Genomic DNA, 56,671 nt, shown 5'->3' with positions numbered 1-56,671 from the left:
TCCTCCAGTACGGTTCCCAGATCGTCGGTGTCACCGGCGCGGAACTGAAATCCAGAAACGCCGGGTTCGATCAGCGATGCCGCGCCGCCGGTATCCGGCACCAGCACGGGAACGCCGGCGGCCATGGCTTCCAGGATGGCGAGGCCGAACGGCTCGCATGGGCACAGGTGCAGCAACAGATCGCTCTCTGCCAGGATTTGCGGAACTCTGTCGCTGAAGCCTTCGAATACCACGTTCGGATGATCCTTTTCCGCACGTGCCCGCAGCACCTCCAGGTCCCAGCCCGTACCGCAGATGCGGAAATCCAAACGCTCGAGTGCCGGGTGCCGGTCCAGGCAGTCGAACAGCAGATCGATCCGCTTGATCGGATCGACGCGCGAAACCACGACGACGTTGCGGACTCCCTCACGGAACGCCGGCCGCCGGGGGGCCGCGGCGATCTGCCGGTCCGGCAGGAAATTCTCGCAGACTTCGATGTCGGCTTCGGTGACGCCATGTGCGAGCAGGCGTTCGCGTACGAATTCGGACACCGCGACGAAGCGTACGCCTGTTCCGTTGAGGAGCCGTTTGCGGCCGTAGCTTTCGCGTTCGTCCGTGCCGCCGTGCACGAGGTGGAGGTGCACGTTGCGGCGCCGATACAGGCGGTTCCAGGCCAGGAATATCAGGGAATGACTCACGCCGGTGGCAGCGAACGCGATCCGGCGGTGGTGGGCGATCCAGGGCCGGACTCTGATGGCCAGGTCAGGCGCGCCGCGGAATGCCACCGCCGGGATGTCCAGCCGCCCGGCCTCCTCCAGGGCCGGTCCGGGCGGGGCGAACAGGACGGGTTCCAAGCGGTCGCGCAAACCATCCAGGGTCGCCAACGCCATGCGTTCGGTACCGTACAGATTGCCGCTGTGCAGCACGTAAAGGAACCCCGGTTTCATCCCTCCAGCCTCCTCGAAGTGTGTTTCTGCCCGTTCTCATGGCTGGCGGCCAGTGCGAACTCCTCGGCCAGTTTGGCGTAATAGCCGCCGCCACGATAGACCTCCAGCCGGGTGACCACGAAGCCCACCGCCTTCGGGTCGATCTTTTCCAGGATGCCGGCCGCCCGCCGCAGTTCCCCCGGTTTGACCTGGCCGGCGCCGACCAGCAGCAGGGTAACGTCCGCGATCTCCACCAGGTATTCGGCATCGGCGGACAAAAGCAGGGGCGGCGCATCGATCAGCACGAGATCGTAGGCCGCCTTCAGCTCGTCGAGGCAGCGGCGCAGGGCGGGATAGGCGAACAACTGGCGGCCCGGAGCGGTTCCCGTTCCCAGCCGGGCCGGCAATCCGCCGGCCGCCGGTACGACCGCCGCCGTGACTTCGCCGGAACCGGCCAACAGATCGGCCAAGCCGGGCTGGGCCGAGCCGCCCCGATAGCGAGGGTCAGGCTTGAGGGGATCGGCCTCCACGACCACGGTAGGCACGCCGAGCACGCCGAGTTCGGCGGCCAGATCCAGAGCGAGGTCGGTCACCCCGGCTTCCGGTTTGACGGAGGTCAACGACACCAACCGGCTGCCGTGCATCTCCCGCTCCCGGTTTACGGCGATGGCCAGCCGGCGTAGCTGGTCTGCGCTCATCCGTTTGAGATCGGGGCTGCCGTGATGTTCGACGAACCAGGCGACTGGTCTGTGACCGATGATCTTGGCGACCTGGCCGGTGGTGCGGATGCGCTGATCCAGCATATCGAGCCCGACCGGAGTGGCGGCGCCCAGCGCCAATGCCAACACCAGGACCACGGCGAACAGCTTCTTCCGACCGCCCTTGACCGGCAGCTCCGGCGGACGGGCATAGGTTTCGACACGAACGAAACCGGGCGCCCGCGACTCCAGCTCGAAGAACTCGATACGCTCGTCGATCATGTCGAGCTGCTTACGGCTGCGTTCGATTTCGTCGCTGAGGCTCAGGGCCTCGTTGTACAGCGCCGCGAACCAGGAAGCCTTCTGACGAAAGGATTCGAGCTGGAGGGAGAGTTCCTGTTCGATCTGACGGTCCCGCTTCACGTCGGCTTTGCGCTGATCGATGAAACTCTTCGCGACCTGCTCGGTGAGCTTGGCGACGGTTCGGTTGAGTTCTTCATCGATCTCCTTGAATTCGCGGTCGATCTGGATTTTCAGAGGGTGCCGGGGATCGAGGCCGCTGGCCTGCTGCAGCAGCTCGCTGCGGCGCTTGTAGAGGCTGCCTTTCAGGCTGATCAGCCCCGGGTCTTTCTGGATGGTGTCGAAGGCCGCCGCGGCGATGGCATCCTGTCCGCTCTTCCGGTCTTCGAACAACGCCAGGGCGGCTTCGCTCGCCAGCCGGTTGCGCTGCGCCATGGCCAGGGCATTCTGGCTTTCGATCAGCAGCTTGTCGTAGGGGCTTGCCAGCTGTTCGCTGAATGTCGTCACGCTCAGTTCCTGAGCGATCTCGGTGCGGCGGGCAAGCTTTGCGTCGATTTCACCCTGGATCTGCCCGCGCCGTTCCCTCAGGCTGGTCAGGCGCACGTTGCGGGCGAAAAAGGAGTCCGATTCCCGGGATTTTTCGAGATAGGTGTCGACGATGGTGTTGACCAGTTCGTCGAGATGGTCCGGCGTGGTCGATTCCAGCGTGACCGTGATGAGGTAGCTGTCCTTGACCGGCTTGACCTCGAGCGCCGCTTGCAGTCGTTCGGCGGCCCGACGGTCCGATTCCTTCTTCTTCTGCCAGACATACCGTCTGTCTCCAAGCTTGGCCAGCGATTCCAGCAGTATGTCGTAACGCGGTACCGTCAGTGCCTGATGTTCGATGAACTGATCATAGGCGGGGATGTCCAGCTCCTTGGATTCCTTGAGGATGTTCACGAAATGCGGCGCCACGTACAGCACCGCGGTGGCCGAATAGACGGCCTTGCCTTTGACCCAGGCGAATCCGGCCCCGAAAACGACGACCACGGCCATGACCATCAGCGCGATCCGGCGGTGCCGCCGGAAACTCACCAGCGGCATCAGTGTGCCGGTGGACTGCGGCGGGTTTGGGGGAGTCCCGGGAGCGGTTGCGTTCATCGTGCCGACGCTACATCGTACCGATCTGGCGCAGCATCCAGGCCTGCATGAAAGGGTTGGCCCGCTGCAGGATGAAGCCGATCTTCGAAGCGGTGTTCATGGGCACGTAGATGATGTCGCCGTGTTCCAGCGCCAGCGACAGGCTGGGATCCGGTCTCATGATGTCGCTCAGGGCGATCTGCAGGTTGACGCCCTTTTGCGGCCGGATCAGGTGAATTTCCCCCTGGTGAGCATCCGGCGTGGGACCGCCGGCCTGGCCGAGCGCATCGACGAAGGACATCCGCGAGGTGAGGCGGATGGCCCCCGGTTTGTTGACGGCGCCGAGCACGAAGACCTGACGATCCGATGCGTCGGGGATGTACACCACGTCGTTCCGGTGCAGTTGCACATTGAGTTGCAGGTCGCCCCCCAGCAGTTTCCCGATGTCCACCCAGAGAATACGGTCGCGTCGGATCACTGCACAGCTCGTGAGCACCTGCTCCGGCCGGATCAGTGGGAAAACTCCGGCTTTCGACAGGATTTCGAGCAGCGTCGGCGGCGTGTCGAAAGGCACCGGACCGGGATGTTCGACACGGCCCAGCACTGTGACACGGTTGGATGCGTATTGCAGCACCCGCACCGTCGTGAAGGGATCGCGATAATACTTGCTCAATGCCCTACTGATGGCATGGGCCGCCTGTTCCCTGGTTAGATTCCGCACGGAGATGTTGCCGACCACGGGTAGGGTGACATAGCCATCCGGTCCGACCACCTGCGGCCCGGAAAGCTCGGCCCGGCCGACCACGTCGATGTGGATCTGATCGCCGTCACCGACCCGGTAGTCGGTCACGGTTTCCTCCTGGAAAGCCCTGATCACCTCGGCCGGCGACATGGTTTCGGCTTTCTGCGGTGCACTGAACGCCTGGCGAGCGCCGGGGGTGGCGTCCGGCACCGACTCCCAGGAACCACAGCCGGCCAGGCCCACGCTCAAGGCGAGGGTCGCACTGCGGGCGACCTCACGGAACGGTTTCATGTCCAGGCGTCCCAGTCCGGCGGTGTGGTCGCTCCGCCGCATCGAATCCCGGAGACCGGAAATCATTCGGCTGAAACGAGATATTCGACGGCCCGTTCGGCGTCGGCGAAAACCAGGAAAATCTCGTTCAGGCGGGTCAGTTCAACCAGCGCCTGGATTTCTGGGGACAATCCCGCCAAGACCATTTTTCCCGACCGTTCCTCGATGGCCTTGAAGGCGGCGATCAGCACCGACAGCCCGCTGGAGTCGACGAAACCGACATCGCTCAAATCCACCACCAGCCGCCCCGTGCCTCGTCTCACGACGGCCAGGAGTTCGCTCCTGGCCTGGGCGGCGTCTGCCATCACCAGGCGTCCGCCGAGTTCGACGATGTCCACATTGTCCTGCGTCCTGTGCTTGAGAAGCATTCCCCTTACTCCCGGCAGTCATCGAGAAATGGCCATGCTCGACTATTGTAGTTAGAACGGTTTCACGAAGTCGATGAGATTGCGTCCGGTACTATCCGCCCACGCGCGGACGAATGCTACAATTCCGGGAGCCCGCCGGGCAGCAGGCATCGGTTCGAGTGCCATCGACTGGGGAAAGCATGGAAAACATCGGCAGATTGCTCCTTTCGGCCTACCAGTGCGCGCCGGCCATGGGCTCGGTCTCGCAGATCGGCTGGGAGTGGTATTCCCGGCTGGCCGGGCGGATCCCGCTCACGCTGCTGACCCATGTCCGCAACCGGGAGGCGTTGGAAAAGGCAGGGGCCCCGCTGCCCGGCACCGAGGTCGTCTACATCGATACCGAGTGGTTCGCCGGTCCGCTCTATCGCCTGGCTTCCCGCCTCTTCCCACGCAGTGAACACCCGGTATTCCTGATTTCGTCCCTGGATTTCTTCGTCTACGACTGGACGGCGCTGCGTACTCTCCGGAAACTGCGCAAGAAAGATCCACACTGGGAACTGGTCCATCAGCCGACTCCGGTTTCCCCCCTCGCTGCGACCGCCTTGCACCGGCTGGGCGTGCCCGTGATCCTGGGCCCTTGGAACGGCGGGTTGAAGTCGCCGGCGAATTTCCCCGAAATCATGGCGGCAGAATCCGGCTGGCTTTATCCGGTGCGGCGGCTGGGCCGGTTGGTGGACGGGCTGGTCGGCTCCAGCCGGAACGCCCGTCTGATTCTGACCGCCACCGCGGCGACCCGCGCCGATGTGCCCGCACGTTACCGGCCGAAGTGCCGGGACATGCTGGAGAACGGCGTAGATCTCGAAGTCTTTCGGGCCGCGCCCTGGCCCGAACCGCCCAGCGAGGGTCGGCCTTTGCGCATCCTTTTCGTCGGCCGTCTGCTCCCCTTCAAAGGCGTGGCCATGCTCCTCGAAGCCGTCGCGAGCATCAGTGCCGGTTTCCCGGTCCATCTCGCCATCGCAGGCGCCGGCCCCGAGGAAAATGCACTGCGGCAAAGAGCCGGTGAGCTCGGGATCTCCGACCGTGTGGCATTTCTGGGTGCCCTCCCCCACAGCGAAGTGGCTCGCCGACTGGCCGAGTCCCATGTGTTTTGCCTGCCTTCCATCCGCGAATCGGGCGGCGCAGTGTTGCTGGAGGCGATGGCAGTGGCGAGGCCGGTCGTCGCCCTCGATTACGGCGGACCTGCTGAAATCGTCGACGGCGAAGTGGGCGCGCTGGTGCCTGCCGGCGGTTGGAAACCCGTCGTGGCGGGGCTAGCCGGCGTCTTCGAAGACATCTTCCGTGATCCGGAAAACTGGCGCCGCCGGGGCCAGGCGGGTCGCCAACGGGTCGAACGGCGGTACTCCTGGCCCGCGAAGATCGATGCGGCCTTGTCCCTCTACCGTGAATGCCTGGAGCGCCGATGAGCCCCCCTTGCAGACTTGCTTATCTGGTCAGTCAATATCCGGCCATTTCCCATACCTTCATCCTGCGGGAGGTGCTCGGCCTCAGAAGGCGCGGTTTTGCGATCGCCGTCGCCTCGGTGAACCCTCCGGATCGTCCGCCCGAAAAGCTGACGGCGGAGGAGCGGCGGGAGGCCGAGGCCACTTGGTATCTCAAACCCCGAGGCGCGGCAGGCGCCCTGAGAGCCCTGGGTCGTACGCTCCTGCGCCGGCCAATGGCCCTGGTCCGGGGGTTGTGGTTCGCCCTGCGCCTCGGCGGCGCCGACGGCAGAAAACTGGGCTATCAGCTCGCCTATTGGGTAGAGGCCGTCATGATCGGCGAATGGATGCACCGTGAAGGACTTTCCCATCTGCACGTCCATTTCGCGACGCCTGCCTCCATGGTCGGCCTGATCGCTGGCAAGGTGTTTCCCATCGGCTTTTCCTTCACGGTGCATGGTCCCGATGAATTCTACGACGTCCCCGGTTACCGCCTGGCTGACAAGATCGCAGGCGCGGACTTCATCGTCTGTATCAGCCATTACGCCCGCAGCCAGCTGATGAAGCTCTCGCCGGTGACGTACTGGAACAAATTCGAGATTTGCCGGCTCGGCGTGGATCCCGCCCGCTTCGCTCCCCGCGAGGCCAAACCCGCCGGCGCCGTGTTCGAGCTGCTGTGCGTGGGACGCCTGGTGCCCGCCAAGGGCCAGCACATCCTGCTCGACGCGCTGGCCCGGCTGCGCGCCCGCGGCCGCCGGGTCCATCTCACCTTGGTCGGCCAGGGGCCGGACCGCCCTTCACTCGAAGCCCAGGCTCGCCGGCTGGAACTGGGAGATGCCGTCGATTTCGCCGGGGCCGTCAATCAGGATGAGATCTCCGGCTATTACGCCGCCGCCGATGCCTTCGTGCTGCCCAGTTTCGCGGAAGGGTTGCCGGTGGTGCTGATGGAGGCCATGGCGCTGGGGGTTCCTTGCATCACCACCCACATCACCGGCGTGCCTGAACTGATCAGGGACGGCGCCGAAGGACTGCTGGTCGCTCCGTCCGACGTCGATGGACTGGTCGCCGCCATCGAGCGGCTGATGGACGACCCGGCGCTCGCCAGGCGGCTGGCCGAAGCCGGGCGGATCAAGGTGCTGGCCGAATACGAGCTGAATGGCAGCATCGCGCGGCTGGCGGATGTCTTCGAACGCCGGCTTTCCTCTTCCTGACCACATCGGGGGTTCGGCATGCCGATCGATACTTTCATCCTGTTACCCGGTGTCGTGCTGAGCGCAGCGGTCCTGCCCGGCACTTTCGAGCTGGCCATGCTGACGCTCGGCGGCGTTTTGCCCCGCCGGAAAACCGCCGCCATCCGGGACGCGGCTCCGCTGCGCTTCTGCATCGTGGTTCCGGCGCACGACGAGGCCGATGGCATCGCGGCCTGCCTGCGTAGCATCCAGGGCGCCGAGACGGGGCATCACAGCGTGACGATCGTAGTCGTCGCCGACAACTGCAGCGACGATACGGCCGCCCGTGCCGAAGCCGCCGGCGCACGGGTGCTGGTCCGTGAAGACCCTGAACGGCGCGGGAAGGGGTATGCGCTGGATCATGCCTTCTCGATCCTGCTGAAGGAGGATCACGACGTGTTCGTGGTCGTCGATGCCGACACCCGGGTGGAGCCGAATTTTCTCGGCGAACTCGCGGCGCTGTTCCAGGCCGGTGCCGACGCGGCGCAGACGCGTTACCGCGTCTCCAACCCGGAACAGTCGGTCCGCGCCCGGTTGATGCACGTCGCCTGGCTGGCATTCAATGTACTGCGTCCGCGCGGGCGGGACTATTGGGGCTGGTCCGCCGGCATACTCGGCAGCGGCTTCGGGCTGCACCGCCGGACGCTGGAGAGCGTTCCCTTTGACGCCGGTTCCATCGCCGAGGACCTGGAGTATCACATCCGTCTGGTGCGGGCGGGCAGGCGCGTGCGCTTCTGCGACGGTGCGACCGTGTGGTCACCCATGCCGGCCACGGCTGCGGCGGCTTCCAGCCAGCGCGCCCGCTGGGAGGGGGGCAGGTTCCGGATGATGCGCGAACAGATCCCCCCGCTCATCCGGCAGGTGGCAGGAGGCCGCTGGCCGCTGCTGGAACCGTTGCTGGACCTGCTGCTGCTGCCGCTGGCCTATCATGTGATCCTGCTGGCGCTGCTGCTGGCTTGGCCCTGGCCACCAGGGAGGATAGGGGCCGCCGCCGGTATGGTCATCGTGGGTTTGCACATCGCTGCAGCCCTGGCCGTGGGACGGGCCGGCTGGCGGGACTGGGGAGCACTGGCCGCAGCGCCTTTCTATGTCGCCTGGAAACTCACGTTGGGCAAACGGCTGCTCTCGTCCGCGGGCCGGGATGCCGCCTGGGTACGCACCGAAAGGACGAAATCCGATGAATCCGCCTGACATTTCGGTTCTGATCGTATCGTTCAACACCCGTGACTTGCTGCGCCGGTGTCTGGCCAGCCTGCGCGACCAGGCGGGGGGGGCGGGCATCGAGACCATCGTGGTGGACAACGCATCCCGGGACGGCTCGGCGGACATGGTCGAAGCCGAGTTTCCCGATGTCCGGCTGATACGGAGTCCCGTGAATCTCGGGTTCGGCAACGCTAACAACCTCGCCTTCACGCAGTCCCGGGGGCGCTATCTGGTTCTGCTGAACTCGGATGCCTGCCTGGCTCCCGGCTTGCTCGACGCCGCCTCCAAGCGCATGGATGCCTGCCCGGACGTCGGCATGGCAGGAGGTCGGCTGGTAGGTCCGGAAGGCGGCTGGCAGCCCTCTGCCCGCATGTTCCCTTCCCTGCTGAATGAGTTTCTCGTTCTGAGTGGTCTGGCACATCGTTACCCGAAATCCCGGCTGTTCGGCCGTTTCGACCGAACCTGGGCGGACCCCTCAGAAGAAGCCGGAGTGGATTGGGTCCCGGGGGCCTTCGCGATTCTGCGGCGCGACCTGATCGACCGCATCGGCTTCTTCGACCCGCGTTTCTTCCTGTATTACGAGGAAGTGGACTTGTGCCGTCGGATCAGGGCTGCCGGCTGCAGGATCATGTACTGGCCGGAACTGGTCATCACCCATCTCGGCGGCGAGTCGGCCAAGACTTTGAGCGACATGGAGTTCTCTTCTCACGCTTCGCAGCTCACGCTATGGCGCATGCGGAGCCAGGCACTGTATTACCGCAAATGGCACGGTCTGGCCCTTGCCTGGAGCGCCAAGACGCTGGAGCAGTTATGGCACTGGCTGCGGGCCTTGCGTCACCGTAGATCTGCGCCTGCCAAGGCGCACGAATCCGAGGCGCTGATCCGTCTGTGGAACCGGGCCTGGAAAGAAACCGAAGGCGGCAGGGTGTCGCCGCCGCAACCGTGGTGATTCGCATGTTCGAGCATGTTCGGGAAGACTGGAAAAACTACGATGGCGACCTGACCCGGCAGGGCCTGTGGGTCATGCTGGTCTACCGGTTCGGACGCTGGCGCTACCGGATCGGACCGCGCTGGCTGAGGCTGCCGCTCTCGTTCCTGTACAAGGCGCTGAAACTGCTGTCACAGATACTCACCGGCATCGACCTGCCCTGCGAGGCGCAGGTCGGACGGCACTTCACCATCGAGCACTTCGGCGACATCATCATCAGCGGTGATGCCGTCATCGGGGATGACGTGACGGTCCGCAACGGCGTCACCATCGGGCTGAAGCGTACCAACGAACCCGGTTCCCCGGTGATCGGCAACCGCGTCGACATCGGTGCGGGCGCGAAGGTGCTGGGGCCGATCCGGATCGGCGACGACGTGGTCATCGGCGCCAATGCCGTGGTCATCACCGATGTGCCGTCGAACAGCCTGGCGGTGGGCGTTCCCGCGCGCATCAAGCCGCGGACGGGCGCTGGGCGCTGACATGGCCCGTCACACGGCGATTCCCGGACCCCTGGGAAAACGCCCCCTTTGGCACTGGCGTCTGTGGCTGCTCCCGCTGCTGACCCTGGTCACCAGTCTGCTGCCACGGATCGTCGATTGCATCGTGGCGGGAGCGTTGCTGATTCTGCTGGCACCGCTGCTGCTGCTTCGCGCGCTCGTCGCCAAACTGCGCGCCGGACGGGTCTTCGCCGCCACGGAGAGAGTCGGCCGTTTCCAGGTGCCGTTCCGGCAGCTCGCCTTTGCCGACGATGCCCCTGCCCGCGACTTGGCTGTCCTGCTGAATGTATTGTGGGGAGACATGGCTTTCGCCGGACCGCGTCCGTTGAGTCCCGAGGAGGCCGCGGCGGTGCCGGCGTCCCAGAGCATCCGTTTCCGCCTGCGGCCGGGGATTTTCTCGCCCTACACGTTGCGATCCAGGATCGGCATCGCCTATGAGGGCGAAGGGGAGCTGGACCGCGAGTTCTATTACACCGAAACGGCGGCGGGCAATCTCGGCCTGATGTTGCGCACTGGCGTCGGCGGCTTGGTCGCCGGCGATGCCATACGGCCGGCGCCGGACCAGCTGGAGTTCTTCGGTGTCGCCATCGCCAATACCACCATGAGCGAGGCCATCGACTGGATCGTCCGCCGCGTCCGTGAAGACCGTCCTGCTACCATCGCTTTCGTCAACCCGGACTGCCTGAACATCGCCTATGGCAACCCCGAGTACCGGGAGGTCCTGGGCAAGGTCGAACGGGTACTGCCGGATGGCATCGGCATTCGCTTCGGTTGCCGTATTCTGGGCACCAGCCTGCGCGCCAACGTCAACGGCACCGATATGTTTCCCCGTCTGTGCGAACGTTGTGCGCATGAAAATCTGTCGCTGTTCCTGCTGGGTGCCAGGCCGGGTGTAGCCAGGCAGGCCGCCGAAAACATGCTGCAGCGTTATCCGAACCTCAAGATCGTCGGCAGCTGCGACGGCTATTTCGCGCCGGACGCCGAAAACGAGATCATCGAGACCATCAACCGCTCCGGAGCGGACATCCTGCTGGTGGCTTTCGGCGTTCCCAAACAGGAGCTCTGGCTTTGGAAACACCGGTCCCGGCTCAAGCCACGCGTTGCCATGGGGGTGGGCGGACTGTTCGACTTTTACTCGGGCCGGATTCCCCGGGCTCCGCTTTGGCTGAGGGAAATCGGGCTGGAATGGAGCTGGCGACTCTTGCAGGAGCCGGGACGGATGTGGCGGCGCTACATCATCGGCAACCCCCTTTTCCTCTATCGTGTATGGCGGCAGAAAATTGGAAAGCTCACCCTCTGAGAGACGGTTCGGCCTGGCGGCGATTCTGGCGGGAGCCCTGCTGCTGCGCCTCGTGTTGGCAGCCTTCTGCAAAGGCCACCCCGTCGACATCGGCACCTTCGGCGCCTGGGCCGGCCATGCGGCCGAGGGGCTGCTTTCGTTCTACAGCCCGGGTTATTTCGCGGATTACCCGCCTGGCTACATCTATGTATTGTGGCTGATCGGAAAGTCACGGGCGCTGTTGCAGGTGGGCTTCGATACGCCCGAATTTCGGGTGATGCTCAAGTCGCCTGCCATCGTGGCCGATCTCGCGACGGTCGGAGTGATCCATCGAATGGCGACCGAACGAAACTACGACCCCGCCAAGATACTCGGGCTCGCAGCGCTTTATGCCTTCAACCCCGCGGTGATCGTCGACTCGGCAGTCTGGGGACAGGTCGATTCGGTGCTGACGCTGTTCCTTCTGCTCGGCGTGCTGTGGCTGGAACGGCGGCCCGCCGCTTCGGGGGCGGCTTTCGCGGCGGCGTTGCTGGTGAAGCCGCAGGCGTTGATCTTTGCTCCCATCCCCCTGCTTTGGTTCGGGGACCGGCTGCTCCGCCGGCATACGGCTGCCGAACTGAGTCTTTTCCTGCCAGCCGCGATCCTGGTGTTTGCTCTGGGAGTCCTGCCATTCGCCGCGGTACACGGACCCGCCTGGGTCGTGGAGAAGTACGTATCTACCCTGGCTTCGTATCCTTACGCTAGCCTGAATGCAGCCAATGTGTTCGCCCTGATCGGCGGCAATGGCGCCGATGCGACACAGACGATGCTGTTTCTGAGTTTCAAGACCTGGGGAACCGTCTTTCTCTTCTTCATTCTCGCCTGGGTGGCGTGGCGGGCCTGGTGGGGCATGACCGCTTCGGACCACGTTTACCTGGCGGCCTTTTTGCCGGTTTCCGTCTACCTGTGGTCGATCAAGATGCACGAGCGCTACCTTTTTCCCGCGCTTGCCATGCTGCTGGCCTATCACATCATCAGTCGGGACCGGCGGGCGTTGGGGCTGTTCCTGGGCTTCAGCGCGACGCTGTTCATCATCATGACGCAGGTGCTGTACCTGAGCATGCACGAGATCTGGTACATCTCTCGTTTCGATCCCATCCTGCTCGCCGTCTCGGCGACCCATCTGCTGCTGTGGTTGCTGCTGGCGGGGATCGGAGGGCGAAGGCAGCGCCGCCTCCGGGTACCGGACGGCCCGGGGAGAGAAGCATGCGCGTGATCGTCCTGGCCGACCGCATCGGCCGCGAGCTCTTGCCCCTGACTGATCGCACCTGCGTCGCCATGCTGCCGGTCGCGGCGAGACCCGTGATCGACTACACCCTGGAAATGCTGGCGGCCGTCGGTATCGGGAAGGCGACGGTGGTCGTCGGTCTTTTCGGCGAGCAGCTCCGGACGCACCTGCGCGATGGACGGCATTTCGGCTTGAATCTGGATTATTGGCCGTCCCCCGGCGAAGTAGACATCGCTTTGCTGCTGAGCCAGTTGCCAAAATGCCCGGACAAATCGACCCTGGTGGTGCGAGGCGACATGCTGCGCTCCCCGCTCCTGGGCGGATTTCTCGAAGCGGCCGGCACCAGCGAGGGGTCGGTCCTCCATGGTTGGTGCGAAGACAATCCGGCCGGCCTGTGGCTATTGCGCGGCAGCGCGGACGACATGCGCGGTATGGCCTGGCCGGACGTCCTTTCCGGGGTATCTGCTCCGGAGGCCGGCAAGCTCCTGCTGGAGGGAGGCAACGCCCGCCTGCTGGAATCCCTGCCTGCCTACCATGGGGCCAACCTCGATGCCGTGGCCGGACGCATCCAGGGGCTGGCCATTCCCGGACGGCAGCTCCGGCCGGGGCTCACGGTGGGCCGCAACTCTTCCGTCGCGGCCGGCTGCCTCAAGGACGGCACCGCGCTGGTCGGCAGCCATTGCCGAATCCATCCGAGCGCATGGTTGCAGGGGAGGGTCGTGATCTCCGACGGCGTGATCGTCGACCGTGATGCCCGGTTGTCCGATGCGGTCATCCTGCCCCATTCGTACGTTGGTGAGCTCGTGACGGTCGAAAATGGCATCGTGCGCGGGAACGATCTGCTCCGCGTTGATACCGGTGCCCAGCTCAGGATCGTCGATGCCTTCCTGTTGGCCGATCTGGATCAGGTCTCGATCGGACGCGATTTTTCCGGTTTCTTGAACCGGCTGGCCGGCGTGCTGCTGCTTTTGCTGTCGGTGCCCCTCTGGCCCCTGGCGGCTCTGGCCGCCATCGCACGGCACCCGACCCGGCCGCTACGGTTTCGGCGTCTGCGCGGTAACCGGCTGGTCCGGGATGGCGCCGGCCTGTCGGCGCGGGCCGAATTCACGGCCGCCGAATGGACGGCCGGTGCTCCGATACTGAGGAAGCTGCCCTGGCTCGTGAATGTGGCCAAGGGCGACCTGAAACTGGTCGGCGTGGAAGCCATCACATCCGAGCAGGCCGCTTGCCGCACCGCCGAATGGGAAAAAGCGGCGGACCGGGCTCCTGCCGGCCTGATCGGGCCGACCCAGCTGGATTTACCGGCGACCGCTCTGGCGGAGGAACGCCTCATGAGCGATGCCTGGTTCGCCGCCCAGGCGGGCCCGGACAAGGAGCTTCGCATCGTCCTGCGAGGTCTGCGTGCTCTGTTCAGCCGGCGCGCGTGGTATCCGGGGGACTGAGTGCGGATACTCCTCGTCGACGACGATCCCATCGCAGTACTCGCGGTTGCGGTGTACCTGCGCAAGCTCGGCTACGAAGTCACATCGGCTAGAGACGGTCGCGAGGCCCTCGAGCGGTTCCGATCCCAGCGTTTCGAGTTCGTCATCAGCGACTGGAACATGCCGCATCTCAACGGCGAGGAACTTTGCCGGCAGGTGAGGTCGCTGAAATTGCCCCACTACGTCTACTTCATTCTGCTGACCGGTCGTGACGACAAGGATTCGCTGCTGCGGGGCATGGAGGCCGGTGCGGACGATTTTCTGGTCAAACCGGTCGACCGCGAGGAACTTCGGGCCAGGATCCGGGCGGGTGAGCGCATCCTCAGGCTGGAGCAACAGCTCGACCAGCGCGGCCGGTTGCTGGAGGATATGAATCGTGAACTCAAACAGGCTTACCAGACTATCCGCAACGACCTCGCCACCGCCGCCGCCATCCAGAAGTCCCTCCTCCCCGAGCCGTGGACGTTGCCCGATCTCGAGGTCCGGTCACTGTTCGTCGCCAGCGATTTCCTCGCCGGCGACATGTTCGGCTACTTTCCGCTGGACGATCGCCGTGTCGGCTTGTTTCAGCTCGACGTCTCCGGTCACGGTGTATCCGCGGCGCTGATTTCCGTGGCTTTGAGCAAATGTCTGCTGCAGAGCCGGTCGCTCGACGTCACCGCGGAGGGCCCGCCCGTCCCGACCTGCGGCAGTCTTCCGCCCAACCGGATGCTGGAGGAACTCAACCGTTTCTTCGCCGGTCAGCCCGAAGCGAACAGCTATTTCGCTACGATGATCTACGCCTTGCTGGATCGTGAAACCGGGCGGCTCGACCTTAGCACGGCCGGACACCCTCCGCCCCTGATGTGGAAAGGGGAGACCGGTGATATCGTGGAAAGCGGGGTTCGCGGGCTTCCGCTCGGGGTTCTTGCCGACCGGCGCTATGCCTGCGAATCTCACCGCCTGGCGGCGGGAGACCGGTTTTTCGCCTATTCGGACGGCATAACCGAATGCATGAACCCCGCAGGGGAGGCTTTCGGCGCCGGACGCTTCCGGCGTCTGCTGGAAGAAACCGCCTCTCTGCCATTGGCCGAAGCGATCGGCTGCATCGAAGCGTCGCTGTCGGACTGGCGGGGCCAGGGCAGCTACACCGATGATATTTCGCTGGTCGTCATCGAGAGGAAGTGAGCCGGTGCATCAGGCGATACAGCTCACCATCAGTAGCGAAGCGAGCAACATCAACCTCGTCGGCGTGACCATTCGCGCCTTGTGCTTCGCCACCGGGATTTCTCCGGTGGATGCCGCCCGCATCGAACTCGGCATCGTCGAAGCCCTGAACAACATCATCCTGCACGGCGGTGTCAACGCACCGGTGACGGTGTCGTGGCACCGCGCTCCGCAAAGCATTTCGATCGAGATCGAAGACCGCGGGCGCCCTCTCCTTCACTGGCCGCCGCGCAGCGAATTTCCCGAACCCTTCGAAGAATCCGGCCGTGGCTGGCCCCTGATCGCGGCCTGTTTCGACCGCATCGACTACCGTGTGGAAGCGTCCCGGAACACCCTGGTCCTGGTGAAGTCACGAGGAGTCGATAGCACCTGAGCCGTCCCTCTCAAGCCAGTGAAGGGCTGCGCGCCTCGATCAACCGCACCAGAGCGTTCAGCCGTTCGACATGTTCCAAGCGGAATCCGGCGGTTTCCACGTTCTCCACCGTGCGGCGATTGATATGGGCGCCGACCAGGCGGGATACCCAGGGATCGAGAAGGTCCATCAGCCGGCCGGCCGCTTCCCCTTCCGAACGTACGTGTTCCAGCAGAACGAGTTTGCCACCCGGTTTCAGGACCCGGCGCAATTCCTCGAGACCTCCGACCGGATCGGGCACCGAGCAGAACACGAAGGTGCCCACCACCGTGTCGAATTCCCGGTCGGCGAATGTCAGAGCCTGGATGTCCATGAGTCTGAAATCGGTCCTGGTTCCCAGTCGGGCTGCGCGCCGGCGGGCCCGGCGCAGCATCCGTTCGCTGAAATCCACGGCGGTGACGGACCTTCCTGCCGGATGGAACACGAGGTTTTTACCCGTTCCGACGCCCACCTCGAGCACGCGTTCACCCTCGATCAGGTTCCAGAGACGTTGCCGCCAGCGCCTGAACCACAGGATTTCCATCACGCTTTCGATGAAGTCGAAGAAAGGTGCTATGCGGTCGTAACGGTGGCGGACGGCTTCGGGAGAATCGTTCATGTCCGGCTCTCGAAATCAGCTCTCCTCCAGGCTGAAGACCAGGTCAGCCGCCTATTCGGAGAAATCGACGTACTGGTAAACGGGACTCACCTCGCTGCCGGGAGGCAGGGTGACCAGCTGTTTGAGGAGTCCGTCCTGCAGCCCGTACACCCACCCGTGTAACGTCGGACACCGGTTCTGTTTCCAGCTCTGCTGGATGATCGAGGTGTGGGCCAGATTGTATACCTGCTCGATCACGTTCAGCTCGACCAGGCGACCGACACGTTCCTCTTCGCTGCCCAGTGCTTCTATCTCACCCGCATGCAGCCGGTAGACGTCCTTGACGTGTTTCAGCCATTTGTTGACGATCAATAGCTTTGCACTCTGTTTCTGCAGCGCGGCCTTGATGCCGCCGCAGTTGTAATGTCCGCAGACGATGACGTCGCGGACCTTGAGTACGTCAACCGCATACTGCAACACGCTCAGACCATTGAAATCGGTCATGATCAACTGATTGGCGATGTTGCGGTGGACGAAGATTTCACCGGGCTGGGCATGGACGATGATTTCCGCCGGCACCCGGCTGTCCGAGCAGCCGATCCAGAGTACCGCCGGTTTCTGATCGGCCGACAGTCGTTCGAAGTAGCCTGGGTCTTTCAACAGCTGATCCTTGGCCCAGGCCTTGTTTTCCAACAGCATCCGCTCGAAAGCTTCCATGAGTTCGCTCTTAGGTTTTGAAAGGGAAAGGCGGCACTTCTGTCAAACCGGGACTTCAGCCGGAAATCCTGTACAAAGGGGTGGTATCGGCGTTGTCTTGCCTGTTCTTGGCGGTGCTGCCGGCGTACGCGGCTTTGAAATTTTTCAGATAAACCACGATACGGTCGTCGCGCGCGGCTTCGACGAAGTTCTCGATGGTTTCGAGGATGTCCTGATCCACGAATTCCGCGTAGGTTCCGTCGATGATCAGCTCGCTGTCGGGTTCGACCTGGTCCAGTTGCTCACGCAACAGGGCCTTGTTCAGGAACGAGACGTCTTTGCGCAGTCGCAGCAGATAATGGTTTCCGTGGCGGGTGAGAGAAATGGCGGCATGGAAATTCGCTCGGACGACGTAGTATAGGCCACAGGCGATGCCGACGGCGATCCCTATGAGCAGGTCGGTGGCCAGTATCGCCATGACCGTGACGGCGAACGGAATAAACTGGCTCGCGCCCTTGTGGTACATCTCTGCCACCAAGGCCGGCTTGACCAGTTTATAGCCCGTCATCAGCAGGATCGCGGCCAGCACGGCCAGGGGGATGTGGTTGAGGTAGCGGGCGAGGAAGCTCACGCTTACCAGCAGTAGAAGGCCGTGGATGAAGCAGGCCACCTTGGTACGCCCGCCGGCATTGATGTTGGCCGACGAGCGCACAATCACCGCCGTCAGCGGTAGCCCGCCCAGCAAGCCGGCCAACAGGTTGCCGATACCCTGTGCCTTCAGCTCCCGGTTGGTCGGCGCCACCCGCTTCAGGGGGTCGAGCTTGTCGACTGCTTCCAGGCTGAGCAGGGTTTCGAGGCTGGCAATGACGGCAATCGTGAACGCCACCCTGTACACCGCCGAATCCATGATCCGGCTGAAATCCGGAAAGACGAGCCGTCCGGCCAGATCACCGACTCCCCGGATGTCTGGAAGCTGGACCATGTGCTCCGGCGCGATCTCCCAAGACGATCCCGCCATCGAGAGATTGAACGCCACCGCCCAGGCAATCGCCGCCAGCGGCCCCGGAATCCACGCCAGCAACGGGACGGCACGGACAAGCCGGGACTCCCACAGTACCATGATGACGATGGCAATGGCGCTCACGACGGTCGCGCCCGGGGAAATCGAGTCCATGGCGTGCATCAGTTCCGAGAAAGTGCCCTCCGTGTCCTGAGGCAGATAGGTTTCCTCGCCCAGGATGTCCCGGCCATAGCCGACGGCGTGGGGGAGCTGTTTGGCAATCAAGATCAGGCCGATCGCCGAAAGCATGCCCTTGATGACGGACGACGGGAAATAGGCGCCGATGGTTCCCGCCTTGAGGAAGCCCAGAGCGAGCTGCATCAGCCCCGCCAGGATCAGGGCGAGCAGAAAGTGCTCGAAGCCGCCGAGCTTTTCGATACCCTGCAGCACGATGACCGTCAGGCCCGCGGCCGGGCCCGACACACTCAACTGCGAACCGCTGGCCCAGGCGACAACCAGTCCGCCGATGATGCCGGCAACCACGCCTGAAAGCAGCGGCGCGCCGGACGCCAGCGCAATACCCAGACAGAGAGGGAGCGCCACCAGGAACACCACGATGCCGGCGGGGATGTCCTGGGTGAGATGTGCGAGATAGTACGCGAGATGCTTTTTGACCATGTCCGATACGCTCCAGTCGTAGGGTACAACCGCCCCTTTCTTGCGATTTCGCGGCGAGGCTGGCCCGGTTCGTTCGTCCAGCCGGACGAGGGGGTCTCCGTCCCCCGTTCGCCTGCGGCTGAATTAAACCATGCATCAAGGTTCATTTCAACAATATGGTTTATATAAACCACACGAGCAAGGACACTGCTTTCCGCTCCGAGGTGGGCGCATCCACAAGTATCGACTAAATCATATATTGACAATAAATCTTTTGGTGCCTACCCTTGCCATAGTTTCGCTACGAAACTATGAGTGTCTGCGTGAAGGCGAAGCCAACCGAGCCGTCCACTGGGACGGGATACGGTCGCACGTTCGCGCAGACTGGCACACGACAAAAAAAGAGGAGAACAACGAGATGAACGAAGAAACCCGGACGGGGAAAGACTATTTCTGGATATACGTCGCGCTGGCAACGGCCGCTCTGGTGGGCGTGGTCGTCATGGCGAAGCTGAGTGAGAACGAAAAGTACGATCCCATTCGGGCGCAGCAGAACGAAGAAGTCGCGCGCATGAACATCCGCGTTCTCAACTGAATCCCGAACCGCTTCACCGACCCTGCCGGAAGGACCTATTTATGATCGACACAAGCTTGAAACTCTATTCCTGTCTTCTCCTGGTGCTGGTCTCGCTGCTTCAGGGCAGCGTCTTCGCCACGGAATACATCTATCGCGACCTGATGGGCAATACGCTCCCGCCCCAGAAATGCTCGGCGAGAACGGAAGCCGAAGCCGCTGCATCCGACGACTACAACCTCAAAAAGCACGCCCGGATATTCTGTGAATCCCAGGGCTATGGCTGGCATGTCGAACAGCGCAAAAGTACGGGCAAGCTGGTCTGCGAGGAATGCAGCGAAGGCGGCGACAACGGCCGCTTCCGCTGCCATATGGAAGACGTGGTCGTACAGTGCAAGCGGATCAAACCCGGTTCTGTCGGGTTGATTCCAGGCCAGGGCTGAGGAGCCCGCCTGACGTTCACTGATGAGCGACACAAGCCGGCGTACGGCCACTGTTTCGGGAAAAACTCTGTTGCGTAGGAGCGGGGCGGTACGTATACTGGCTGCCGAGCTGTAACCTGCTCTTTCTCTTGAAGACCAGACGTATAACATTATCTGGAGGACATTTAAGATGCGTTGGGAAAAACCGAGCTACAACGACATGCGCTTCGGCTTCGAAGTCACCATGTACATCTACAACCGTTGATTCCGAACGGTTGGGCGAAAGCGGGGTTCGAGCATTCGAGCCCCGTTTTCGTTTGCGCGGCGGTACAGACTCCTGCAAGCTTCCTTATGATCATTCGTGTGCTCGGCGCCGGCGCCGGCGGCGGATTCCCGCAGTGGAACTGCCGATGCGACAATTGCCGGCGCTTCCGGGAAAAAAACATCAACGCCCGAGGCCGCACCCAGTCCTCGATCGCAGTCAGCGCCGACGGCCAGCGCTGGGTGCTCTTCAACGCCTCGCCAGACATCCGCAGCCAGCTCGAGGCTTTCCCGGCCAGCCATCCCAGCAAGGGTGTCCGTGACACCGGCATCCACGCCATCGTGCTGATCGACAGCCAGATCGATCACACCACCGGCCTTTTGATGCTGCGTGAATCCACCCGCCCCCTGCAAGTGTATTGCAGCGAGATGGTGAAGCAGGACCTCTCCACCGGTTTTCCGCTGTTCCGGATGCTGGAGCATTATTGCGGGGTGGAGCAGCACGCCTTGCCGTTGGATGGGAGCGGCTTTACGATTCCCGGCATCGAGGGCCTGAAATTCTCGACCCACTCGCTGAAAAGCAAGGCACCTCCCTATTCGCCCCATCGCCATGATCCGCACGAGGGCGACAACATCGGCGTGATCGTCGAAAATTTGGAAAACGGCCGCAAGCTCTACTATGCGCCGGGCCTGGGGGAGATCGAGCCGCACGTCCGCGCCGCCATGGAAGCCGCGGACTGCCTCCTGGTCGACGGAACTTTCTGGCGCGAAGACGAAATGCGTCACGCCGGCATCTGCGACAAGCTTGCACGTGAGATGGGCCACCTGCCGCAGTCCGGTCCGGGCGGCATGCTGGAAATATTGAACACCCTGCCGAATGCTCGCAAGGTCTTGATCCACATCAACAACACCAACCCGATTCTGGATGAAGATTCGCCGCAGCATCGTACCCTGAGCGAAGCCGGGGTCGAAGTTGCCTACGACGGTTTGGAAATCGTTTTGTGAGGAGTCCCATGAGCCAAGACACGATCCCCTGGAGCCGCGAAGAATTCGAGGCTCGGCTGCGTGCCAAGGAAAAGTACTACCACATCCATCACCCTTACCACGTGTTGATGGCGAACGGCGAGCTGAACCGGGAGCAGATCCAGGGCTGGGTGGCGAACCGCTTCTATTATCAGATCACCATTCCGCGCAAGGATTCGGCCATCATGGCCAACTGCCCGGACCGCGAAACCCGCCGCAAATGGATGCAGCGGGTGATGGATCACGACGGTTACGGCGATGATCCCGGCGGGATCGAGGCATGGATCCAGCTAGGCATTGCCTGTGGCCTGAGTCGCGAGGACATCACCTCGCTCAGGCATGTACTGCCCGGCGTGCGTTTCGCCGTCGACGCCTACCTCAATTTCGCTCGTACCGCGACCTGGCAGGAAGCCGCCTGCTCTTCGCTCACCGAGCTGTTTGCGCCGACCATCCACAAACAACGCTTGGCTGGCTGGCCGGATCTGTATCCGTGGATCGCAGCCGACGGCTTGGCCTATTTCCGCAAGCGGGTGACTCAGGCCAGCCGCGATGTCGAGCACGGCATCGAAATCACGCTGGATCATTTCAAGACCCGCGAACAACAGGAACGGGCCCTGGAAATCCTCCAATTCAAGCTCGACATCCTGTGGTCGATGTTGGACGCCATGTACCTCGCCTATGTCGACAAAAAACCGCCCTATTTCAACATCGCCTGATTCGCATGAGTCTGCAACCCGATACCCTGTTGGAACTGTCGCCTCTGCTGCGTATGCAATGGGAAGAAGCTCAGCAGCGCTACGTCATACTTTATCCCGAAGGCATGATCGAATTGAACGAAACCGCCGCGGCGATCCTGGAACTTTGTGACGGCCAGCACAATCTCACCAGCATCGTGGAGAAGCTGGAACGGAAATACGATGCCTCGGGAATCGAACCCGATGTGCGCGAAATGCTCGAAAGCGCCCTGAACAATGGCTGGATCAGAGAAATCATCGCTCACTAAACCGCGCTGGCTGCTGGCGGAGCTGACCTACGCCTGCCCGCTGCAGTGTCCCTATTGCTCCAACCCCCTGGATTACGCCCGCCTGGGTGACGAGCTGAGCACCGAAGAATGGAAGCGGGTGCTGAGTGAGGCCCGCGCGCTCGGTGCCGTCCAGCTGGGGCTTTCCGGCGGTGAACCGCTGACCCGCCGCGACTTGGCCGAAATCGTCACCCACGCCCGCCAGCTCGGCTATTACACCAACCTCATCACCTCGGGCTACGGCCTGGACGAAGTCCGCATCGCCGAATTGAAGTCGGCCGGCCTCGACCACATCCAGGTCAGCATCCAGTCGCCGGAAAAGCTGCTGAACGATGAACTCGCCGGCACCGAGTCTTTCGAACACAAACTCGAGGTGGCCCGCTGGGTGAAGCAGCATGGCTATCCCATGGTCTTGTGCGTGGTGATCCACCGCCAGAACATCCATCAGATGCAGCAGATTTTGGAGATGGCGGACGAACTCGGGGCAGATTACCTGGAACTGGCCAACACCCAGTATTATGGTTGGGCCCTGCTCAACAGGGACCATCTGCTGCCGACCCGTGAGCAGTTCGCCGAAGCCGAGGCGATCGCGCAAAGCTACAAGGAGAAGGTGAAGGGACGGATGAAGATCTACTACGTCGTCCCTGACTACTACGAAGACCGGCCCAAGGCCTGCATGAACGGCTGGGGCACGACATTCCTCACCATCGCGCCGGACGGGATGGCCCTGCCCTGCCACGCTGCCCGCGAACTACCCGGGCTGAACTGCCCCAGCGTACGCGACTTCAGCATACGGGAAATCTGGTACGAATCGGCCGCCTTCAATCGTTTCCGCAGCTACGGTTGGATGAAGGAACCCTGCCGCAGTTGTCCGGAGAAGGAAAAAGACTTCGGCGGTTGCCGCTGCCAGGCCTATCTCATGACCGGCGACATGGCCGACGCCGACCCCGTGTGCAGCAAATCCCCGCACCATCATCGCGTGCTGGAAGCCATTGCGTCGACACAGCGATCTGCGAGCGACAAACCGCTGTTCTTCCGCAATGCCAGGAACTCCCGAGCCTTGACGGGCTGACTCACGCCGCGTTGCAGTCAACCCCCGAAAAAAATGGCGATATTCCTTGACATTTCGGGGAATGACGCCTCTTTGGTTTTCAATCCGGCCTCATCAGATCGAACACCATCAGGACATGCTTACCGGTCTTGGTGTTGGTGGCCTTGAAGGTCGCGACGTCGTTCTCCATACCGACGCATTCGATCTCCACCGGTGGATCGTTGTGCTCACTCTCCGGAATCTCGAGCCGTTCGAGCAGATCCGCGTCTTCCTCTTCGGTCAATTCCATGTTGCCGTGCCTGTCGATTCTCATGTCTGTACCCGTTCCACTACGAAATCAATGGGAAGTGGCTATGCGGAGGCAGACATCGGACAGACCGAGCCAGGGATTCCCCGGCTCCAGCCCTTTGGCTACCCGATCGACCCGACAACATAACCGGATGGCATCCAGCACACCGTCCCGGTCGAGCCGTTTGGCGGCTCTGGCGAATGCCTCCTTGCGCTTGTCGAATATCCGCAGGCGGGCCAGCACGCCGTCCATCGGCAGTCCCCTCGTGGTGTCCCTCTGAACCACAGCCAGTGAGCGCAGCTCACGGGTGATGGCCCATAACACCACCGGCGGTGCCACGCCTTCGCCTTCCAAGCCGTACAGGATGCGTAATGTTCGGAGGGTGTGGCCTTCGAGCATTGCCGTGGTGAGATCGAACACGTCATAGCGCGCACAGTCGCAGACAGCCGCCAGGATCTGCTCGTCCTCGATCCGGCCGGCGCCGTACAAGATGTGCAGTTTTTCGATTTCCTGGGCGGCGGCCAGCAGATTGCCTTCCACCCGTGCGGCCAAAAGCCGCAATCCGGACTGATCCGCCAGCAAACCCAAGCGGTTCATGCGCCGGTCCAGCCAGGCGACCAGTTCGCGTCCTTGCAGTGGCCAGACCTGCACGATGACGCCGACCCTGTCGGCGGCCCGTGCCCAGGCGGTATTCAACTCGTCCCGGCTCAAGCGTGGCAGGATGACGATGAGTATCGCATCCGCGGGCGGCCGGTCGAGATAGCGCAGCAGCGCAGCAGCACCTTCCTTGTCAGGCTTGGCGTTGAGGCGCAGATCCAGGATACGCCGGTCGCCGAACAGAGGCACGGAATCGCCGGCCTCCAGAAAAGTGCTCCAGCTGAACCCGGGCTCGACGTGAAACAGTTCGCGAAGTCCATAGCCCCGGTCGCGTGCCGCCATCCGGATGGCATCCGCGGCCTCCCCCAACTGCAGGGGCTCGTCGCCGGACAGCACGTAGAGCGGGGCTAGGCCGCGATCCAGTGCCTCGACCAGTTGATCAGGCCTCAGCCTCAAGATTTGCCACCCGGATTCCGGCTCATCTCGATGAGGACGCGTCGAACCAGGGTTTCGGCCAGTTCCCGCTCCATTTCAGACCTGAGCAGCGATTCCTCCTCGCCCTGGCCAATCGGCGAAAGCTGATTGTTGAAATATTCACGTTTCACCTCGACCTCCTGGGGCGGAATGATGATCTCGCCCTGCGGCGTCGTGACTTCGTACCGCACCCGCGTATAGAGGTCGAACAGGTTGCCGCGACCGCCCAGGTTCAAAGACATCGTGCGGCGTTCGTCAGTTTCCTTGAGGATACGGATCACGCCTTTGGCATCGACCATGTTGCGTGTGAGCTGAGCGCCCGTCAGACGAATCGCGTCCGGAAGCCTCGAACCCACCCGGGTGGAGCCGGCCTTTTCCAGGAAGAGGACCTGACCGGCGCCGTCCGAGGTCTCGCTGCCCCGCAGATGGAAGCCGCAACCGGTCAGCGACGCCACGAGAAACAAGGAAAGATACCGGCAAGTCTTTTCTACACTCATACCACGATGTTGACCAGTTTGCCCGGCACCACGATGACCTTCTTCGGCGGCTTGCCTTCGACGAAACGCAGTACCTGGGCATCGGCCAAGGCGATCTGCTCCACGGTTTCGCGGGAAGCCTCCGTCGGCACGGTGATCTTTCCGCGCAGCTTTCCGTTGACCTGAACCACGAGTTCGATTTCATCCTGCGCGAGGGCCGCTTCATCGACTTCCGGCCAGCCGGCATCGAGAATATCGGTCCCCGGTATGAGCTGCCGCCAGAGCGCGTCGCAGATGTGGGGCGCGATCGGGTACAGCAGCCGGGTCAGCAGCGAATAGCCCTCGAAGGCGACCACGGCAGCGCTGCGGCGGAATGCTACCTTTTCGTCACCTTCGGGCAGGTGATCGCAATTCCAGAACCCCTTGTCGTCGGCCAGGGTATTGAGGATCTTCATCGCCGCGGAGACCACGGTGTTGAACTGATGGCGGACGAAATCGAAATTAGCCTGCTTCAGAGTCGCATGGATCAGGCGGCGGGCTTCTTTGTGGTTCGGTGCCAACGGAACAAGTGCCCAGTCGGTGACCCGCAATTCGTCCCGCCCATATTGCGAAAATGCGGTATTGACATTGAATGCCGCCCGCGTCCATAGACGCTTGAGGAACCTGAATGCCCCTTCCACCCCGCTGTCGGACCACTCCAGCGACTGGTCCGGTGGCGCCGCGAACATGGTGAACAGCCGCACCGTATCGGCGCCGTACCGGTCTATCAGCGCCTCCGGGTCCACGCCGTTGTTCTTCGATTTGGACATCTTCTCGATGTGACCCACGGTGACCGGCGCGCCATCCGACTTCAAGGTCGCGCCCAGCGGGCGGCCCCGCTCATCGGTGCTCAGCTCCACTTCGGTGGGCCCGAAATAATGTTTCTTGCCGCCCTCTTCCCGATAGAAGGTAGGGGCGACCACCATGCCCTGGGTCAGCAGGTTGGTGAACGGCTCGTCGCAGTGTACCAGACCGGCATCGCGCATCAGCTTGTGGAAGAAGCGGGCGTAGAGCAGGTGGAGGATGGCGTGTTCGATGCCGCCGACGTACTGGTCGACCGGCAGCCAGTAATCGGCGCGCCGGTCCAGCATGGACTCGGTGTCGTCCGGGCAGGTGTAGCGGGCATAGTACCAGGACGATTCGACGAAAGTGTCCATGGTGTCGGTCTCCCGCTCCGCCGCGCCGCCGCACTTGGGACAGGTGGTGGAATACCACTCCGGCATCTTCTTGAGCGGTGAGCCGACGTCGATGGTGACATCCTCCGGCAGTACCACCGGCAACTGCTCCGCCGGCACCGGCACGTCGCCGCAGCTCGGGCAGTGGATTATCGGGATCGGGCAGCCCCAGTAGCGTTGGCGGGAAATGCCCCAGTCGCGCAGACGGAACTGGGTGCGTTTCTGGCCGAGGCCTTTGGCCTCCAAATCGGCGGCGATGGCGTCGAAGGCTTGCTGGAAAGCCAGGCCGTCGTATTTTCCGGAATTCGTGCAGCGGCCGTGCTCGGCGTAGGCATCGATCCAGCCACCTTTCGTGTCCACGGTTTCATAGGCGCCGACGGTCGAAACGATGACCGTTTTGATCGGCAGACCGTATTTGTTCGCAAACTCGAAATCGCGCTCGTCGTGAGCCGGTACCGCCATCACCGCGCCTTCGCCATAACCCCACAGGACGTAGTTGGCGATCCACACCGGCAGCTTTTCGCCGTTCAGCGGATGGACCACGAAGCGCCCGGTGGCCATGCCCTTCTTTTCCATGGTGGCGAGATCGGCCTCCGCAGTGCCGCCATGGCGGCATTCTTCGATGAACGCGGCCAGCTCCGGATTGTCTCTGGCAGCCTCGAGTGCCAGCGGATGCTCCGCCGCCACGGCGACATAGGTCGCGCCCATCAGGGTGTCGGGGCGGGTGGTGTAGACCTTCAGGACATCGCTGCCGTCCTCGTAGGGAAAGTGCACCTCGCAACCGTGGCTCTTGCCGATCCAGTTGCGCTGCATGGTCTTGACCTGTTCGGGCCAGCCCGTGAGACCGTCCAGCTCGGCCAGCAGTTCCTCGGCGTAGGCGGTGATCCGCATGAAATACATGGGGATGTCGCGCTTTTCCACCAGGGCGCCCGAGCGCCAGCCGCGGCCGTCGATGACCTGTTCATTGGCCAGCACCGTCTGGTCCACCGGGTCCCAGTTGACCGGCGCGGTCTTCTTGTAGATCAGGCCCTTCTCGAACAGCCGGGTGAACAGCCACTGCTCCCAGCGGTAATACTCTGGTTTGCAGGTCGCGATCTCGCGGTCCCAGTCGACCGCCAATCCCAAGGATTTGAGCTGCTTCCTCATGTAATCCGCGTTGGCGTCGGTCCAGGCCGCAGGCGTGACCCCGTTCTGCATCGCTGCATTTTCCGCCGGCAGTCCAAAGGCGTCCCAACCCATGGGCTGCAGGACGTTCTTGCCGCGCATGCGCTGGTAGCGGGCGATGACGTCGCCGATGGTGTAATTGCGCACATGCCCCATGTGCAGCCGCCCGCTGGGGTACGGAAACATCGAGAGGCAATAGAATTTCTCACGGCCTGAATCTTCCCTGGCCCGAAAAACTCCGCTCTCTTCCCAGATTCGTTGTGCGGTTTCTTCGACGGTCTTTGGATTGTAGGTTTCTTCCATTGGAACCGGTTCGATCAATCAAGCAAAAGTGGCTAGAATACCGGACGCCGCATCTAATCTGAAGCCGAGAACGGCGATGAACGCTAGAAGGAGCGGCAGCGTTCGGGGGAGACAAACATGCATAGGGTCGTATTCAATCAAAAAGGCGGTGTCGGCAAATCCACCATCAGCTGCAACCTGGCCGCCATCAGCGCCGCTCGGGGCTTGAAGACGCTGGTCATCGACCTGGACGTCCAGGGCAATTCCACCCACTACCTGTTGGGGCAGAAGGTGGCCGACCAGGACCGGACCCTCGCCCGTTTCTTCAAGGATACGCTGGGTCTGAGCCTGTTCGGCAAGGGCCAGGATGAGGGCCTGAACGCAGTCATCCACGAGACACCCTACCCCAACCTGTACATCGCACCCTCCCATCCCGAGCTGGAACCGTTGCAGGGACGGCTCGAATCCCGTTACAAGATCTACAAGCTGCGCGAAGCGCTGGAAACCCTATCCGGCTTCGACCGCGTGTTCATCGACACGCCGCCCGTGTTGAATTTCTACAGTCGCTCGGCCCTGATCGCCGCCCGCCGCTGCCTGATACCGTTCGATTGCGACGCCTTCTCGCGTGAGGCTCTGTACAACCTGCTGGCGGTGATCGCCGAGATCAAGGCGGATCACAACGACGGCCTGATGCTGGAAGGCATCATCGTCAACCAGTACCAGAGCCGTGCCAGCCTTCCTCAGAAATTGGTCGAGGAACTGCTGGCCGAGGGCCATCCGGTGCTGGATACCCGGATTTCACCCTCGGTCAAGGTCAGGGAATCGCACAGCGAGTCCAAGCCCCTGCTTTACTATGCGCCGGACCACAAGCTGTCCAGCGAATTCCAGGCTCTGTTCGATGAGTTGGAGACTTAGTTTCCTCCCGGCTCCGCCTGTCTGCCCTGGTGGGAAGAGACGTTGCGTCGGCGTCTTGCGAAACAGATGCCGACGATCCCCGCGCACAGCCCGACCGCGGGCCAGTCACCCCACAAGGCATAGGGTGTGGCGCCCGCCATGGGTTGCATCATGCCGGTCAGCGCCTCCCGTTCGAACATGGGCGCGACTGCGACCGGTCTGCCGCCAGCGTCGATGATGCCGGTGACGCCGGTGTTGGTGGCGCGCAGCATGTAGCGCCCCGTCTCCAGAGCCCGCATCCTCGCCTTTTGCCAGTGCTGGTGAGGGGCGAACGAATCCCCGAACCACGCGTCGTTGGTGACATTGACGAGGTAGGCACCTTCCGGCAGCCCGGTCAGCGATTCCTGACCGAAAATATCCTCGTAACAGATCGAGGCGATCAGTGGATACCCCGCCGCCTGAAGCAGCGTCTGACGATGTGCTCCGGCGGTGAAGTCCGCCAGCGGTATCTGCAGGATGTCCAGCACGAAGGCCAGCACGGGCCGCAAGGGCAGGAACTCGCCGAATGGTACCAGATGGCGCTTGAAATAGCGGCCCGGCTTGGCGCCGAGCGTTACCAACGCATTGTAGTACCGGTTGCCCTGGGCTTCGTAGTAAGGCACGCCGACCAGAACATCGACACCGTGCTGGCGAGCCTCGGCTTCCAGCGGCGCCAGGAAGCTCTCGGCCACTTGCTGATAGAACGCCGGCACCGCCGTTTCAGGCCAAATGATCAGCCGGGAATCCCAGTGCTGGCGGGTCATGTCGACGTACATCTGGACGGTGGTAGTTTTCGCTTCCGGTCGCCATTTCTGATCCTGTGGCACATTGCCCTGCAAGAGCGTCACCTGGATCGGATCACCGGCAGGATGCGTCCACTGCACCTTGGCGAACTGGGTGCTGCCGACGAGTACGACCGCGGCTCCGAGCAGCGCGAAACGGCGTCCCCGCCGATCCAGCAGCCATGCGCTCAATAGGAGGCCGGCCAGGACTGCTAGCAGCCAGCCCACGCCGAACACGCCAAACACCGGCGCAATGCTGCGCAGGCCGGTGTCGGTCTGGCTGTAGCCGATCTGCAGCCACGGGAAACCGCTGAACAGCCAACCACGGAGCCATTCGGTGACGACCCAGGCGGCCGGGAAGACCAGCAACGTCCGAACGAGTATCGAACCGCCACCGGCCTTGACGCCGAGCCAGCCAGCCAGCGCAGGAAACAAGGCCAGATAAGCCACGAACAGCGCGGTCAGGCCGGCGGCCGAAAACACGTCGCTGCCCCCGTATTCGTACATGCTCACGAAGACCCAGGACACACCGATTCCGAACTGGCCCAGCCCGAACAAATAACCGTAAAGAGCGGCTTTGGAGGGAGAAGCGTTCAGCCAGACCCGGAACAAGAGGGCCAGCGACAGCGGCGCCACCAGCGCGTAGCCGAACGGCGCGAAGGCGAACGGTAGCAGAATCCCGCCAGTCAATGCGAGCAGCATGGCTTTCATTTGTCAGCCGGCCGCCGGACGGAGTGAGTCCACAGACAGTCGCAGCAGCCTCAAGAGATGTACGCGCCGGTTGTCGGCGCGAATCACCGTGAAGCGAAACGGGCCGATCTCGATCCGCTCTCCACGCTCCGGCACATGCCCTAGGCGGTGCACGATCATTCCACCGACGGTGTCGTACTCGTCGTCCTCGAAATCGGTGCCGAAATATTCGTTGAATTCCTCGATGGGGGTAATAGCCTTGAGGGTGTATTCCTGGTCGTTTTTCCGGAAGATGTATTCCTCCTCGCCCAAATCGTGCTCGTCCTCGATTTCCCCGACGATCTGCTCCAGCACGTCCTCGATGGTCACCAATCCCGCGGCCGCACCGTATTCGTCGACGACGATGGCCATGTGGCTGCGGGAGGTCTTGAATTCTTTCAGCAGCACGTTGAGGCGCTTGCTCTCCGGCACGAACAGGGCCGGGCGCATGATTGCGGAGACTTTGATATGGCGGTTGCGCAGGCTCTGTGCGAGCAGGTCCTTCACCAGCAGGATTCCCACCACTTCGGCACGGTCATCGGCGATGACCGGGTAGCGGGAGTGACCGGACTCGACGACCAGCGGGAACACCCGTTCCAGTTCGGCATCCTGGGGAACCACGGCCATCTGTGCCCGGGGGATCATGATGTCCCGGACGCGCAGCTCGGACACCTGCAGTACGCCCTCGATCATGTTGAGAGCTTCGGTTTCGATCAGTTGACGCTTTTGGGCATGCCGGAGCGCATCGAGCAACTCTTCTCTGCTCGCCGGTTCCCCGGACAGGAAGTGCACGAGCCGCTCCAGCCAACTTCGATGTTCGCCCGAGTTTCCCTCGCTCATTCCGGCCGAATCTCCCGATAAGGATTTTCCATGCCCAAACCTCGCAGGATCGCGATTTCGCGGTTTTCCATGATTTCGGCTTCCGCCTCTTCGATGTGGTCGTAGCCCTGCAGATGCAACATCCCATGCACGACCATGTGGGCCCAATGGGCTTCAACAGGCTTGCCCTGCTCCGCCGCTTCGCGTTCGACCACCGGTGCGCAGATCACCAGATCACCCAGAAGGTCGTTGGGAACCCCCTCCGGCACCACAAAGGGAAAACTGAGCACGTTGGTCGGACCGGTCTTACCCCGGTAAGTCGAATTCAGGGCAGCGCTTTCCTCCCTATCGACGATGCGGATGACGACTTCGGCGTGCGGCTTTTCCAGTGCCGCCTCGGCCCAGAGCCGGAACGCCGCCGAGTCCGGCACCGCCGAGGTGCTCGCCCGCTGCAGGGTCAAATCGATCACTCGCTGGTCTCCTGTCGCGCTTTTTCATGCGCTTCATAGGCAGCGACGATGCGCTGCACCAGGGGATGCCGCACCACGTCGCGGGTACTGAAGAAGGTAAAGCTGATGCCCTCCACGTCACGCAGCACTTGTAGCACGTGGCGCAGCCCGGATTCTTTGTTGCGCGGCAGATCGGTCTGGGTGATGTCACCGGTGATGACGGCCCGGGAGCCGAAGCCGACGCGGGTCAGGAACATCTTGATCTGCTCGATCGTGGTGTTCTGGGCCTCATCGAGGATGATGAAGGAATCGTTCAAAGTACGACCGCGCATGAAAGCCAGGGGTGCCACCTCGATCACGTTGCGCTCGATCAGCTTGGCGACGCGCTCGAAGCCCAGCATCTCATACAGAGCATCGTAAAGCGGGCGCAGATAGGGGTCGATCTTCTGCGCCATGTCGCCCGGTAGAAAGCCCAGCTTCTCGCCCGCTTCGACCGCCGGCCGGGCCAGCACCAGACGCCGGACCTGTTCCCGCTCCAGCGCGGCAACCGCGCAGGCCACTGCCAGATAGGTCTTGCCTGTGCCCGCTGGACCGATGCCGAAATTGATGTCGTGTTGCTCGATGTTCTGCAGGTATTTCCGCTGATTGGTCCCACGTGCCCGGATCACCAAACGCTTGGTGCGGATCAGCACCTCCTCTTCCGGCACACCGGTCTCGCCGACCAGAGCGTCGAGGTTCGCGGTCTGCAGCGACAGATGCACCCGCTCCGGCGTGACGATTTCGTGCTGGGCCGCATCGAACAGGCTACGGATCACCTCATAGGCGGCCCGCACCGCCTTGCCCGCGCCGATGATCTGAAACTGGTTGCCGCGATTCTGGATTTCAACGCCGAGCCTCCGTTCAATCTGGCGCAGGTGTTCGTCGAACTGGCCGCAGAGGTTCGCGAGCCTGGCGTTGTCCGGCGGTTCCAGAAGCAGCTGTATCGAACTCGGATGATTAGGCAATTTGAGCGGTAGAGTCTGGGGAGATGAAATCTGACTCATGGGCCACGCCGATAAGCCGGCCTCGCAGAGAATTGGGAAGGGATTCGGTGATGACGACATCGACGAACTGGCCGATGAGTCTGGGGTGGCCGGCGAAATTCACAACCCGGTTGTTTTCGGTGCGGCCGCTAAGCTCATTGAAATTCCTGCGTGAAGTACCTTCGACCAGGACCGATTGTATGCTTCCCACCATGCTCGCCCCGATTTTCGCGGCATTGTCGGCAATTTTCGCCTGCAATCGGGCCAGCCGGGCGCGCTTGGTCTCCGGCGGCACGTCATCGGCCATCGCTGCCGCCGGGGTCCCCGGGCGGGCGCTGAAGATGAAGCTGAAGGACTGGTCGAACCCGAGCTGCTCGATCAATGCCATCGTGTCCTCGAAGTCCTCGTCGGTCTCTCCCGGAAACCCTACGATGAAATCCGACGACAGGCTCAGATCGGGGCGGATCTCGCGCAGCTTGGCGACTTTGGCCATGTATTCGGCACGGGTATGCCCCCGTTTCATCAGCCTGAGAATCCGGTCGCTGCCACTTTGGACCGGCAGATGCAAATGACTGACCAATTGCGGGATGTCGCGAAACGCCTCGATCAGGGCATCGGAAAATTCCACCGGATGCGAGGTGGTGAAACGGATGCGATCGATGCCGTCCACCGCCGCCACGTAATGCATCAACAAAGCTAGATCGGCCATACCGCCATCGGCCAGCACGCCCCGGTAGGCGTTCACGTTCTGGCCCAGCAGATTGACCTCGCGGACGCCCTGCTCCGCCAGAGCCACGATTTCCGCGATCACATCGTCGACCGGGCGGCTGATTTCCTCACCGCGGGTGTAGGGTACGACACAGAAGGTGCAGTACTTGCCGCAGCCTTCCATCACCGAAACGAAAGCCTTCGGCCCCTCCGCGCGGGGCTCCGGCAACGCGTCGAATTTCTCGATCGCGGGGAATGATACGTCCACCACCGGCCGCCGTTCGCGCCTGACTTGCTCGAGCATGGAGGGCAACCGGTGCAGGGTCTGGGGACCGAACACGATGTCGACATAGGGTGCCCGTTTCTGCAGAGCCTCGCCTTCCTGGCTTGCCACACAGCCGCCGACGCCGATGACGACCTCCGGACGCCTGAGTTTGATCGGACGCCAGCGCCCGAGCTGCGAAAAGACTTTCTCCTGCGCCTTGTCCCGGATCGAGCAGGTATTGAGTAGGAGAACGTCCGCCTCTTCGGGCGAGCGAGCGAGTTCGAAACTGTCGGAGACCTCGAGCAGATCCCGCATCTTGGCGGAATCGTATTCGTTCATCTGGCAGCCGAAGGTCTCGATGTAGAGCTTTTGCGGCATCAGTCGGGGCGGGGAGCGTTGGGGATCAGCATCAGCGGATGAGGTTATTCTAGCAGAGTCGCCCGCCCCGATTAACAAAGCAGCCGGAACCGGCTGTGACCGAAGGCTCAGACGGCGGGATGCGCAAATTTGAAAGGATTGATCAGCGTCGAGCCCACCCGCAGCAAGTGTGCCTCCGGATAGGTACGTGCCATGAGCTCGCGAACCCTGTCCTCCTCCTGTGGCCGGGTATCGATGAGGATGAGATGCTTCCCCGCCTCGATCTGGTCGTGATAAGCGGAGATCTTCTGGTTCTCGGTGGCCATCCCCATCAGTCCGCCCACCCACACGCCGAAGAGGGTGACGAAACCGAAAATGGCAAGATAGACGATGCCGCCCATGTCCGGACCGAATGGCTGTTCGGTGGCCACCCAGACACTGCCGAGGACGGAAAAGAGGAACCCTACCATGGCGCCACGCTCTGCATAGCGCACCGCATCGGACTTCTGAATGAAATTCGCCGAATGGATGTGGCGGCGATAAAGACCCGCCTGATCCTTGCTGATGACATGGAAATTCCAGTCGCTGATGCCTTCTTTGTGCAAAGCGTCGGATATCCGCTCCACGCTGTCGAGATTGTCCGCCAGGTAATACAGTCGTTTCATGACGCACCTCCTTACCATGTTACGGTACTGATGTCCCGGCACCATCCGCCGGGGTCGAGGGAACTCTTATTACTTTTGCCGGTCGCTGTCAATGCCTCGGTCGGGTACGGGAAAGATTGGCCGGGCTGGGCATTTTCAGCCCACGAAATCAGGACGAGCTGCGGAACAGTTCGCGGCTCTTGAGAGCGCGGCCGTTCAGATGGTGGGCGATGATCCGCCGCATCAGGCGTTTGGCCTCGGTGCGGGTTTGCGACGTGTCGAAACGGCGGTCGCGCAGCGCCAACAGAGTCATTCCATGTACCGCATCGGCCTCGTCGCCGGCGGGAACGGGACCGGCGTCGATGCGATAGCTGTAAAGACGCTCGGGCCGGATGGCCTCTCCGCTCTCGGCCTCGACCCGCAGCTGCAGACCATAGCCGATGGCTTCCAGCAGAGACAGTTCGAAACTGCGCAACGCGGTTTCCAAGTCTTCGCCCGCCGCGAGTGTTTCCAGCCCGCCTCGGTAAGCGCCGAAGAGTCCCGGACAGAGATCGTGCGGAGGCAACAGCCTCATCAGAAGCTCGTTCAGGTAGAAACCACAGAACAGGGCGGTATGCTGCAGCCGAACGCCGATGCCAGCGGCCTCGGCATGGTTCAGGTTAGCAAGCTCGCCGCGGCCGGACCAGGACACCAACAGGGGAACGAACGGCTGCAACACCGCGGCGAATCCCTGCCGGCCGCGACGCGCGCCTTTGGCGATCACGCCGATGCGGCCATGCCTGAGCGTGAACAATTCGAGGAGGAGGCTGGTTTCGCGGTAGTCGCGCCGATGCAGCAGGTAGGCGTGGTCGAGCAGGACCCGGCTCGGATCGCCTCGGCGCGGCGCTTCAGGCGGCATGGGCTCCGGCCAGGTTCATTCGGCATAGCCCAGACCCTGCAGCGCCCGCTCGTTGTCCGACCAGCCGTGCTTGACCTTGGTCCAGAGCTCCAGATAGACGCGCCGCTCGAGCATACGTTCCAGCTCTTTGCGCGCGGCCTCACCCACCCGTTTCAGAACCTCGCCTCCCTTGCCGATGACGATGGCTTTCTGGCCTTCCCGCTCCACCCAGATGACGGCATGGATTCGGACCAGGGTCGGCGATTCCCTGTACTGTTCGATCTGGACCGTGAGCGCATGCGGTACTTCCTGCGTCAGACGGTTGAACAGCTTCTCGCGGATGATCTCCGCCACGAAGAAGCGCTCCGGCCGGTCGGAAATCTGATCCTCCGGATAGATCGGTTCACCCTCGGGCAGGAGGGCCAGAACCCGTTCTTCCAGCACCGCCAGGTTGATGTCCTTGAGCGCCGAAATCGGCACGATCTCGGAGAACAGTCCGGTGGCGTTCGCCTCGGCGAGGAAAGGCAGCAGGGTATCCTTGCCTTCGATACGGTCGACTTTGTTGATCACGAGAATGACAGGAAGCTGCGCCTCCTTGATCCGGGCCATGACCAGTTCGTCATCCGGCGACCAGCCCGCCCGATCCACCAGCCAGAGGATGACGTCGACCCCGAGGAGAGAGGAAATCGCGGTGCGATTGAGATAGCGGTTCATCGCCCGCCGCGCGCCACCGTGGATGCCGGGGGTATCGACATAGATGACCTGGCCGCGCCCGTCGGTCTTGATCCCCAGGATGCGGTGCCGGGTGGTCTGCGGCCGCCGTGAGACGATGCTGAGCTTCTGCCCGAGCAGATGGTTGAGCAGCGTCGATTTGCCGACATTGGGACGGCCCACCAGAGCCACGTAACCTGATTTCAAACTCTGAACCTCGATTGGTCCGAAAGGCGGCTGAGCATGTTTTCCGCTGCCTGTTGTTCGGCTTTCTTACGTGAACTGCCCTCGCCCATGCAAGGTTCAACAGCCAGCGGAACCTCGCAACGTACACGGAAATGCTGGTCGTGTGGCAGCCCCGACTGGTCGATGAGGGTATAAACGGGGAGAGGCAGGCCGCGTCCTTGCATCAGTTCCTGTAAACGCGTCTTCGGGTCCTTTTTCCAGTCGTCCAGCGACAATGCGGACAGCGGGCGCTCGAACAGCTTCAGGATCAGTGCCCGACAGGCGTCGATGCCCTGGTCCCTCAGGACGGCGCCGAGGATGGCCTCCAAGGCGTCGGACAGAATCGAGTCACGCCGGTAGCCGCCGCTCTTGAGCTCGCCGGACCCCAGGATGAGGTATTCGCCCAGCTCCAGCTCCCGCGCGATCTTGGCCAGGGAGGTCTCATTCACCAGTGTCGCCCGGAGCCGGCTCAACACCCCTTCGTCGGCCGAAGGGAAACGCTGATAGAGATACTCTGCGACCACGAACCCCAGCACCGAATCGCCCAGGAACTCCAGGCGCTCGTTGTTTACGCCTTCGGCGCTGCGGTGAGTGAGAGCATTCCTGAGCAGGCCCGGATCGCGGAACGGAATGCCGAGTTTGCGCGCCAGGTGTTCGTGGCTACGGATCAACGGCGTTCGACCTCGATCTGGTCGTCGAAGTGGATCAGCGCAGCGACGTTGCCCACGATGGGTCGCACCACGTCGTAGGCAACCTGGATGCGCAGGGTGCCCTCGCTGCGGCTGATCCTCACGTCTTTCGTCGTCACGGAATCTACCATGTTGATGTCCCAACGCTTCTCCAGCGTCTTGAGAATGTCTTCGCGGGTCTTCTCCAGCAACTGCGGGTCCGATTTCAGCGACTTCAGTGAGCTGTTGACCTTGTAATGATTGAGATAAACCGGTCCGAGGCGGAACAGGAGCAGCAGGAAAAAACCGGCCACTGCCATCAGCAGGACGAAGCCGATGAAAGTCAGACCACGCTGATGACGGGGCATGCCGCCCATGGTTCACCGTCCGGAATTCAGTACCGTGCCGAGGCGCGAAAAGCCGATGCCGCCGTTCTCGAAGTCCCAGCTCATCCAGATGAAAAAGGCCTTGCCCACCAGGTTGGCTTCGGGCACCACCCCCCAATAGCGGCTGTCGTTGCTGTTGTCGCGGTTGTCGCCCATCACGAAATAGCTGCCTTCGGGTACGGTGAACTCGCCCTGCACCGTCGGCTGGCCATGGCGGATCAAAATGTCGTGCTCGACGCCTTCCAGATCCTCTGACAGCAGCTCGGCCCCGCTCATGCTGGCACCCTGCCCCACCCCTTGGTAAATGCCCAGCGATGTCTGGGGCATGGGCTTGCCGTTCACATAGAGCTGCTTGTTGTAATAACCGATCCTGTCGCCCGGCAGACCGATCACGCGCTTGATGTAATCGACGGTCGGATCCTTCGGAAACCGGAACACCACGATGTCGCCCCGCTGGGGCTCGTTCATCTCGATGATCTTGGTATTCAGCACAGGCAGGCGGATGCCATAGGTGAATTTGTTGACCAGGATGAAATCGCCGATCAGAAGCGTTGGCATCATGGAACCCGAGGGGATGCGGAACGGCTCCACCAGAAACGAACGCAGCAGCATGACGACGAGCACGATCGGAAAGAACGACCGGGCATATTCCACCAAGATCGGCTCCTTGTGCGCCGTGCCTTCTGGCAGGGGGTGCCGTTTGAGCCAGAGCGCGTAACCGCCCCATACCGCACCGGTAACGAACGTGGCGGCGACGAGAAAAAACGAGAAATCGTAGTCCATCGGGATGACCGTTATCAGGAATCCTTGTTGACGCGCAGGACGGCGAGGAATGCCTCCTGGGGAATGTCGATCTTGCCCACCTGCTTCATACGCTTCTTGCCGGCTTTCTGTTTTTCCAGAAGCTTGCGTTTGCGGGTGATGTCGCCGCCGTAGCATTTCGCCAGGACGTTCTTGCGCATGGCCTTGACCGTGGAGCGGGCGATGATCTTGGAGCCGATGGCGGCCTGGATCGCCACTTCGAACATCTGCCGGGGGATCAGGTCCTTCATCCTCTCGACCAGGTCACGGCCGCGATTCATGCTGATGTCGCGATGCACGATCAGTGAAAGCGCGTCCACCTTTTCACCGTTGATCAGGATGTCGAGCTTGACCAGGGGCGCCGCCTGGAACCGCAGGAATTCGTAATCGAAGGAAGCGAAGCCACGGCTGCACGACTTGAGCCGGTCGAAGAAATCGAGCACCACCTCGCTCAGGGGCAGTTCGAAGCTCAGGGCTACTTGTCCCCCCATGTATTGCAGCTTCTTCTGCACCCCGCGCTTTTCGATGCACAGGCTGATGACCGCACCGAGGTAATCCTGGGGAACCAGAATGTTGGCCTCGATGATTGGCTCACGGATTTCCTCGATCTCGTTCGGGGGCGGCAGGTCGGCCGGATTGTCGACGGGGACCACCGTGCCGTCGGATTTGGCCACCTCGTAGACCACGGTCGGCGCGGTGGTGATGAGGTCCAGGTCGTATTCGCGCTCCAGCCGTTCCTGGATGATCTCCATGTGCAGCATGCCCAGGAAACCGCAGCGAAAACCGAAACCCAGTGCCTGTGAGACTTCCGGCTCGAAATGGAGAGCGGCATCGTTCAGATGCAGCTTGTTGAGCGCCTCCCGGAGACTCTCGTAATCGTCCGATTCGACGGGATAGAGGCCGGCGAACACCCGCGGTTGGACTTTCTGGAAACCGGGCAGCGGCTCCGTCGTCGGACGGTCGGTCGCGGTGATGGTGTCGCCCACCGGCGCGCCGAAAATGTCCTTGATACCCGCCACCACGAAGCCCACCTCGCCAGCGCCCAGCACGGTCTTGTCCAGCGGTTTGGGCGTGAACACACCCAGCTTTTCGACCAGATGGCTCTTGCCGGTCGACATGATGGTGATCTTCTGCTTGCGTGAGATCGCGCCGTTCACCACTCGCACCAGGGACACCACCCCGAGGTAGTTGTCGAACCAGGAATCGATGATCAGTGCCTGCAACGGTCCCTCGGCGTCGCCCTTGGGCGGCGGGATCTTTTTCACCAGCTCTTCGAGGAGGAGATCGACGCCGAAACCGGTCTTCGCGCTGATCTCCACCGCGTCTTCCGCCGGGATACCGATGATCTCCTCGATCTCGCTCTTGACGCGGGCCGGATCGGCCGAAGGCAGGTCGATCTTGTTCAGCACGGGCAGAACTTCCAGTCCCTGCTCGATGGCCGTGTAGCAGTTCGCCACGCTTTGCGCTTCCACGCCCTGGGCGGCATCGACCACCAGCAGCGCGCCTTCGCAGGCTGCCAGCGAGCGCGACACTTCGTAGGAAAAATCGACGTGCCCCGGCGTATCGATGAAATTGAGCTGGTAGATACCGCCGTCCCTGGATTGGTAGTCCAGGGTGACGCTCTGGGCCTTGATGGTGATGCCGCGCTCACGCTCGATGTCCATGGAATCGAGCACCTGTTCGGCCATTTCGCGGTCGCTCAGTCCTCCGCAAATCTGGATGAAACGGTCTGCAAGCGTCGATTTTCCATGGTCGATGTGCGCGATGATGGAGAAGTTGCGTATATGCGTCTGGTCGGTCACTGCTTTTCGTCTTTCAATTTCATCGCCAGGAAGATGGAGCCATCGCGCCGCTGCACCAGCACCGCCAGCGATTTCCCTGCCGGCAGGGTCTTCTCCAACTCTACCAATTGTTTCACGCCGTTGATTTCCTTGTCCTGAATCCGGAGGATCACGTCTCCGCGCCGCAGCCCTGCCTCGTAGGCGGGACCGGGATTGACGCCGTAGACGAGCACCCCGCCCCGTGGCACCTCGAACTGCTCGCGCAGTTCCGGGGTCAGATCGGCCACGCTGGCTCCCATGCGCTTCAGCGGTACCGCATCGGGCTCGGCGGCACCCATCGCCGGTTCTTCCTCATCGGGGAGCGCTCCGATCTTGATACTCAGCTCCTTGATCGCACCGTTACGTAACAACTTGATTTTGGCGACTTCGCCGACCTTGGTCATGCCTACCATGGGCGGCAGCGCAGCCGACGTGTCCACCGCCTGGCCGTTGAATTCCAGCACGATGTCGCCGATCTGGACGCCGGCCGCTTCGGCCGGGCTCTTCGAAAGAACCTTGGATACCAGGGCGCCTTGTGGTTTCTTCATGCCGAAGGACTCGGCCAGCTCTCGCGTCACGTCCTGGATCTGGACACCCAGCCAGCCGCGGGAAACCCTTCCGCTGGCTTTGAGCTGGTCCACCACCTGCATGGCGACTTCGATGGGAATGGCGAAGGACAGCCCCATGAAGCCCCCGGTACGGCTGTAGATCTGGGAATTGACGCCGACCACTTCGCCGTTCAGATTGAACAGCGGTCCTCCCGAGTTGCCCGGGTTGATGGCCACGTCGGTCTGTATGAACGGCACGTAATTGTCGCTGGGAAGGCTGCGCCCCTTGGCGCTGACGATGCCGGCGGTGGCGGAATGGTCGAATCCGAAAGGCGAGCCGATGGCGAGCACCCATTCGCCGACCTTGAGCTTTTCGGACGACCCCAGCTTCACCGTGGGCAGCTGGCTGGCCTCGATCTTGAGCAGGGCGACGTCACTACGCTTGTCGGACCCAACGATCTTCGCCACCAGCTCCCGCCGGTCCTGCAGTCGCACCACGATCTCATCGGCCCCTTTCACGACGTGGTGATTGGTGATGATATAGCCATCTGCCGACATGATGAAACCCGAACCCAGGGACTTCGCCTCGCTCGGCTGGCCGTCGCTACCCCCGCCTTCGCCAAAGTAATGCCGGAAAAAATCGTCGAACGGCGTGCCCTCCGGAATCTCCAGACCCTCCGGCATCTGCTGTTCGTTGGCGGCCACTTTCTGGGTGGTGCTGATGTTCACGACGGCGGCGTTGTTCTGTTCAACCAGCTGGGTGAAATCGGGAAGCTGGGCCCGGGCTGGCGGCGAAACGGCCAGCACCAGCGCCGCACAAATGGCGCCGACAAAACGGTATCGGTCAAACATGGTGACTCCTGAGTGCAAAGGCGGCGGTCGCCGGCGCAGCCGGAAAACTCCAGCCATCTCAACGGGAAATGCGGCGAATGAATACGGGATGAAGATTCTGCCGTTGGAGGCTGGGACAATACTTGAGCAACACGAGCGTCAGCCCCAGACCGACCAGACCGCCGGCGATCGACCCGGCCTCGGCCGTAGCGGACAGACCCTGCGCGGCCAGCAGCTTGCCCAACAAGGCGCCCCCGATCAGCGAAAACAGAGGAAAAAGATACATCCGAAATGAACCGGCGAGGAGGGCGCCTTCTTCCACCCCGATGATGACGCGGTCCCCCGGTGCCACCCGGGCCTCCGTAGCGACCCGGAGGCGCAGGGGTTTGCCCCCCAGCAGCCTTGCCACCAGGGAAGTACTGCACCCCCCGGCACAGCTCCCACATGCCGACTTCCGAAACTTTTCCACCCAGATCGCGTGTTCTTCGACCTGGGTGACTATCGCCTCTTCCTCAATCATTCACGTCACGGTCATTCTTTGGATTTCTGGTGCTGGATTCCATTGGCGATCATATGAACCGTCTTGGGCGGAACCTCTCCCATCACGGTCACGACGAAGCCGTCGATCTTCCGGGTATAAGCATTCACGGCACCGATTTTCTTCAGCTTTTCGACGAAGGGCTCATCCTTTGGTTCATCCACATAAATTGAAACAGATGAAAGCCCGTCGCTCAACAATATGTGTTCGATGGGATGTCTCAGTGGAGGATGCTGGACCCGGCTGTAGCCGCTGATCCTGAACCCGACGGGGACACTGTCCAGACTCCAGTCCATCGCCTCGATGGGTATGATTTCCCGGTTCGACGATTGTTCCGAATAGTCACCCGATGCCGGCATCGGCGTCACCTCCCGGCCGGGCGCCTCACCGGACACTTCCAGGGAGATGAACACCATCTGCTCGACCGGCTTGCCGTTTTCGTCGAGGAGTTCGAAGCGGAGCGGCAGACGGGACTCCGTGTCGATCCAGACCTTGCGCCCGTAACGGTAGTCGTCGACCGGCACGATCTCGATGGTCTGAGTGTGCCGTTGCGCCACGTACTCCTGGTCTCCGACCAGGAATGCGTAATAATCGCACAAGCCCACGAACGATTCGGGAAGGTCGACCAGGAAGGAGCGACTCACCGGCACGCGTTCTGTCATGACCGACTTCGTCTCAGGAAAGAAGAACTGGACCCGATCCCCGTCCCGGACGATTTCCCGCATCGGGCTGTTCAGCGAGGTAAGCCGCTCGTGCTCGACGCCATTCGCCATGCTGTGGACGAACTCCATGCCGTTCACCTTGTCGTCCTTCAGGTAGGCTACCCGCCCCCGATAACTGAGGCGGCTCATGGCCTCGCGCATGCCCGTCAGCCATTCCACACCCGCGCGGGCACCGAGTGTCTGCGGCGTATCGCCGGCGAACGACGGTTGCGGCGGCTCAAATGCGACGGCGGCCCCCAAGGCCGCCGCAATCAGTCGAACTCTGGACATGGCTGGGGTCGAAGCGGGTTACTGTTCAATAGCTGACCATCCTCATGTAGGGCATCAGTGTTCCTGAGCCCGCCACATGGGAAGTGCCACTGTGCGCCAGAAGATAGGCCCGCATTTCCGGATCCAGTCGCGCCTCGGCCAAAGCCACGCCCGCACCGGCGGACAGACCGCCGTCCATGGCGGCGAAACCGCTCACGCCGCGCCAGACAAAAACCGCCACTGCCGCCATAGAAGCCGCGAGCGCTCCAGTGACGATGTGCCGGCGCAATCTGTCGGAGGCTCTCACCCGCGCGGGCGCGAGAATCGTTGGCTCGAGCGTGATCCTGCGAGCCACTGCCTCCGCCAGCCCGTTGCCAACGGGGACTCGTCCGGTGCGGAGCACTTCGCCGATCAGGTAATACCGGCTCACGGTGGAGCGGACGTCCTCCCGCTTTTCGATCAGCCGCAAATAGCCTTCGGCTTCGGTCGGGTCCATCTCGTTGTCCACGAACACCGAGGCTTTTTGCGCTATATGCTCTTCCAACATCGTTCGATTCCTGATCCTCAATCAGTCGAGTAACGGCCGGAGCCGTTTGTCTATGGCTTCTCTCGCCCTGAAGATACGGCTGCGGACGGTGCCGACCGGGCAGCTCATGACTTCCGCGATTTCGTCGTAACTCAATCCGTCCAGCTCTCTCAGAGTTATAGCCAGCTTGAGTTCCTCCGGCAACTCGTCCAGCGCCGATTGAATCGTTGCCGCCAGCTCGTCACTCAAGAGCGCCGCTTCGGGCGTATCGACATCCTTTAGACGATGGCCATTCTCGAATTGTTCCGCCGATTCGACGTCGAATTCGTCTTCCCTGGGACGGCGCGCGTGGGTGACGAGGTAATTCTTTGCCGTATTGATCGCGATGCGGTAAAGCCAAGTGTAGAACTGGCTGTCTCCGCGAAATCCAGGCAGGGCCCGGTAAGCCTTGATAAAGGCTTCTTGCGCCACATCCAGGGATTCGTAGGGATCCTTGATGTAGCGGGAAATGAGCTGGGTGATTTTGTACTGATACTTTCTGACGAGTAAGTCGAAAGCTCTTTTGTCGCCGCGCTGCACCCGCCCGACGAGTTCATCGTCCAGTTCTTCACTCATCTCCATTCCACGCATCGCCTTGGACATCACACCATTTCCTTCCGGGAAATCCTCGGAATCGCGGACATTCACGATCCACTGCTGGAACGGATAGACGGAAACAGGCTTCTGATTATCTTACGTTCGGAAGTGCGCTTCAACGGAATGCCGATTTACTGTAACATGCCGTCAACACGACGATACCCATGGACAAGGACATCACCTACGACGCGCTCATCATCGGCAGCGGCGCTTCGGGTCTCAGCCTGGCTCTGAGGCTCGCCGACCGGGCCCGGGTCGCTGTCCTGTCGAAGGTCGCCCTGAGTGAAGGCAACACCCGCTACGCCCAAGGCGGCATTTCCGCGGTCCTGGATGCCCAGGACTCACTCGAATCGCATATTGAAGACACGCTGGCGGCCGGTGCCGGTCTGTGCGATTCGGACATCGTGCGCTTGGTGGTCTCCCAAGGCAAGGAGTGCATCGACTGGCTGCTCCAGCACGGGGTCGCCTTCACCGAAGTCGAAAGCACCGACGGCGCTCATCATCTGCATCTGACCCGGGAAGGCGGACACACCCACCGGCGGGTCGTGCATGCCGCCGACGCCACTGGTCGGGCCGTGGAGTCATCGCTCGAGCAACATGCCCGGGCCCATCCCAGCATCGACCTGTTCGAATACCACAACGTCATCGACCTGATCACCTCCCGCAAGCTCGGCCTCGCCGGCCCGCAACGCGTGCTGGGCGCCTACGCGCTGGATACGAGAACCCACCGTACCCGCACGTTCCGCGCGCGCGTCATTGCGCTGGCGACCGGTGGTGCCAGCAAGGTATATCTTTACACCAGCAATCCCGACGTTTCCACCGGCGACGGCATCGCCTTGGCCTGGCGGGCCGGTGCGCGAGTGGCGAACATGGAATTCATTCAATTCCACCCTACCTGTCTCTATCATCCCCACGCCCGGTCGTTTCTGATTTCCGAGGCGGTGCGCGGAGAAGGCGGCCGCTTGCTGTTGCCCGATGGCAGCCCCTTCATGCAGCGGTTCGATCCGCGTGGTGAACTGGCTCCCCGTGACATCGTGGCGCGCGCCATCGACCATGAAATGAAACGCCTCGGCGCCGATTGTGTCTACCTCGACATCAGCCATCGGCCGGCCGATTTCATCACGAGCCATTTCCCGACGATTCATGCACGCTGTCTGGAATTGGGGATCGACATGACCCGTGAGCCCATCCCGGTGGTGCCCGCAGCCCATTACACGTGTGGCGGAGTGGTGACCGACCGGCTGGCGCGGACGGACATCGATGGCCTTTACGCAGTCGGCGAGGTGGCCTGCACCGGCCTCCACGGCGCCAACCGCATGGCCAGCAATTCTCTGCTCGAATGCCTGGTCTTCGCCAAGCAGGCCAGCCTGGACATCCTGGAGCGTCTGAACGAGATTCCTGCCCCCCCGCCGCTGCCGGACTGGGACGAGTCGCAGGTCACGGACTCCGACGAAGAAGTCGTCGTGTCCCACAACTGGGACGAAATCCGGCGCTTCATGTGGGACTACGTCGGGATCGTCCGGACCGACAAACGACTGCAGCGCGCCCTGCACCGGGCGGAGCTGCTCAAGCAGGAGATCGCCGAGTACTACGGCAACTTCCGCGTCACCAGCGATCTGCTGGAGCTTCGGAACCTGATCATCGTGGCCGAACTCATCATCCGTTCGGCCCTCCTGCGGAAGGAAAGCCGTGGGCTGCATTTCACGCTGGACTATCCGGAGCGGGACGAGACCCGCCCGCCGCGGAACACCATACTCCAGCCCTAAGGACGCCAGGGTCAGGCCGTACGGCCGTACATACGGACCTGATGGGCCAGACGCTCGGCGTGCTCGTCACGTAACTGAGCCCAGTCGAAACGCCAGTTCCAGTTTTCGCCCACCGTACCCGGCGTGTTCATGCGGTGGCCCCGCCCCAGCTCCAGCACGTCCTGCATCGGAACGATCGCAAGCCGTGCGACTGATGCCATCGCGGCCTGAACCAGCGCCGCCGGCATGGGGAGACCGGAGCGCCCGAGGTAGTCATAGACATATCCCTGCCGCTCCGCCGACAGCCCTTCGAACCAGGACAGGGTCGTGTCGTTGTCGTGTGTACCGGTGTAAACGACGCTGTCGATGGCATGATTGTGGGGCAGGTACGGATTGCAGGGACCGCCTTCGAAAGCGAACTGGAGTATCCGCATGCCGGGGATGCGGAAACGTCGCCGCAATGCCTCCACCTCGGCGGTGATGATGCCAAGGTCCTCGGCGACCAGCGGCAAGGACTCCCCGAAGGTCTCGGTACAGCGCGACAATAAGGCCTCGCCGGGAGCCTTGACCCAGCGTCCATTCATCGCCGTTTCGGAATGGGCGGGAATTTCCCAGTAGGCCTCGAACCCCCGGAAATGGTCGATGCGGATCAGGTCGTAGAGGTTGAGCTGGGTGCGCAGGCGGTTCAGCCACCAGGAGAAACCCGAGCGCTCCATGCTTTCCCAATTGTAGTGCGGATTTCCCCAGCGCTGGCCGGTGGCGGAGAAGTAGTCGGGAGGTACCCCGGCGACGACGCGCGGCTCTCCGTCTTCGCCCAGTTCGAAATATTCCCGCCCGGCCCAGACTTCCGCGCTGTCCGATGCGACGAAAATCGGCATGTCACCGAACAGCAGCACGCCGAGCTTCTTGGCATAGTCATGCAAACCCTGCCACTGTTCGAAGAATACGAACTGTTCGAAGCGGACCCTGGCTATGATGTCGGCATACAACGTGCTGGCCGATGCCAGGGCATCGGGTTTGCGGTCCCTCAAGGGCTTGGGCCAGGCCTGCCAGGGCAGGCCACCGTTGACCTCCTTGAGTGCCGCGTAGAGGGCGTAGTCGGCCAGCCACCAGTCGTTCGCGCTGACGAAATCGCCGAACGCGGAACACAAAGCATCGGAAGTTCCGCGCCGGCGGAAGGAATCGAAAGCACGTTCCAGAGCCCACTGCCGGATCGCTTTCGCATCTTCAGCGGGAGGAATGGCATCGGCTTCCAGCAGTCCGCGCGCAATCAACCAGTCCAACCCGATCAAGAGCGGATTGCCGGCGTGCACGGATGTACACTGATAAGGTGAACCGTCCTCGTGGGTGGGATTGATGGGCAGTGTCTGCCATACCGAAATACCCGCCGCCGCGAGGAAATCCACGAAACGGAAGGATTCGGCCCCCAGATCGCCGTTTCCCGGTCCGCCGGGCAGGGAACTGATGTGGAGCAGAATACCCGCGCGGCGCCGGTCGAAAATTCCGTGAGCATCCATGGGGCTGTGACACCGAAAACAACGGGTGGAGCGGCGGTCCGGACCCTCCGGCCTGCACCTTCCGAATCGCAATCAGCGGTGGAAATGCAGCCTCTGGCCGAGACAATCGGGGGTCACCAGAACGATGCCCTCGGGGCTGACGTAAAACCGTTTGCGGTCATCCTCGAGGTTTTCGCCGATGACGGTATTGGGCGGAATATTGCAACCCTTGTCGATCACCGCCCGGCTGATCCTGCAATGGCGCCCGATGTTCACGTCGGGGAGGATCACCGAATCCAGCACGCGTGAAAACGAGTTCACCCGTACATTCGAAAACAGCAACGAGTGGCGGACTTCGGCGCCGGAAATGATGCAGCCGCCCGAAACCATGGAGTCCACCGCCATGCCGCGCCGGTCGTCATCGTCGAACACAAACTTGGCCGGCGGGGTCTGAGCCTGATAGGTCCAGATCGGCCATTCCTGGTCGTACAAATTCAGTTCCGGATCGACCCCGATCAGCTCCATGTTGGCGGCCCAGTATGAGTCCACCGTGCCTACATCGCGCCAGTAGGCCTGCACGCCGCTCTGGGCGTTGCGGAAGCGATAGGCGAAGACGCGGTATTTCTGAATGACCTGGGGGATGATGTCCATGCCGAAATCGTGGTTCGAGCCGGGGGTGTCGGCATCCTTGATGAGCTGCTCGAACAGGAAAGCCGTGTTGAATATGTAGATCCCCATGGATGCGGCGGCGTGATCGGGGCGGTTCGGCATGGGCGGCGGATCGGAGGGCTTCTCGACGAATTTCCGGATACGCTGCTCGCCGTCCATCTGCATGACACCGAATGCCTTCGCATCGGCAAGCGGCACTTCCATGCAGCCGATGGTGAGATCGGCCTTCCTTTCCACGTGATAGGCCAGCATCAGGCCGTAGTCCATCTTGTAGACGTGGTCACCGGCCAGGATCATGATGAACTCGGGGTCCCGCTGGCGGATGATGTCCAAGTTCTGATACACCGCATCCGCCGTGCCTGCGTACCAGCTTTCCTGCAGACGCTGCTGGGCAGGCATGATGTCGATGAACTCGCCAAGCTCTCCGCGCAGGAAGCCCCAGCCCTGCTGAATGTGGCGGATCAGTGAGTCCGCCTTGTACTGGGTCAGCACGCCGACCTGGCGGATTCCGGAATTGACGCAGTTGGACAGCGGGAAGTCGATGATCCGGAACTTGCCGCCGAACGGGACAGCAGGCTTGGCGCGCCATTCCGTGAGCTTCTGCAGCCGACTTCCGCGCCCGCCCGCCAGGATGAGGGCCAGGGTTTGCCGGGTCAGCCGACTTACGAAACGGGATGAGGCGTGCATCGACTCGGGCATAGGGGACTCCTGATTCCTGGCTGGGGCAAACGCGGTGGGAAATCTGGTAACATCCTGCCGCAGATATCGCATATTCCGGCACCGGCGTGCCGGCATTGTACTATCAGAAATCCAGCAAAGTGAATCGGACCGGGAGGGATGCGGTTTGACGGACAGCTCGACCTTGGCAGAACTCTCGCCGGACTTCCAGCGCATCGTTGAAGCCCGCCATCACGATCCGTTTGCCGTACTGGGCCGCCACCGGCGGGACAACCGGGATCTCATCCGCGCTTTCCTGCCTCAAGCCGAAGAAGTGCGGGTCGGATCCGCCGGACGCGTCATGGAGCGCATCGCTGGTACCGCCATTTTCGAATGCGAGGTCGAGGCGGAAACCACCGATCTGCACTACAGGTTGTATTGGACCGACCAGACGGGACAGACCCACAGCTTTATCGATCCATACACCTTCCCTCCCCGGCTATCCGACTTCGATCTCTATCTCTTCGGAGAAGGGCGGCACTGGAACATCTACCGCGTTCTGGGCGCCCATCCCCACAGCGTCGACGGTATCGACGGCATCCTGTTCGCGACCTGGGCCCCTAACGCCGAACGCATCAGCGTAGTCGGAGAATTCAATGGCTGGGATGGTCGCCGGCACCCCATGCGGGTGCGTGGCGCCAGCGGCGTGTGGGAATTGTTCATTCCGGAACTGCAGCCGGGGCTGCTGTACAAGTTCGAGATACGCAACCGGGCGCATGGAACCATCCATCTCAAGAGCGACCCCTACGGGCGCCAGTTCGAACTTCGGCCGAACACCGCCTCGATCATCACCCGCGAGAGCGGCTATGCCTGGAATGATGCCGACTGGCTCGCACAGCGCAAGGATTGGCCCTGGTTGCACCGGCCACTGTCGGTATACGAGATGCATGCCGGTTCCTGGAAGCGTGATCTCGAGGGCGGATATCTGAACTATCGCGATCTCGCCCACGAACTGGTCGACTACGTCAAGTCGGCGGGCTTCAGCCACATCGAGCTGATGCCGGTGACGGAACATCCGCTGGACGCCTCCTGGGGCTACCAGACCACCGGCTATTTCGCTCCCACCAGCCGCTTCGGCACGCCCGACGATTTCCGTTATTTCGTCGATCATTGCCATCGGAATGGCATCGGTGTGATCCTGGACTGGGTCCCGGCGCATTTTCCCAAGGACGCCCATGGTCTGGCCCGCTTCGACGGCACCGCACTGTACGAGCACGAAGATCCTCGCTTGGGCGAGCACCGCGATTGGGGCACGCTGATCTATAACTATGGCCGCAACGAGGTCAAGAATTTCCTGCTGGGCAGCGCGCTGTTCTGGCTGGAGGAATTCCATCTCGACGGCCTGCGCGTCGATGCCGTCGCCTCGATGCTCTATCTCGATTATTCGCGTCAGCCGGGCGACTGGATACCCAACAAGTACGGTGGCAACGAGAATCTGGAGGCCATCGCCTTCCTTCGCGACCTCAATACCGTCGTGCACCAGCAGTTTCCCGGCGTCCTGGTCATCGCCGAGGAATCGACCGCCTGGCCCCAGGTCACCCGGCCGACCTGGACCGGGGGACTGGGCTTCTCCATGAAGTGGAACATGGGCTGGATGCACGACATCTTGGTCTATATGGGCAAGGATCCGGTGCACCGGCATTACCATCACGACCAGCTCACCTTCGGCCTGCTGTATGCCTTCACCGAAAACTTCGTCCTGCCCTTCTCGCACGATGAAGTCGTCCATGGCAAGGGTTCCATGCTGGCGAAGATGCCGGGCGACGAATGGCGGCGCTTCGCCAACCTGCGTGTCCTATACACCATGATGTTCACCTACCCCGGCAAGAAGCTGCTGTTCATGGGCTGTGAATTCGCCCAGACCGGTGAATGGAACCACACGACGGCGCTGGACTGGCCGCTGCTCGAATCCAACCTGCACAAGGGGGTGCTGCATCTGGTGAGCGACCTGAACCGCCTGTACCAAAGCACCTCCGCGCTCTATGCCTACGATTTCGAAAGCCAGGGCTTCGAGTGGATAGACAGCCACGATGCGGCGCAGTCAGTCATCAGCTATGTCCGCCGGGATGATGACAGCCACGTCGTCGTGGTCTTGAACTTCACCCCGGTACCGCGCCACAACTACCGCATTGGCGTGCCGGAGCCGGTTGGCTACCGTGAGGTGTTCAATTCCGACGCCGAATGCTATGGCGGCGCCAATCTCGGCAACTGGGAAATCAAGACGGAGAGCGTGGAATGGATGGGACGCGCCCAGTCCGTCGTGCTGACCCTTCCGCCCCTGGCCGGCATCGTGCTCGCACCCGTCGCGCCCTCCGCCACTCCTGACTGCGGAACGCCGGGCGACGAATGAAGATCCTGTTCGTCTCCAGCGAGGTCTTCCCCCTGATGAAGACCGGCGGACTCGCGGACGTCTCCGGCAGCCTGCCGGCGGCCTTGTCCGCCCTGGGCCATGATGTGCGTATCCTGATGCCGGCATACCCGGAGGCCATCTCCGCCGCCGAAACCCCCAACGCGCTGAGTCTGCGTCAGGCGGGCAGTCAGCTGACCCTGCTGTCGACGCGCTTGCCGGGCACCACCGTGCCGCTCTGGCTGCTGGACGCACCGGCTTCGTTCGGCCGCTTCGGCAACCCTTACCTGGCACCCAACGGTGCCCCCTGGCCCGACAATGCCGAACGTTTCGCTCTGCTCGCGCGTGTCGCCGTCGACCTCACCCAGGACCGGCTCGGCCTCGGCTGGAAACCCGATGTCGTCCATTGCAATGACTGGCAAACCGGTTTGATCCCGCCGCTTTTGAGCGACGAGCCGAATCGTCCGGCCGTGGTGTTCACCGTCCACAATCTCGCCTACCAAGGTCTGTTCCCCTACGAAACCTTTCAACGCCTGGCGCTTCCTCCCCGTCTCTGGAAGATGGAGGCACTGGAGTTCTACGGCCAGCTTTCCTTCATCAAGGGAGGGTTGGTATTCGCCGACCGCATCAACACGGTGAGCCCAAGCTATGCCGAAGAGATCCAGACCCCGGAGTTCGGCTGCGGCCTGGACGGTCTGCTCAGAAGCCGCAAGTCGTGCCTGAGCGGGATTCTCAACGGTATCGACGACGTGGCCTGGAATCCGGCCACCGATCCCTATCTTCCCGCGCCCTACGGCCCGGACACCCTGGAGCGGAAAAAGGTCAACCGCACGGCGCTCAGACAGCGGTACGGCCTGCCTGACGACCCGGAGGTCGCCGTGCTCGGAATGGTGGGAAGGATGGTCGAGCAGAAGGGAGTCGACCTGTTGATCGACATTCTGGATGATCTGCTGCAGTTGCCGGTCCAGCTCGTCGTCCTGGGCAGCGGCGACAAGGAATTCGAACGCTGCTTCGAAAGGGCCGCCGCAGCCTGTCCGGAGCGTATCGCCGTCACCATCGGCTATGACGAACCGCTGGCCCATCTCATCGAAGCCGGCGCCGATATCTTTCTGATGCCTTCCCGCTTCGAGCCCTGCGGCCTGAACCAGCTCTATAGTCAGCGCTACGGCACCGTACCGATCGTGCGCAAGGTCGGCGGACTCGCGGACACCGTGGAAGATGCCACGCCCGAGCGCCTTGCGGCCGGACAGGCCAGCGGCATCGTGTTCGAGCCGGCCAAGCCCGCCTTCCTGCTGGAGGCCGTCTACCGCGCCCTGGCGCTGTACCGGGAGCCCGAGGTCTGGCGGGCGGTCTGCAAGTGCGGCATGGCCAAGGATTTTTCCTGGCGCAAGAGTGCCTCCCGGTATGTCGGACTCTACCGGGAGGCACTGGCCGGAATGAATGCCGGCTGCTCCATCGCCGACCCCCGCTGTGCGGCCTAGAGCCGCCAAAGGCGGTCAGGCCACCCCGTACTGCATCCTGAGACGCTCCCGGTTCAGCGCCAGCCACTGCAGGCCGATGATCGGGATGGCCGACCGAATCCGCCCTTCGGCGAGCAGGATCATCGCTGCGGCAAAATCGACCACGCTGACCAGGATGTCTTCGTGCTCCTCGGCCAGACCATGGATTCCGCCGAGGCCGGAAGAATCCACGATACCGCAGTAAAGAGTGATGCTTTCCGAGCAGCCACCCGGTGTGGTGAAGAACTCCGACACGGGGATGAGTTCATGAATCTGGGCTCCGGCCTCTTCCAACGTCTCGCGATGGGCCACTTCGTCCGTATGTTCGCCCGGTTCCACAGCACCGGCGACGATTTCCAGCAACCAGGGATTTCCCCCCGATTTGAGCGGTCCAACCCGGAACTGTTCGATCAGCACCACCCGATCGGCCACCGGATCGTAAGGAATGACCGCCACGCAACTGCTCCTGTGGTACAGCTCGCGCGTGACGATTTCGCTCCAGCCGCCGCCGTGGAGGGTGTGGCGCAGCCGCAGCCGCAGCAGCGTGAAGAATCCGCCGTGAAGCCGCTCCTCCCGCAGAACCTCGAACTCCCGGGTCATCAGTACAGGTGCGGCGACGAGGTGGACAGCTTCGTCAAAGCCGCTTCCAGGCTGGTGCCCAGTTGCCGGACGACGCGGTCCAGCAGGGTTTCCCGGTGCGAGTAATTCACGATCTCCTTGGCCCCGATGACCGTCTCGGCCACCTCATGCAGTTCGCCGACGGCATCCACCAGTCCGAGCTCGATCCCCTCGGCCCCGGTCCACACAAGGCCCGAGAAGATTTCGGGCCGGTCCTTGAGCCGATCGCCACGGCCGGCTTTCACCGCAGCGATGAACTGCTGGTGGACCGTGTTCAGCAAACGCTGTACATGCTGTTTCTCGACCGGATTCACCGGACCGAACGGATCGAGGATCGCCTTGTGATCGCCCGCCGTCATTACCCGACGCTCCACCCCCAGTTTCTCCAGCGTGCCGACGAAGCCGAAACCGTTCATGATGACGCCGATCGAACCGACGATACTGGCCGGGTTCACGAAGATCCTATCCGTGGCCGAGGCGATGTAATAACCCCCTGAGGCACAAACATCGGTCACCACGGCATAGACCGGCAGTGCCGGATGCTCTTTCTTGATCCTGCGGATCTCATCGTAGACATAGGCCGATTGCACCGGACTGCCGCCCGGCGTGTTCATCCTGAGGACGATGCCCTTCACCCCTTTGGCCTCGGCCGCCTCGCGCAACCCCTCGATAATGGTGTCGGCATCGATTTCGCCGCCTTCGGCAATGATGCCGCTTACATCCACCACCGCCGTGTGTGACTTGCCGGACGCCGTCAGACCGTCATGAGCCAGCGGCTTGAAGGCCAGTACGAGGCCGAACCCGATCGCGGCAACCAGAAAGGCTCTGTACGCCAGGTTCCACCGCCGCGCCTTCCGCTGTTCCACCAGCGCTTCGAGCAGGAGCTTTTCCAGCGCTTCCCTTTCCCAGCCGGGACAGGAACGAGCCGATTCGGTCGAAGACTGGGGGGTAGAATCCTCATTCATAGTGCTTGAACCCTGTGGAATTTTGAAACGAAAAACGAGAGTGCCCGCGAATGAGCGCCGGCCTCAGGCTCGAGGTCTGACAGCCGACAGGAAATCTTGAAGGTCCGGTTCCAGAGGCGCTTCGACGCGGATTTCGCGCCCGTTTCGGGGATGGGTGAACGCGAGCGTCGCGGCATGCAGAAACATGCGCTTCAAACCGCGCCGGCGGAAGTCCTGGTTGAGCGAGGGATCCCCGTAACGTTCGTCACCCGCCAGCGGATGACCCAGCGACCGGGCGTGGACCCGGATCTGATGGGTACGGCCGGTCACCGGCCTGGCTTCCACCAGCGTCGCCCCGGAAAGTGGTTCCAGGCGGCGGAATTCGGTGATCGCCGCCTTTCCCTCGGACGAAATCTTCACCATCCGCTCGCCGCTCTGCAAGACGTTCTTGAGCAAGGGGGCGTCCACCACTTGCCGCCGGCGCGCCCACACGCCGCTGAACAGAGCCAGATAGGTCTTGTCCACACCCTCTCCCCGGAACTGCTCATGCAACTGGCGCAGCGCGGAACGGCGCTTGGCAATCAGCAGACAGCCCGACGTGTCGCGGTCCAGCCGGTGCACCAGTTCGAGGAACCGCGCATCCTCCCGCGCCGCCCGCAGACCTTCGATCACCCCGAAACGGAGGCCGCTGCCGCCATGCACTGCCATGCCCGCAGGTTTGTTGACGACCAGAAGGTCCTCGTCTTCGTGGAGGATCCGGTTTTCCAGCCATGGCGTCGGGATCCCCGCCTCCGGCGCCTCGGCGAGGCGCAAGGGCGGGATCCGAACGACGTCACCTTCGTTCAGCCGCTGCTGCGCCTTGCTGCGGCCGCCGTTGATCCGCACCTGGCCGGTGCGGAGGATACGGTACACATGGCTCTTGGGGACGCCCTTCAGGCGCGAAAACAGAAAATTGTCGATGCGCTGGCCGGCTGTCTCGGCATCGATTTCGATCAGGCGATGCCGGTTCGGGTCTTGCGGGAGAGGTTTCATCACGGAAAAATCATATCAGCTTTACACCTTAAATTGATGCTTTTGCTGAAGGTTGCTATAGTTCCCTTTGGCATTTCACCGGCCGCGGGCCTGACGGCGTGACTCGTCTTCGGTGAGATCCCCAAAAGAATCGTTGAACGAACGACCCGGTGCATCGCCTGAAATAAACAGGCGCGCCCATGCGGCCACCCGCGGGCGGAAGCGTCGTAAAGCAGCGGTGCCTGCCGGAATCCGATATGCAAATCAAAAACCCAAGGTCTGGATGCTCGACCCTTGACGAGCTCGAGAGTTAAGTTTTCCAACACTATCATTATCCGCCGGACCGGCCTTCGGGCCGAGCGGACTGGCCGTGTTTTCGCACGGTATGGAAGTGGACGGGCCACGACGAAAGACCCTGCCGAACGCAGGTTCAAGGTTGGTATCGCGCTGCCTACCGTTCGCCGAATGGGACCGGTGCCGGAACCCTTGGTTCCCCCGCAGCCCATCTTTAACACACAGCATCGGGATACGCATCATCCGAACGATCGCTTCGATATCGCGAACCTGAAAAAGAGCATTCGCATGACAGAAGAAACAGAACAGGAAGGGATGTGGGCGAAATCCTGCGGCACAACCGGTTCAGGCGGTTCTCCAGCAAGAACGCCCAAGGAATCCATTGATGAAAAGAATGTTGATCAACGCCACGCAGCCCGAGGAATTGCGGGTCGCGCTGGTCGATGGACAAAAGCTTTATGACTTCGACATAGAAATCCCCGCGAGGGAACAAAAAAAGGCCAATATCTACAAAGGTCTGATCACCCGCGTCGAGCCCAGCCTCGAGGCGGCGTTCGTGAACTTCGGCGCGGAGCGGCACGGCTTCCTGCCGTTCAAGGAAATCCTGCCGAAATATCTCGGCGCCAGCGGCGAAGAGTCCGTCTCCCGGCGGGAAATCAAAGACGTTCTCAAGGAAGGCCAGGAAGTCGTCGTCCAGGTCGAAAAAGAGGAACGCGGTACCAAGGGCGCTGCCCTGACCACCTACATCAGTCTGGCCGGCAGCTACCTCGTGCTCATGCCGAACAACCCCAAAGCGGGCGGTATCTCCCGCCGCATCGAGGGCGACGTCCGGTCCGACATGAAGGAGACACTGAGTCAGCTCCATGTTCCCGAAGACATGGGCGTCATCATCCGCACGGCGGGCGGTGGCAAGACGGTCGAAGAACTGCAGTGGGACCTCAATTATCTGTTGCAGCTGTGGGAAGCGATCGAACGCTCGACGCGGGAAAAACCGGCGCCATTCCTGATTTTCCAGGAAAGCAACGTCATCATCCGAGCTCTGCGCGACCATCTGCGGGGTGACATCGACGAAATCCTGGTCGACAACCCTTCGACTTTCAGGCTGGTGCACAGCTTCCTGCAACAGGTCATGCCCCAGTTCATCAACAAGGCGCGCCTGTATCAGGACAACGTACCCCTGTTCAGCCGTTACCAGATCGAAAGCCAGATCGAAACGGCCTATGCCCGCGAAGTGCCGCTGCCCTCCGGCGGCGCCATCGTCATCGACCATACCGAGGCGCTGACGACCATCGATATCAATTCGGCGCGGGCCACCAAGGGCGGCGATATCGAAGAAACCGCGCTGAACACCAATCTCGAGGCCGCCGACGAGATCGCCCGCCAGTTGCGCCTGCGCGACCTGGGGGGATTGTTCGTGATCGATTTCATCGACATGATGGCGGCCCGCAACCAGCGTGCGGTGGAGAACCGCCTGCGTGAGGCAGTGCGCCTCGACCGGGCGCGCATCCAGCTCGGTCGGATTTCCCGTTTCGGCCTCATGGAAATGTCACGCCAGCGCCTTAGACCTTCGCTCACGGAGACGGCGCTCCTGACCTGCCCGCGCTGCAAAGGCCAGGGGACGATACGCAGCGTCGAATCGCTGGCCCTGTCCATCCTCCGCGTCCTGGAGGAGGAAACGATGAAAAAGAACACCGACCGGATCATCGCCCAGCTGCCAGTCGAGTCGGCCACCTATCTGCTGAACGAGAAACGCGCGGCGATCCAGCAGATCGAGGTCCGGCACAATGTGGCCATCACCATCATCCCCAATCCGCACCTCGAAACTC

55 protein-coding genes (2 of these 55 only partly in view) are annotated in these 56,671 nt (G+C 62.2%); 22 read left to right on the top strand and 33 right to left on the bottom strand.

All coding sequences use genetic code 11. From position 1 onward, the window contains the following. The 4 genes in view from ACSHWJ_RS01760 to ACSHWJ_RS01745 are tightly spaced (at most 20 nt apart) and all read right to left on the bottom strand, a layout consistent with a single transcriptional unit that may run on beyond the window. A protein-coding gene (locus tag ACSHWJ_RS01760) for a glycosyltransferase family 4 protein (protein WP_017364273.1) crosses the window boundary here: on the bottom strand, nt 1-926 show its 5' portion. Its footprint begins 133 nt before the window's first position; only the first 926 of its 1,059 coding nucleotides appear in the window; its start codon is at nt 924-926; the stop codon falls past the left edge of the window. Then, nucleotides 923-3,043: a GumC family protein gene (locus ACSHWJ_RS01755; protein ID WP_218797692.1), complete on the bottom strand. Its 2,121-nt coding sequence runs from the start codon at nt 3,041-3,043 to the stop codon at nt 923-925. The genes ACSHWJ_RS01760 and ACSHWJ_RS01755 overlap by 4 nt, the downstream gene beginning before the upstream one ends. A gap of 10 nt (nt 3,044-3,053) precedes the next feature. After that, entirely contained in the window at nt 3,054-4,097 is a 1,044-nt protein-coding gene (locus ACSHWJ_RS01750; RefSeq protein WP_432539193.1) for a polysaccharide biosynthesis/export family protein, read from the bottom strand. A gap of 20 nt (nt 4,098-4,117) precedes the next feature. Further along, the gene (locus tag ACSHWJ_RS01745) at nt 4,118-4,462 is read right to left on the bottom strand and encodes an STAS domain-containing protein (RefSeq protein ID WP_218797694.1); all 345 of its coding nucleotides are present in this window, start codon (nt 4,460-4,462) and stop codon (nt 4,118-4,120) included. A 179-nt stretch (nt 4,463-4,641) separates the two neighbouring features. Here ACSHWJ_RS01745 and ACSHWJ_RS01740 point away from each other — a divergent pair, with 179 nt between their 5' ends. The 10 genes from ACSHWJ_RS01740 to ACSHWJ_RS01695 are packed head-to-tail and all read left to right on the top strand — an operon-like array spanning nt 4,642 to nt 15,442. Continuing rightward, complete coding sequence (locus ACSHWJ_RS01740) at nt 4,642-5,904, top strand: glycosyltransferase family 4 protein (protein WP_017364269.1); 1,263 nt, start codon at nt 4,642-4,644, stop codon at nt 5,902-5,904. After that, nucleotides 5,901-7,130 (top strand): glycosyltransferase, encoded by a 1,230-nt coding sequence (locus tag ACSHWJ_RS01735; RefSeq protein WP_282213369.1) that lies wholly within the window; start codon nt 5,901-5,903, stop codon nt 7,128-7,130. The genes ACSHWJ_RS01740 and ACSHWJ_RS01735 overlap by 4 nt, the downstream gene beginning before the upstream one ends. A gap of 18 nt (nt 7,131-7,148) precedes the next feature. Continuing rightward, entirely contained in the window at nt 7,149-8,339 is a 1,191-nt protein-coding gene (locus tag ACSHWJ_RS01730) for a glycosyltransferase family 2 protein (RefSeq protein ID WP_282213368.1), read from the top strand. Next, a complete protein-coding gene (locus ACSHWJ_RS01725) occupies nt 8,326-9,300 on the top strand; it encodes a glycosyltransferase family 2 protein (protein WP_218797698.1) in 975 nt (324 codons plus the stop codon). Before ACSHWJ_RS01730 ends, ACSHWJ_RS01725 begins: the two co-directional genes overlap by 14 nt. Nucleotides 9,301-9,305: 5 nt before the next feature. Then, nucleotides 9,306-9,818 (top strand): serine O-acetyltransferase, encoded by a 513-nt coding sequence (locus ACSHWJ_RS01720; RefSeq protein WP_026045800.1) that lies wholly within the window; start codon nt 9,306-9,308, stop codon nt 9,816-9,818. A gap of 1 nt (nt 9,819) precedes the next feature. Continuing rightward, nucleotides 9,820-11,136, top strand: coding sequence for a WecB/TagA/CpsF family glycosyltransferase (locus ACSHWJ_RS01715; RefSeq protein ID WP_218797699.1), 1,317 nt, complete (start codon nt 9,820-9,822; stop codon nt 11,134-11,136). After that, a complete protein-coding gene (locus tag ACSHWJ_RS01710) occupies nt 11,117-12,370 on the top strand; it encodes a hypothetical protein (protein WP_218797700.1) in 1,254 nt (417 codons plus the stop codon). Before ACSHWJ_RS01715 ends, ACSHWJ_RS01710 begins: the two co-directional genes overlap by 20 nt. Further along, complete coding sequence (locus tag ACSHWJ_RS01705; protein ID WP_218797701.1) at nt 12,361-13,824, top strand: nucleotidyltransferase family protein; 1,464 nt, start codon at nt 12,361-12,363, stop codon at nt 13,822-13,824. The genes ACSHWJ_RS01710 and ACSHWJ_RS01705 overlap by 10 nt, the downstream gene beginning before the upstream one ends. Beyond that, a complete protein-coding gene (locus tag ACSHWJ_RS01700; RefSeq protein ID WP_017365608.1) occupies nt 13,825-15,030 on the top strand; it encodes a PP2C family protein-serine/threonine phosphatase in 1,206 nt (401 codons plus the stop codon). A gap of 4 nt (nt 15,031-15,034) precedes the next feature. Then, nucleotides 15,035-15,442, top strand: coding sequence for an ATP-binding protein (locus tag ACSHWJ_RS01695; protein WP_017365609.1), 408 nt, complete (start codon nt 15,035-15,037; stop codon nt 15,440-15,442). A gap of 10 nt (nt 15,443-15,452) precedes the next feature. Here the strand turns inward: ACSHWJ_RS01695 and ACSHWJ_RS01690 are convergent, their stop codons facing one another. The 3 genes from ACSHWJ_RS01690 to ACSHWJ_RS01680 are packed head-to-tail and all read right to left on the bottom strand — an operon-like array spanning nt 15,453 to nt 18,432. Further along, nucleotides 15,453-16,079: a class I SAM-dependent methyltransferase gene (locus ACSHWJ_RS01690; protein ID WP_282213367.1), complete on the bottom strand. Its 627-nt coding sequence runs from the start codon at nt 16,077-16,079 to the stop codon at nt 15,453-15,455. A 51-nt stretch (nt 16,080-16,130) separates the two neighbouring features. Beyond that, nucleotides 16,131-16,775 (bottom strand): carbonic anhydrase, encoded by a 645-nt coding sequence (locus tag ACSHWJ_RS01685; protein WP_010960718.1) that lies wholly within the window; start codon nt 16,773-16,775, stop codon nt 16,131-16,133. Between the two features lie 55 nt (nt 16,776-16,830). Next, a complete protein-coding gene (locus ACSHWJ_RS01680; RefSeq protein ID WP_333688223.1) occupies nt 16,831-18,432 on the bottom strand; it encodes a SulP family inorganic anion transporter in 1,602 nt (533 codons plus the stop codon). 397 nt (nt 18,433-18,829) lie between these two features. On the opposite strand from ACSHWJ_RS01680, the gene ACSHWJ_RS01675 reads away from it, so the two are divergent. The 7 genes from ACSHWJ_RS01675 (at nt 18,830) to pqqE (ending at nt 22,784) form a co-directional block, all read left to right on the top strand. Then, nucleotides 18,830-19,006 carry a hypothetical protein gene (locus ACSHWJ_RS01675; RefSeq protein ID WP_017365612.1) on the top strand — a complete coding sequence of 59 codons (177 nt, stop codon included), beginning with the start codon at nt 18,830-18,832 and terminating at the stop codon, nt 19,004-19,006. Between the two features lie 41 nt (nt 19,007-19,047). Continuing rightward, entirely contained in the window at nt 19,048-19,428 is a 381-nt protein-coding gene (locus tag ACSHWJ_RS01670) for a hypothetical protein (RefSeq protein ID WP_333688225.1), read from the top strand. A 169-nt stretch (nt 19,429-19,597) separates the two neighbouring features. Continuing rightward, on the top strand, nt 19,598-19,672 hold the full coding sequence (gene pqqA / locus ACSHWJ_RS01665; RefSeq protein ID WP_010960722.1) for a pyrroloquinoline quinone precursor peptide PqqA: 75 nt from the start codon (nt 19,598-19,600) through the stop codon (nt 19,670-19,672). 86 nt (nt 19,673-19,758) lie between these two features. After that, nucleotides 19,759-20,673, top strand: a complete 915-nt coding sequence (pqqB, locus tag ACSHWJ_RS01660; protein ID WP_218797704.1) for a pyrroloquinoline quinone biosynthesis protein PqqB — start codon at nt 19,759-19,761, stop codon at nt 20,671-20,673. 8 nt (nt 20,674-20,681) lie between these two features. Next, complete coding sequence (pqqC, locus tag ACSHWJ_RS01655) at nt 20,682-21,407, top strand: pyrroloquinoline-quinone synthase PqqC (RefSeq protein ID WP_218797705.1); 726 nt, start codon at nt 20,682-20,684, stop codon at nt 21,405-21,407. 5 nt (nt 21,408-21,412) lie between these two features. After that, a complete protein-coding gene (gene pqqD / locus ACSHWJ_RS01650; protein WP_218797706.1) occupies nt 21,413-21,694 on the top strand; it encodes a pyrroloquinoline quinone biosynthesis peptide chaperone PqqD in 282 nt (93 codons plus the stop codon). Continuing rightward, nucleotides 21,663-22,784, top strand: coding sequence for a pyrroloquinoline quinone biosynthesis protein PqqE (gene pqqE / locus ACSHWJ_RS01645; RefSeq protein WP_218797707.1), 1,122 nt, complete (start codon nt 21,663-21,665; stop codon nt 22,782-22,784). The genes pqqD and pqqE overlap by 32 nt, the downstream gene beginning before the upstream one ends. Nucleotides 22,785-22,863: 79 nt before the next feature. On the opposite strand, the gene ACSHWJ_RS01640 is transcribed toward pqqE, so the two are convergent. Genes ACSHWJ_RS01640 through leuS form a run of 4 tightly spaced genes read right to left on the bottom strand, consistent with a single transcriptional unit; the run spans nt 22,864 to nt 27,280 of the window. Beyond that, nucleotides 22,864-23,076, bottom strand: a complete 213-nt coding sequence (locus ACSHWJ_RS01640) for a hypothetical protein (protein ID WP_041361019.1) — start codon at nt 23,074-23,076, stop codon at nt 22,864-22,866. A gap of 24 nt (nt 23,077-23,100) precedes the next feature. Beyond that, nucleotides 23,101-24,105, bottom strand: coding sequence for a DNA polymerase III subunit delta (holA, locus tag ACSHWJ_RS01635; protein WP_218797708.1), 1,005 nt, complete (start codon nt 24,103-24,105; stop codon nt 23,101-23,103). Further along, the gene (locus ACSHWJ_RS01630; protein WP_010960728.1) at nt 24,102-24,620 is read right to left on the bottom strand and encodes an LPS-assembly lipoprotein LptE; all 519 of its coding nucleotides are present in this window, start codon (nt 24,618-24,620) and stop codon (nt 24,102-24,104) included. The genes holA and ACSHWJ_RS01630 overlap by 4 nt, the downstream gene beginning before the upstream one ends. Beyond that, nucleotides 24,617-27,280, bottom strand: coding sequence for a leucine--tRNA ligase (gene leuS / locus ACSHWJ_RS01625; protein ID WP_218797709.1), 2,664 nt, complete (start codon nt 27,278-27,280; stop codon nt 24,617-24,619). Before leuS ends, ACSHWJ_RS01630 begins: the two co-directional genes overlap by 4 nt. 117 nt (nt 27,281-27,397) lie before the next feature. Between leuS and ACSHWJ_RS01620 the strand changes: the two genes are divergently transcribed. Continuing rightward, a complete protein-coding gene (locus ACSHWJ_RS01620; RefSeq protein ID WP_010960730.1) occupies nt 27,398-28,174 on the top strand; it encodes a ParA family protein in 777 nt (258 codons plus the stop codon). On the opposite strand, the gene lnt is transcribed toward ACSHWJ_RS01620, so the two are convergent. The 17 genes from lnt to rpoE form a co-directional block, all read right to left on the bottom strand. Next, nucleotides 28,171-29,685, bottom strand: a complete 1,515-nt coding sequence (lnt, locus tag ACSHWJ_RS01615; RefSeq protein WP_218797710.1) for an apolipoprotein N-acyltransferase — start codon at nt 29,683-29,685, stop codon at nt 28,171-28,173. The genes ACSHWJ_RS01620 and lnt overlap by 4 nt on opposite strands. Before the next feature lie 3 nt (nt 29,686-29,688). Beyond that, a complete protein-coding gene (locus ACSHWJ_RS01610) occupies nt 29,689-30,543 on the bottom strand; it encodes an HlyC/CorC family transporter (RefSeq protein ID WP_010960732.1) in 855 nt (284 codons plus the stop codon). After that, a complete protein-coding gene (ybeY, locus tag ACSHWJ_RS01605; RefSeq protein WP_010960733.1) occupies nt 30,540-30,992 on the bottom strand; it encodes an rRNA maturation RNase YbeY in 453 nt (150 codons plus the stop codon). Before ybeY ends, ACSHWJ_RS01610 begins: the two co-directional genes overlap by 4 nt. Further along, on the bottom strand, nt 30,989-32,014 hold the full coding sequence (locus ACSHWJ_RS01600) for a PhoH family protein (protein WP_026045982.1): 1,026 nt from the start codon (nt 32,012-32,014) through the stop codon (nt 30,989-30,991). Before ACSHWJ_RS01600 ends, ybeY begins: the two co-directional genes overlap by 4 nt. Next, nucleotides 31,968-33,344, bottom strand: coding sequence for a tRNA (N6-isopentenyl adenosine(37)-C2)-methylthiotransferase MiaB (gene miaB / locus ACSHWJ_RS01595; protein ID WP_218797711.1), 1,377 nt, complete (start codon nt 33,342-33,344; stop codon nt 31,968-31,970). The genes ACSHWJ_RS01600 and miaB overlap by 47 nt, the downstream gene beginning before the upstream one ends. Before the next feature lie 107 nt (nt 33,345-33,451). After that, nucleotides 33,452-33,988: a hypothetical protein gene (locus tag ACSHWJ_RS01590; RefSeq protein WP_256996445.1), complete on the bottom strand. Its 537-nt coding sequence runs from the start codon at nt 33,986-33,988 to the stop codon at nt 33,452-33,454. A 148-nt stretch (nt 33,989-34,136) separates the two neighbouring features. Beyond that, on the bottom strand, nt 34,137-34,865 hold the full coding sequence (recO, locus tag ACSHWJ_RS01585; protein WP_218797713.1) for a DNA repair protein RecO: 729 nt from the start codon (nt 34,863-34,865) through the stop codon (nt 34,137-34,139). Nucleotides 34,866-34,880: 15 nt separating this feature from the next. Next, complete coding sequence (gene era / locus ACSHWJ_RS01580; RefSeq protein WP_432539192.1) at nt 34,881-35,762, bottom strand: GTPase Era; 882 nt, start codon at nt 35,760-35,762, stop codon at nt 34,881-34,883. Continuing rightward, complete coding sequence (gene rnc / locus ACSHWJ_RS01575; RefSeq protein ID WP_218797715.1) at nt 35,759-36,451, bottom strand: ribonuclease III; 693 nt, start codon at nt 36,449-36,451, stop codon at nt 35,759-35,761. The genes era and rnc overlap by 4 nt, the downstream gene beginning before the upstream one ends. Beyond that, nucleotides 36,448-36,825: a DUF4845 domain-containing protein gene (locus ACSHWJ_RS01570; RefSeq protein ID WP_432539191.1), complete on the bottom strand. Its 378-nt coding sequence runs from the start codon at nt 36,823-36,825 to the stop codon at nt 36,448-36,450. Before ACSHWJ_RS01570 ends, rnc begins: the two co-directional genes overlap by 4 nt. Nucleotides 36,826-36,828: 3 nt before the next feature. Then, on the bottom strand, nt 36,829-37,617 hold the full coding sequence (lepB, locus tag ACSHWJ_RS01565; RefSeq protein WP_017365628.1) for a signal peptidase I: 789 nt from the start codon (nt 37,615-37,617) through the stop codon (nt 36,829-36,831). A 14-nt stretch (nt 37,618-37,631) separates the two neighbouring features. Next, nucleotides 37,632-39,437: a translation elongation factor 4 gene (lepA, locus tag ACSHWJ_RS01560; RefSeq protein ID WP_010960742.1), complete on the bottom strand. Its 1,806-nt coding sequence runs from the start codon at nt 39,435-39,437 to the stop codon at nt 37,632-37,634. Further along, nucleotides 39,434-40,855: a DegQ family serine endoprotease gene (locus ACSHWJ_RS01555; protein WP_432539190.1), complete on the bottom strand. Its 1,422-nt coding sequence runs from the start codon at nt 40,853-40,855 to the stop codon at nt 39,434-39,436. Before ACSHWJ_RS01555 ends, lepA begins: the two co-directional genes overlap by 4 nt. 58 nt (nt 40,856-40,913) lie before the next feature. Next, the gene (locus ACSHWJ_RS01550) at nt 40,914-41,354 is read right to left on the bottom strand and encodes a SoxR reducing system RseC family protein (RefSeq protein ID WP_017365630.1); all 441 of its coding nucleotides are present in this window, start codon (nt 41,352-41,354) and stop codon (nt 40,914-40,916) included. A gap of 11 nt (nt 41,355-41,365) precedes the next feature. Then, entirely contained in the window at nt 41,366-42,364 is a 999-nt protein-coding gene (locus tag ACSHWJ_RS01545) for a MucB/RseB C-terminal domain-containing protein (RefSeq protein WP_218797717.1), read from the bottom strand. Between the two features lie 25 nt (nt 42,365-42,389). Next, nucleotides 42,390-42,890 carry a sigma-E factor negative regulatory protein gene (locus ACSHWJ_RS01540; RefSeq protein ID WP_218797718.1) on the bottom strand — a complete coding sequence of 167 codons (501 nt, stop codon included), beginning with the start codon at nt 42,888-42,890 and terminating at the stop codon, nt 42,390-42,392. Between the two features lie 21 nt (nt 42,891-42,911). Then, nucleotides 42,912-43,511: an RNA polymerase sigma factor RpoE gene (rpoE, locus tag ACSHWJ_RS01535; protein WP_050738186.1), complete on the bottom strand. Its 600-nt coding sequence runs from the start codon at nt 43,509-43,511 to the stop codon at nt 42,912-42,914. 158 nt (nt 43,512-43,669) lie between these two features. On the opposite strand from rpoE, the gene nadB reads away from it, so the two are divergent. Beyond that, a complete protein-coding gene (gene nadB / locus ACSHWJ_RS01530) occupies nt 43,670-45,271 on the top strand; it encodes an L-aspartate oxidase (RefSeq protein WP_017365634.1) in 1,602 nt (533 codons plus the stop codon). 11 nt (nt 45,272-45,282) lie between these two features. Here the strand turns inward: nadB and malQ are convergent, their stop codons facing one another. Then, nucleotides 45,283-46,767: a 4-alpha-glucanotransferase gene (gene malQ / locus ACSHWJ_RS01525; RefSeq protein ID WP_218797719.1), complete on the bottom strand. Its 1,485-nt coding sequence runs from the start codon at nt 46,765-46,767 to the stop codon at nt 45,283-45,285. Nucleotides 46,768-46,839: 72 nt separating this feature from the next. Next, entirely contained in the window at nt 46,840-48,114 is a 1,275-nt protein-coding gene (glgC, locus tag ACSHWJ_RS01520) for a glucose-1-phosphate adenylyltransferase (protein WP_010960750.1), read from the bottom strand. 145 nt (nt 48,115-48,259) lie between these two features. Between glgC and glgB the strand changes: the two genes are divergently transcribed. Both glgB and glgA read left to right on the top strand, forming a co-directional pair. Next, complete coding sequence (gene glgB / locus ACSHWJ_RS01515; protein ID WP_010960751.1) at nt 48,260-50,482, top strand: 1,4-alpha-glucan branching protein GlgB; 2,223 nt, start codon at nt 48,260-48,262, stop codon at nt 50,480-50,482. Next, entirely contained in the window at nt 50,479-51,960 is a 1,482-nt protein-coding gene (gene glgA / locus ACSHWJ_RS01510) for a glycogen synthase GlgA (protein ID WP_017365638.1), read from the top strand. The genes glgB and glgA overlap by 4 nt, the downstream gene beginning before the upstream one ends. 15 nt (nt 51,961-51,975) lie before the next feature. Here the strand turns inward: glgA and ACSHWJ_RS01505 are convergent, their stop codons facing one another. The 3 genes from ACSHWJ_RS01505 to rluC form a co-directional block, all read right to left on the bottom strand. Then, a complete protein-coding gene (locus ACSHWJ_RS01505) occupies nt 51,976-52,578 on the bottom strand; it encodes an NUDIX domain-containing protein (RefSeq protein ID WP_017365639.1) in 603 nt (200 codons plus the stop codon). Continuing rightward, nucleotides 52,578-53,561, bottom strand: a complete 984-nt coding sequence (sppA, locus tag ACSHWJ_RS01500) for a signal peptide peptidase SppA (protein WP_218797720.1) — start codon at nt 53,559-53,561, stop codon at nt 52,578-52,580. Before sppA ends, ACSHWJ_RS01505 begins: the two co-directional genes overlap by 1 nt. 63 nt (nt 53,562-53,624) lie before the next feature. Beyond that, nucleotides 53,625-54,575, bottom strand: coding sequence for a 23S rRNA pseudouridine(955/2504/2580) synthase RluC (gene rluC / locus ACSHWJ_RS01495; protein WP_218797721.1), 951 nt, complete (start codon nt 54,573-54,575; stop codon nt 53,625-53,627). Nucleotides 54,576-55,230: 655 nt separating this feature from the next. Here rluC and ACSHWJ_RS01490 point away from each other — a divergent pair. After that, a protein-coding gene (locus tag ACSHWJ_RS01490) for a ribonuclease E/G (RefSeq protein WP_218797722.1) crosses the window boundary here: on the top strand, nt 55,231-56,671 show its 5' portion. 1,217 nt of this gene lie beyond the right edge of the window; 1,441 of the gene's 2,658 nt are visible here — the first part of the coding sequence; the start codon lies at nt 55,231-55,233; its stop codon lies beyond the right edge, outside the window.

It is taken from the genome of Methylococcus sp. S1M (assembly GCF_051295855.1).
In the GTDB taxonomy this organism is placed as follows: Bacteria; Pseudomonadota; Gammaproteobacteria; order Methylococcales; family Methylococcaceae; genus Methylococcus; species Methylococcus capsulatus.
This window is presented reverse-complemented; position numbering and strand designations above follow the sequence as displayed.

What these genes read in the sequence shown, in the direction of transcription:
- ACSHWJ_RS01755 (WP_218797692.1), bottom strand. Translation starts at nt 3,043, where the DNA reads ATGAACGCAACCGCTCCCGGGACTCCCCCAAACCCGCCGCAGTCCACC.
- ACSHWJ_RS01750 (WP_432539193.1), bottom strand. Translation starts at nt 4,097, where the DNA reads ATGCGGCGGAGCGACCACACCGCCGGACTGGGACGCCTGGACATGAAA.
- ACSHWJ_RS01745 (WP_218797694.1), bottom strand. Translation starts at nt 4,462, where the DNA reads ATGCTTCTCAAGCACAGGACGCAGGACAATGTGGACATCGTCGAACTC.
- ACSHWJ_RS01740 (WP_017364269.1), top strand. Translation starts at nt 4,642, where the DNA reads ATGGAAAACATCGGCAGATTGCTCCTTTCGGCCTACCAGTGCGCGCCG.
- ACSHWJ_RS01735 (WP_282213369.1), top strand. Translation starts at nt 5,901, where the DNA reads ATGAGCCCCCCTTGCAGACTTGCTTATCTGGTCAGTCAATATCCGGCC.
- ACSHWJ_RS01730 (WP_282213368.1), top strand. Translation starts at nt 7,149, where the DNA reads ATGCCGATCGATACTTTCATCCTGTTACCCGGTGTCGTGCTGAGCGCA.
- ACSHWJ_RS01725 (WP_218797698.1), top strand. Translation starts at nt 8,326, where the DNA reads ATGAATCCGCCTGACATTTCGGTTCTGATCGTATCGTTCAACACCCGT.
- ACSHWJ_RS01720 (WP_026045800.1), top strand. Translation starts at nt 9,306, where the DNA reads ATGTTCGAGCATGTTCGGGAAGACTGGAAAAACTACGATGGCGACCTG.
- ACSHWJ_RS01715 (WP_218797699.1), top strand. Translation starts at nt 9,820, where the DNA reads ATGGCCCGTCACACGGCGATTCCCGGACCCCTGGGAAAACGCCCCCTT.
- ACSHWJ_RS01705 (WP_218797701.1), top strand. Translation starts at nt 12,361, where the DNA reads ATGCGCGTGATCGTCCTGGCCGACCGCATCGGCCGCGAGCTCTTGCCC.
- ACSHWJ_RS01690 (WP_282213367.1), bottom strand. Translation starts at nt 16,079, where the DNA reads ATGAACGATTCTCCCGAAGCCGTCCGCCACCGTTACGACCGCATAGCA.
- ACSHWJ_RS01685 (WP_010960718.1), bottom strand. Translation starts at nt 16,775, where the DNA reads ATGGAAGCTTTCGAGCGGATGCTGTTGGAAAACAAGGCCTGGGCCAAG.
- ACSHWJ_RS01680 (WP_333688223.1), bottom strand. Translation starts at nt 18,432, where the DNA reads ATGGTCAAAAAGCATCTCGCGTACTATCTCGCACATCTCACCCAGGAC.
- ACSHWJ_RS01675 (WP_017365612.1), top strand. Translation starts at nt 18,830, where the DNA reads ATGAACGAAGAAACCCGGACGGGGAAAGACTATTTCTGGATATACGTC.
- ACSHWJ_RS01670 (WP_333688225.1), top strand. Translation starts at nt 19,048, where the DNA reads ATGATCGACACAAGCTTGAAACTCTATTCCTGTCTTCTCCTGGTGCTG.
- pqqB (WP_218797704.1), top strand. Translation starts at nt 19,759, where the DNA reads ATGATCATTCGTGTGCTCGGCGCCGGCGCCGGCGGCGGATTCCCGCAG.
- pqqC (WP_218797705.1), top strand. Translation starts at nt 20,682, where the DNA reads ATGAGCCAAGACACGATCCCCTGGAGCCGCGAAGAATTCGAGGCTCGG.
- pqqD (WP_218797706.1), top strand. Translation starts at nt 21,413, where the DNA reads ATGAGTCTGCAACCCGATACCCTGTTGGAACTGTCGCCTCTGCTGCGT.
- pqqE (WP_218797707.1), top strand. Translation starts at nt 21,663, where the DNA reads ATGGCTGGATCAGAGAAATCATCGCTCACTAAACCGCGCTGGCTGCTG.
- ACSHWJ_RS01640 (WP_041361019.1), bottom strand. Translation starts at nt 23,076, where the DNA reads ATGAGAATCGACAGGCACGGCAACATGGAATTGACCGAAGAGGAAGAC.
- ACSHWJ_RS01630 (WP_010960728.1), bottom strand. Translation starts at nt 24,620, where the DNA reads ATGAGTGTAGAAAAGACTTGCCGGTATCTTTCCTTGTTTCTCGTGGCG.
- leuS (WP_218797709.1), bottom strand. Translation starts at nt 27,280, where the DNA reads ATGGAAGAAACCTACAATCCAAAGACCGTCGAAGAAACCGCACAACGA.
- ACSHWJ_RS01620 (WP_010960730.1), top strand. Translation starts at nt 27,398, where the DNA reads ATGCATAGGGTCGTATTCAATCAAAAAGGCGGTGTCGGCAAATCCACC.
- lnt (WP_218797710.1), bottom strand. Translation starts at nt 29,685, where the DNA reads ATGAAAGCCATGCTGCTCGCATTGACTGGCGGGATTCTGCTACCGTTC.
- ACSHWJ_RS01610 (WP_010960732.1), bottom strand. Translation starts at nt 30,543, where the DNA reads ATGAGCGAGGGAAACTCGGGCGAACATCGAAGTTGGCTGGAGCGGCTC.
- ACSHWJ_RS01600 (WP_026045982.1), bottom strand. Translation starts at nt 32,014, where the DNA reads ATGAGTCAGATTTCATCTCCCCAGACTCTACCGCTCAAATTGCCTAAT.
- miaB (WP_218797711.1), bottom strand. Translation starts at nt 33,344, where the DNA reads ATGCCGCAAAAGCTCTACATCGAGACCTTCGGCTGCCAGATGAACGAA.
- ACSHWJ_RS01590 (WP_256996445.1), bottom strand. Translation starts at nt 33,988, where the DNA reads ATGAAACGACTGTATTACCTGGCGGACAATCTCGACAGCGTGGAGCGG.
- recO (WP_218797713.1), bottom strand. Translation starts at nt 34,865, where the DNA reads ATGCCGCCTGAAGCGCCGCGCCGAGGCGATCCGAGCCGGGTCCTGCTC.
- ACSHWJ_RS01570 (WP_432539191.1), bottom strand. Translation starts at nt 36,825, where the DNA reads ATGGGCGGCATGCCCCGTCATCAGCGTGGTCTGACTTTCATCGGCTTC.
- lepB (WP_017365628.1), bottom strand. Translation starts at nt 37,617, where the DNA reads ATGGACTACGATTTCTCGTTTTTTCTCGTCGCCGCCACGTTCGTTACC.
- ACSHWJ_RS01555 (WP_432539190.1), bottom strand. Translation starts at nt 40,855, where the DNA reads ATGTTTGACCGATACCGTTTTGTCGGCGCCATTTGTGCGGCGCTGGTG.
- ACSHWJ_RS01550 (WP_017365630.1), bottom strand. Translation starts at nt 41,354, where the DNA reads ATGATTGAGGAAGAGGCGATAGTCACCCAGGTCGAAGAACACGCGATC.
- ACSHWJ_RS01545 (WP_218797717.1), bottom strand. Translation starts at nt 42,364, where the DNA reads ATGTCCAGAGTTCGACTGATTGCGGCGGCCTTGGGGGCCGCCGTCGCA.
- ACSHWJ_RS01540 (WP_218797718.1), bottom strand. Translation starts at nt 42,890, where the DNA reads ATGTTGGAAGAGCATATAGCGCAAAAAGCCTCGGTGTTCGTGGACAAC.
- rpoE (WP_050738186.1), bottom strand. Translation starts at nt 43,511, where the DNA reads ATGTCCAAGGCGATGCGTGGAATGGAGATGAGTGAAGAACTGGACGAT.
- nadB (WP_017365634.1), top strand. Translation starts at nt 43,670, where the DNA reads ATGGACAAGGACATCACCTACGACGCGCTCATCATCGGCAGCGGCGCT.
- malQ (WP_218797719.1), bottom strand. Translation starts at nt 46,767, where the DNA reads ATGGATGCTCACGGAATTTTCGACCGGCGCCGCGCGGGTATTCTGCTC.
- glgC (WP_010960750.1), bottom strand. Translation starts at nt 48,114, where the DNA reads ATGCCCGAGTCGATGCACGCCTCATCCCGTTTCGTAAGTCGGCTGACC.
- glgA (WP_017365638.1), top strand. Translation starts at nt 50,479, where the DNA reads ATGAAGATCCTGTTCGTCTCCAGCGAGGTCTTCCCCCTGATGAAGACC.
- ACSHWJ_RS01505 (WP_017365639.1), bottom strand. Translation starts at nt 52,578, where the DNA reads ATGACCCGGGAGTTCGAGGTTCTGCGGGAGGAGCGGCTTCACGGCGGA.
- sppA (WP_218797720.1), bottom strand. Translation starts at nt 53,561, where the DNA reads ATGAATGAGGATTCTACCCCCCAGTCTTCGACCGAATCGGCTCGTTCC.